Origin of the sequence: Phaeobacter sp. CAU 1743 (assembly GCF_039839315.1) — a bacterium.
Taxonomy (GTDB): Bacteria; Pseudomonadota; Alphaproteobacteria; order Rhodobacterales; family Rhodobacteraceae; genus Phycobacter; species Phycobacter gallaeciensis_A.
This window is the reverse complement of sequence record NZ_JBDOQR010000001.1, coordinates 110,513-168,183: the sequence shown is the minus strand read 5'-3', so window position 1 is coordinate 168,183 and position 57,671 is coordinate 110,513. Positions and strand designations below refer to the sequence as shown.

At 63.9% G+C, this 57,671-nt stretch carries 45 protein-coding genes (1 of these 45 cut by a window edge); 15 read left to right on the top strand and 30 right to left on the bottom strand.

What is annotated here, in order from left to right; translation table 11 throughout:
- Both AAFO90_RS00775 and AAFO90_RS00770 read right to left on the bottom strand, forming a co-directional pair.
- Positions 1-88 carry the beginning of a PAS domain-containing protein gene (locus tag AAFO90_RS00775; RefSeq protein WP_347508174.1) on the bottom strand. 833 nt of this gene lie to the left of the window's left edge, so 88 of the gene's 921 nt are visible here — the first part of the coding sequence; the start codon lies at positions 86-88; its stop codon lies off the left edge, out of view.
- A 228-nt stretch (positions 89-316) separates the two neighbouring features.
- Positions 317-1,228 (bottom strand): rhodanese-related sulfurtransferase, encoded by a 912-nt coding sequence (locus AAFO90_RS00770; protein ID WP_347508173.1) that lies wholly within the window; start codon positions 1,226-1,228, stop codon positions 317-319.
- 191 nt (positions 1,229-1,419) lie between these two features.
- Here AAFO90_RS00770 and pncA point away from each other — a divergent pair, with 191 nt between their 5' ends.
- The 3 genes from pncA (at position 1,420) to pncB (ending at position 5,723) form a co-directional block, all read left to right on the top strand.
- Positions 1,420-2,025, top strand: coding sequence for a bifunctional nicotinamidase/pyrazinamidase (gene pncA / locus AAFO90_RS00765; RefSeq protein ID WP_347508172.1), 606 nt, complete (start codon positions 1,420-1,422; stop codon positions 2,023-2,025).
- A 75-nt stretch (positions 2,026-2,100) separates the two neighbouring features.
- Positions 2,101-4,371 (top strand): ATP-binding protein, encoded by a 2,271-nt coding sequence (locus tag AAFO90_RS00760; RefSeq protein ID WP_347508171.1) that lies wholly within the window; start codon positions 2,101-2,103, stop codon positions 4,369-4,371.
- A 62-nt stretch (positions 4,372-4,433) separates the two neighbouring features.
- Positions 4,434-5,723, top strand: coding sequence for a nicotinate phosphoribosyltransferase (gene pncB, locus AAFO90_RS00755; RefSeq protein ID WP_347508170.1), 1,290 nt, complete (start codon positions 4,434-4,436; stop codon positions 5,721-5,723).
- Positions 5,724-5,867: 144 nt separating this feature from the next.
- Here the strand turns inward: pncB and AAFO90_RS00750 are convergent, their stop codons facing one another.
- The 6 genes from AAFO90_RS00750 to AAFO90_RS00725 form a co-directional block, all read right to left on the bottom strand.
- Entirely contained in the window at positions 5,868-7,325 is a 1,458-nt protein-coding gene (locus AAFO90_RS00750; protein WP_347508169.1) for an aldehyde dehydrogenase family protein, read from the bottom strand.
- A complete protein-coding gene (locus AAFO90_RS00745) occupies positions 7,318-7,791 on the bottom strand; it encodes a GNAT family N-acetyltransferase (RefSeq protein ID WP_347508168.1) in 474 nt (157 codons plus the stop codon). Before AAFO90_RS00745 ends, AAFO90_RS00750 begins: the two co-directional genes overlap by 8 nt.
- Positions 7,788-9,380: a dipeptide ABC transporter ATP-binding protein gene (locus AAFO90_RS00740; RefSeq protein ID WP_347508167.1), complete on the bottom strand. Its 1,593-nt coding sequence runs from the start codon at positions 9,378-9,380 to the stop codon at positions 7,788-7,790. The genes AAFO90_RS00745 and AAFO90_RS00740 overlap by 4 nt, the downstream gene beginning before the upstream one ends.
- Before the next feature lie 139 nt (positions 9,381-9,519).
- A complete protein-coding gene (locus tag AAFO90_RS00735) occupies positions 9,520-10,335 on the bottom strand; it encodes an ABC transporter permease (RefSeq protein ID WP_274831628.1) in 816 nt (271 codons plus the stop codon).
- Entirely contained in the window at positions 10,332-11,279 is a 948-nt protein-coding gene (locus AAFO90_RS00730; protein WP_065272216.1) for an ABC transporter permease, read from the bottom strand. Before AAFO90_RS00730 ends, AAFO90_RS00735 begins: the two co-directional genes overlap by 4 nt.
- Positions 11,280-11,602: 323 nt before the next feature.
- Complete coding sequence (locus AAFO90_RS00725) at positions 11,603-13,081, bottom strand: ABC transporter substrate-binding protein (RefSeq protein WP_347508166.1); 1,479 nt, start codon at positions 13,079-13,081, stop codon at positions 11,603-11,605.
- Positions 13,082-13,281: 200 nt separating this feature from the next.
- Between AAFO90_RS00725 and panB the strand changes: the two genes are divergently transcribed.
- The 3 genes from panB (at position 13,282) to glpK (ending at position 16,544) form a co-directional block, all read left to right on the top strand.
- Positions 13,282-14,118: a 3-methyl-2-oxobutanoate hydroxymethyltransferase gene (panB, locus tag AAFO90_RS00720; protein ID WP_347508165.1), complete on the top strand. Its 837-nt coding sequence runs from the start codon at positions 13,282-13,284 to the stop codon at positions 14,116-14,118.
- Between the two features lie 8 nt (positions 14,119-14,126).
- Positions 14,127-14,984 carry a pantoate--beta-alanine ligase gene (panC, locus tag AAFO90_RS00715; RefSeq protein ID WP_347508164.1) on the top strand — a complete coding sequence of 286 codons (858 nt, stop codon included), beginning with the start codon at positions 14,127-14,129 and terminating at the stop codon, positions 14,982-14,984.
- A 69-nt stretch (positions 14,985-15,053) separates the two neighbouring features.
- A complete protein-coding gene (gene glpK, locus AAFO90_RS00710) occupies positions 15,054-16,544 on the top strand; it encodes a glycerol kinase GlpK (RefSeq protein WP_347508163.1) in 1,491 nt (496 codons plus the stop codon).
- 254 nt (positions 16,545-16,798) lie between these two features.
- On the opposite strand, the gene AAFO90_RS00705 is transcribed toward glpK, so the two are convergent.
- The 11 genes from AAFO90_RS00705 to AAFO90_RS00655 all read right to left on the bottom strand — a co-directional run bounded on the left by AAFO90_RS00705 (position 16,799) and on the right by AAFO90_RS00655 (position 26,670).
- Complete coding sequence (locus tag AAFO90_RS00705) at positions 16,799-18,055, bottom strand: flavin-dependent oxidoreductase (protein ID WP_347508162.1); 1,257 nt, start codon at positions 18,053-18,055, stop codon at positions 16,799-16,801.
- A gap of 113 nt (positions 18,056-18,168) precedes the next feature.
- Complete coding sequence (gene idi / locus AAFO90_RS00700) at positions 18,169-18,711, bottom strand: isopentenyl-diphosphate Delta-isomerase (RefSeq protein ID WP_065272222.1); 543 nt, start codon at positions 18,709-18,711, stop codon at positions 18,169-18,171.
- Between the two features lie 159 nt (positions 18,712-18,870).
- Positions 18,871-19,293, bottom strand: coding sequence for a c-type cytochrome (locus AAFO90_RS00695; RefSeq protein WP_347508161.1), 423 nt, complete (start codon positions 19,291-19,293; stop codon positions 18,871-18,873).
- A gap of 100 nt (positions 19,294-19,393) precedes the next feature.
- The gene (locus AAFO90_RS00690) at positions 19,394-20,437 is read right to left on the bottom strand and encodes a P1 family peptidase (RefSeq protein WP_347508160.1); all 1,044 of its coding nucleotides are present in this window, start codon (positions 20,435-20,437) and stop codon (positions 19,394-19,396) included.
- Positions 20,438-20,482: 45 nt separating this feature from the next.
- The gene (locus AAFO90_RS00685; protein WP_347508159.1) at positions 20,483-21,229 is read right to left on the bottom strand and encodes an SDR family oxidoreductase; all 747 of its coding nucleotides are present in this window, start codon (positions 21,227-21,229) and stop codon (positions 20,483-20,485) included.
- Between the two features lie 65 nt (positions 21,230-21,294).
- The gene (arfB, locus tag AAFO90_RS00680) at positions 21,295-21,714 is read right to left on the bottom strand and encodes an alternative ribosome rescue aminoacyl-tRNA hydrolase ArfB (RefSeq protein WP_065272226.1); all 420 of its coding nucleotides are present in this window, start codon (positions 21,712-21,714) and stop codon (positions 21,295-21,297) included.
- A gap of 358 nt (positions 21,715-22,072) precedes the next feature.
- On the bottom strand, positions 22,073-22,699 hold the full coding sequence (locus AAFO90_RS00675; RefSeq protein WP_274837931.1) for a queuosine precursor transporter: 627 nt from the start codon (positions 22,697-22,699) through the stop codon (positions 22,073-22,075).
- A gap of 232 nt (positions 22,700-22,931) precedes the next feature.
- Positions 22,932-23,855, bottom strand: coding sequence for an esterase-like activity of phytase family protein (locus tag AAFO90_RS00670; RefSeq protein WP_347508158.1), 924 nt, complete (start codon positions 23,853-23,855; stop codon positions 22,932-22,934).
- Positions 23,828-24,688 carry a penicillin-insensitive murein endopeptidase gene (gene mepA / locus AAFO90_RS00665; protein ID WP_274831758.1) on the bottom strand — a complete coding sequence of 287 codons (861 nt, stop codon included), beginning with the start codon at positions 24,686-24,688 and terminating at the stop codon, positions 23,828-23,830. Before mepA ends, AAFO90_RS00670 begins: the two co-directional genes overlap by 28 nt.
- Positions 24,689-24,693: 5 nt before the next feature.
- Positions 24,694-26,058 (bottom strand): MFS transporter, encoded by a 1,365-nt coding sequence (locus AAFO90_RS00660; protein WP_065273671.1) that lies wholly within the window; start codon positions 26,056-26,058, stop codon positions 24,694-24,696.
- Between the two features lie 51 nt (positions 26,059-26,109).
- Positions 26,110-26,670: an acyl-CoA thioesterase gene (locus AAFO90_RS00655; protein WP_347508157.1), complete on the bottom strand. Its 561-nt coding sequence runs from the start codon at positions 26,668-26,670 to the stop codon at positions 26,110-26,112.
- Between the two features lie 130 nt (positions 26,671-26,800).
- On the opposite strand from AAFO90_RS00655, the gene AAFO90_RS00650 reads away from it, so the two are divergent.
- The 3 genes from AAFO90_RS00650 (at position 26,801) to yaaA (ending at position 30,103) form a co-directional block, all read left to right on the top strand.
- Positions 26,801-27,088: a YggT family protein gene (locus tag AAFO90_RS00650; RefSeq protein ID WP_065272230.1), complete on the top strand. Its 288-nt coding sequence runs from the start codon at positions 26,801-26,803 to the stop codon at positions 27,086-27,088.
- Positions 27,089-27,247: 159 nt separating this feature from the next.
- The gene (recQ, locus tag AAFO90_RS00645; protein WP_347508156.1) at positions 27,248-29,308 is read left to right on the top strand and encodes a DNA helicase RecQ; all 2,061 of its coding nucleotides are present in this window, start codon (positions 27,248-27,250) and stop codon (positions 29,306-29,308) included.
- Between the two features lie 33 nt (positions 29,309-29,341).
- On the top strand, positions 29,342-30,103 hold the full coding sequence (yaaA, locus tag AAFO90_RS00640; RefSeq protein ID WP_347508155.1) for a peroxide stress protein YaaA: 762 nt from the start codon (positions 29,342-29,344) through the stop codon (positions 30,101-30,103).
- A 57-nt stretch (positions 30,104-30,160) separates the two neighbouring features.
- Here the strand turns inward: yaaA and AAFO90_RS00635 are convergent, their stop codons facing one another.
- Positions 30,161-32,455 (bottom strand): response regulator, encoded by a 2,295-nt coding sequence (locus AAFO90_RS00635; protein WP_347508154.1) that lies wholly within the window; start codon positions 32,453-32,455, stop codon positions 30,161-30,163.
- 144 nt (positions 32,456-32,599) lie between these two features.
- Here AAFO90_RS00635 and AAFO90_RS00630 point away from each other — a divergent pair, with 144 nt between their 5' ends.
- Complete coding sequence (locus tag AAFO90_RS00630; RefSeq protein WP_347508153.1) at positions 32,600-38,041, top strand: alpha-2-macroglobulin family protein; 5,442 nt, start codon at positions 32,600-32,602, stop codon at positions 38,039-38,041.
- A gap of 125 nt (positions 38,042-38,166) precedes the next feature.
- Complete coding sequence (pbpC, locus tag AAFO90_RS00625; protein ID WP_347508188.1) at positions 38,167-40,158, top strand: penicillin-binding protein 1C; 1,992 nt, start codon at positions 38,167-38,169, stop codon at positions 40,156-40,158.
- Positions 40,159-40,178: 20 nt separating this feature from the next.
- Here pbpC and AAFO90_RS00620 read toward each other — a convergent pair whose 3' ends face one another.
- The 4 genes from AAFO90_RS00620 to AAFO90_RS00605 are packed head-to-tail and all read right to left on the bottom strand — an operon-like array spanning position 40,179 to position 46,940.
- Positions 40,179-42,230, bottom strand: a complete 2,052-nt coding sequence (locus AAFO90_RS00620; protein WP_347508152.1) for a hypothetical protein — start codon at positions 42,228-42,230, stop codon at positions 40,179-40,181.
- An 11-nt stretch (positions 42,231-42,241) separates the two neighbouring features.
- Positions 42,242-45,028 carry a DUF4159 domain-containing protein gene (locus AAFO90_RS00615; protein ID WP_347508151.1) on the bottom strand — a complete coding sequence of 929 codons (2,787 nt, stop codon included), beginning with the start codon at positions 45,026-45,028 and terminating at the stop codon, positions 42,242-42,244.
- The gene (locus AAFO90_RS00610; protein WP_347508150.1) at positions 45,025-45,936 is read right to left on the bottom strand and encodes a DUF58 domain-containing protein; all 912 of its coding nucleotides are present in this window, start codon (positions 45,934-45,936) and stop codon (positions 45,025-45,027) included. Before AAFO90_RS00610 ends, AAFO90_RS00615 begins: the two co-directional genes overlap by 4 nt.
- Positions 45,933-46,940 carry a MoxR family ATPase gene (locus AAFO90_RS00605; RefSeq protein ID WP_274829463.1) on the bottom strand — a complete coding sequence of 336 codons (1,008 nt, stop codon included), beginning with the start codon at positions 46,938-46,940 and terminating at the stop codon, positions 45,933-45,935. Before AAFO90_RS00605 ends, AAFO90_RS00610 begins: the two co-directional genes overlap by 4 nt.
- A gap of 64 nt (positions 46,941-47,004) precedes the next feature.
- On the opposite strand from AAFO90_RS00605, the gene AAFO90_RS00600 reads away from it, so the two are divergent.
- The 4 genes from AAFO90_RS00600 (at position 47,005) to AAFO90_RS00585 (ending at position 50,008) form a co-directional block, all read left to right on the top strand.
- Positions 47,005-47,589, top strand: coding sequence for a DUF1285 domain-containing protein (locus AAFO90_RS00600; RefSeq protein ID WP_274829464.1), 585 nt, complete (start codon positions 47,005-47,007; stop codon positions 47,587-47,589).
- Between the two features lie 197 nt (positions 47,590-47,786).
- Complete coding sequence (locus AAFO90_RS00595; RefSeq protein WP_274867774.1) at positions 47,787-48,539, top strand: TIM barrel protein; 753 nt, start codon at positions 47,787-47,789, stop codon at positions 48,537-48,539.
- Between the two features lie 120 nt (positions 48,540-48,659).
- Positions 48,660-48,878, top strand: a complete 219-nt coding sequence (locus AAFO90_RS00590; RefSeq protein WP_347508149.1) for a DUF2798 domain-containing protein — start codon at positions 48,660-48,662, stop codon at positions 48,876-48,878.
- A 98-nt stretch (positions 48,879-48,976) separates the two neighbouring features.
- Positions 48,977-50,008, top strand: a complete 1,032-nt coding sequence (locus AAFO90_RS00585) for a phosphotransferase (protein WP_347508148.1) — start codon at positions 48,977-48,979, stop codon at positions 50,006-50,008.
- Between the two features lie 10 nt (positions 50,009-50,018).
- Here AAFO90_RS00585 and AAFO90_RS00580 read toward each other — a convergent pair whose 3' ends face one another.
- The 6 genes from AAFO90_RS00580 to pgi all read right to left on the bottom strand — a co-directional run bounded on the left by AAFO90_RS00580 (position 50,019) and on the right by pgi (position 57,382).
- Positions 50,019-50,714 (bottom strand): FCD domain-containing protein, encoded by a 696-nt coding sequence (locus AAFO90_RS00580; protein WP_347508147.1) that lies wholly within the window; start codon positions 50,712-50,714, stop codon positions 50,019-50,021.
- Between the two features lie 29 nt (positions 50,715-50,743).
- Entirely contained in the window at positions 50,744-51,568 is an 825-nt protein-coding gene (locus tag AAFO90_RS00575) for a sulfite exporter TauE/SafE family protein (protein WP_274831608.1), read from the bottom strand.
- A 191-nt stretch (positions 51,569-51,759) separates the two neighbouring features.
- On the bottom strand, positions 51,760-52,407 hold the full coding sequence (locus AAFO90_RS00570; protein ID WP_347508146.1) for a bifunctional 4-hydroxy-2-oxoglutarate aldolase/2-dehydro-3-deoxy-phosphogluconate aldolase: 648 nt from the start codon (positions 52,405-52,407) through the stop codon (positions 51,760-51,762).
- Positions 52,408-52,411: 4 nt separating this feature from the next.
- Entirely contained in the window at positions 52,412-54,220 is a 1,809-nt protein-coding gene (gene edd, locus AAFO90_RS00565; protein WP_347508145.1) for a phosphogluconate dehydratase, read from the bottom strand.
- Positions 54,221-54,280: 60 nt separating this feature from the next.
- On the bottom strand, positions 54,281-55,729 hold the full coding sequence (gene zwf, locus AAFO90_RS00560; protein WP_274831605.1) for a glucose-6-phosphate dehydrogenase: 1,449 nt from the start codon (positions 55,727-55,729) through the stop codon (positions 54,281-54,283).
- Positions 55,730-55,777: 48 nt separating this feature from the next.
- Positions 55,778-57,382 (bottom strand): glucose-6-phosphate isomerase, encoded by a 1,605-nt coding sequence (pgi, locus tag AAFO90_RS00555; protein WP_347508144.1) that lies wholly within the window; start codon positions 57,380-57,382, stop codon positions 55,778-55,780.
- Positions 57,383-57,671 lie beyond the last annotated feature (289 nt).

Here is a 57,671-nt window from a genome sequence, read left to right as displayed (position 1 = left end):
GGAACAGGCTGGGGATCGATACTTTTCCAAGTTTAATATTGGCCGCTTCCTCTGGACGGTGCAGCAGCTCGGCTGAGCAATTGATCATCGAAATCACCTCATCTCAACATTTCTAAAATTGACTGTGCAAAATGGCACAAGCACCAGCGATCGAGCTTTGAAATACGCAAGCCTTGATAGGAGTCGCTGGCTACAATTAAATAAAATGAAAAAGTCGTGAAGAGAATGCAAGATTAAAATTCCACCACGAGCGGTATCGTGAAGGAAACTATTCTGCTTTAAGGCTTATTTCTGAAGGTTTACAGAACGGTCCACCTTAAAGAGCAATCGTGCCCAGATGATCCGCCCCGCGCGCCCGGGCCAGTTGCATTTGCTTCTGCCGCTCCCGGAACCGGGCTTTGTCGGCCTCGCTGGTCTCATTGATGCACATATGACAGGAGACCCCGGCCTCGTACTCGGGGCGCGACTTGTCCTCGGGCAGCAGCGGGCGACGACAGCCGTGGCACAGCTCATGCGGACCTTCCTTCAGCCCGTGCCCGACAGAGACACGGTTGTCGAAGACAAAGCACTCCCCTTGCCAGCTGCTGTCCTGTTCCGGAACCTCTTCCAGATAGCGCAGGATGCCGCCTTTCAGGTGGTAGACATCCTCTACGCCCTGACCTAGCAGGAAATTGGTGGATTTCTCGCAGCGGATCCCGCCGGTGCAGAACATCGCCACCCGCTTGTTGTGGAAACGGTCCTTGTTGGCCTCCCACCAGGCGGGGAATTCCCGGAAACTGCTGGTTTCGGGGTCGATGGCGCCTTCGAAGGTGCCAATCGCCACCTCGTAGTCATTGCGGGTGTCGATCACCACCACATCGTCCGAGCGGATCAGATCGTTCCAGTCTTCCGGCTCGACGTAGTTTCCGACGCGGGCCTTGGGGTCCACATCGGGCTGGCCCATGGTCACGATCTCTTTTTTCAGACGGACTTTCATCCGTCCAAAGGGCGCATCGGTGGCGGTCGCTTCTTTCCAATCCAGATCGCTGCATCCGGGCAGGGCGCGGATATGCGCCAGCACGGCATCGATCCCGGCGCGCGGGCCGGCAATTGTGCCGTTGATCCCCTCACGCGCCAGCAACAGAGAGCCTTTGACCTCCTGTCCGAGGCAGAGATCCAGCAACGGCCCCCGCAAAGCGTCGGGGTCGGAAAAGCGGGTGAAGTGATACAGGGCAGCGATGGTGTACATAGCCAGCCCTTTACACCAGAGTCCGAAAATCCTGCAAGACAGGCTGTCGTGACGGCCCGGCTTTTCAGCGTGGTAATTGGTCGCGTTGCCGATCAGGCAGCATGTCGGAATGCTTCGCCCCGCAGTGGGCGCGGGGATTGACGCAACAGATGCTGCGCCCTACGCCTTGTGAAACGAGACAGGATAGTTTCATGCCCAGTGCTTTGATCGTTATAGATGTTCAGAATGACTTTTGCTCTGGTGGCGCGCTGGCAGTGGTCGGCGGCGAAGAGGTCACCGCCCCGATCAACGCCATGATGGATCGCTATGATGCGGTCATCCTGACCCAGGACTGGCACCCGGCGGGACACTCCTCCTTTGCCTCCTGCCATCCGGGCGAATCTGCCTTCGGCGTGGTCGAGATGCCTTATGGACCGCAGGTTCTGTGGCCCGATCACTGTGTGCAGGGCACCCCCGGCGCTGCCTTTCACAAGGATCTGCGGCAGGACGGGGATCTGATCATCCGTAAAGGGTTTCGTGCGGCAGTGGACAGCTATTCGGCCTTTTTCGAGAACGACAAGACCACGCCGACCGGGCTTGAAGGATACCTGCGCAATCGGGACTTGATGGATCTGACGCTGGTAGGCCTGGCAACGGATTTCTGCGTTGCCTTCTCGGCGCTGGATGCCGCGCGGCTGGGATTTGATGTCCGGGTTGATCTCTCGGCCTGCCGTGCCATCGATCTGGAGGGATCGCTCAATACAGCCTTGAAGGACATGCAGGAGGCGGGTGTCCATTTGGGCCAGGGACCTGCTTAGTGTTTCTTAAAGGGAGTTTCGTTAATTCAAAGAGCGGATTGACACGCGCAAGGATAGACGATGAATGAGCAGCGCATGTCTGGTAATGGACCGCTGACAAGCCACTACCAGAAGTATAGCTCGGCCGGCTTGTTTGATCGCTATTCCAGAGGGCGCATCAAGGGTTTCAAGTCGCGCCTTGTGTTTGCGGTGCTGGTGTCCCTTGCGCTGGCCTATCTCATCTTGCCTGTTGTCGCTCTTCTCAGCTTTCTGGCGTCGATGCTCCCCGACCTTTTGGACTGCTGGTATCTGCATCAGGCCCGCAATCGCCTGCGCCGGGATGCCGCCGCTGAAAAACGGGTGCGGAGCGTCAGTTCCGCGACCGCAGCCCTTCACGGGATTGGCGTTGCCATCGCTGCCACGGCGCCGCTCTGGTCCGTTTATGTGGATGCAGGGTCGCCGGAGTTTTCGGAACGGCATGACCAGCTGTTTTCCATTGCCCTGCTGACCAGTGCGGCGATTAACGCAGGCTTACTGTTTCCCTTCCACCGGATCGCGGTGTTCTTCCGTCTGGCGATCTATACGGCGACGCCTATCCTTATACTTATCGTGCGGGGGCCGGTGCTGCGCGGCAGCAGCACGGACACGCAGCTTCATTTCGCCGGTCTGTTGGTCTTCTTTGGCTCGTTGATTTGGCTGCTGACCTTTACCACACGTGGTTTCCACCGAACTCGTAGCAGCCTGCTGGCCCAGGCCCTGCAACGGCAGGAACTCGAGACCGCATATCAGCGTCTTTATGCGCAGCAGATTGAGACCCAGCGGCTGGCGCTGGTGGCCCGGCACGCCAATGACAGCGTCATGCTGATGGACAAGACGGGCAATATCATCTGGGTCAACGATGCCTTCACCCGGATCACGGGATGGCGCGCGGAAGAGGCGATCGGCCGTCAGCCCGGCGATCTGCTGAACCACCCGGACACCGACCCGGCAAGCCTTGACGTCATTGTCGAAGGGCGCAAGAGAGAGGAACCTTTCCGCGTGCAGGTGCTGAACCAGAGGCGGGACGGGAAAACGCTCTGGCTGGAAACCAATCAGGTGCCGATGCGGGACGATACGGGCGCCGTCACCACCTATATCGCGGTGGAGCGCGACATCACCGAGTCCAAGGAATACGCCGCCAAGCTGGAGCAGGCCCGTCTCGCCGCCGAGGAAGGCGCGCGGGCGAAATCCGAATTCCTGGCCACCATGAGCCACGAAATCCGCACCCCCATGAACGGGGTGATCGGCATGGCGCAGCTTCTTGAAGACACCGACCTGGACGAAGACCAGAAACTCTATGCCGACACGATCCTCAGCTCGGCCCGGACGCTGCTGGATCTGATCAATGATGTCCTTGATCTGTCCAAGCTGAATTCGGGCGAGGTGTCTCTTGATGCGGTGGACTTCAATGCCCGCCGCTGCTGCGAAAACACCCTGCGCCTGCTGAAGTCGCAGGCCGATGCCAAGGGGTTGAAGCTGGTCTTTGAATGCGAGGACACTGTCCCGGCATTGCTGAACGGTGATGACCGCAAGCTCGGCCAGATCCTGACGAACCTCATCGGCAACGCCATCAAGTTCACCGAGACCGGTCAGGTCAAGGTCACGCTGCTGGCGGAGAACAGTGATACCGGCCGGGATGTGACCATCCATGTCGCCGATACCGGGATCGGGATCAGCAAGGACATGCTGAGCAAGATTTTCGAACGGTTTTCCCAGGCTGACGCCGCCATCAGCCGCCGCTTTGGTGGCACCGGTCTGGGGCTTGCCATCTCGCGCCGTCTGGCGGTGGCCATGGGCGGGGAGATCACCGTCGCATCGGAGCCGGGGCAGGGATCCTGTTTCACTGTGCGCCTGCCCTTCCGGGAGGCGAAAGATCCCGCCGCCGCTGCCCAGCAGGCCTGCGGCGCCTCTGTTGTTGACGAAGAGGTGCCTGCCGCGCTGCAAGGGCTGCGTCTTCTGGTGGCCGAGGACAACAAGGTCAATCAGATCCTGGTGCAGAAGTTCCTCAAGGATTTCCCGGTGCAGATCGAACTGGCCGAGGATGGCGCCAGAGCGCTGGAACTGACCCAGTCCTTTCAACCCGATATCATCCTGATGGATATGAGTATGCCGGTGATGGATGGGCTCGAGGCCACCCGCGCGATCCGGGCGTTGCAGATCCGCCAGCCGGTGATCATCGCGCTGACGGCCAACGCCTTTGACACCGACAAGGCCGATTGCCTGGCGGCGGGGATGGAGGAATTCCTCACCAAACCGATCAACCGCAAGCAATTGATCGACGTCCTCCTGTCCCATGGGGGCCACAGACACAGCCTGCGCGCGGGCTGATTTCCTTGCTCCGGGCCTGGGCCTGCCCTATCACGTTGTGAAACAACGGAGCGAGGCCGCCGGTGGATATTGCAACCCGCGTCTACAATCACAAATGGAAGATCGATCCGATCATCCGGTCATTGATTGATACTGATTTTTACAAGCTGCTCATGTGCCAGTCTGTGTTCCGCAGCAAGCCGGACACTCAGGTCACCTTTTCGCTGATCAACCGGTCGTCACAGGTGCCGCTGGCCCGGCTCATTGACGAGGGCGAATTGCGCGAACAGCTGGATCACATCCGGTCGCTGTCGCTGTCGCGCGGCGAGAGCACCTTCCTGCGCGGCAATACCTTCTACGGCAAACGCCAGATGTTCCGCCCCGATTTCATGGAGTGGTTCGAAGGCCTGCGCCTGCCGCCCTATCATCTGGAGCGCAAAGGCGATCAGTACGAGCTGACGTTCGAAGGCAAATGGCACGAGGTCATGCTGTGGGAGATCCCGGCGTTGGCGGTGCTGATGGAGCTGCGCTCGCGCGCGGTGCTGAACGACATGGGCCGGTTCGAATTGCAGATCCTCTATGCCCGCGCCATGACCCGTGTCTGGGAAAAGATCGAAGCCCTGCGCAAGATCGACGGGCTGTCGATTGCCGATTTCGGCACCCGGCGGCGGCACGGCTTCCTGTGGCAGGACTGGTGCGTGCAGGCGATGATGGAGGGGTTGGGACCGAAGTTCACCGGGACCTCCAATTGCCTCATCGCCATGCGTCGCGAGGTCGAGGCGATCGGCACCAATGCGCATGAGCTGCCGATGGTCTATTCCGCCCTCGCCGAAACGGATGAGGAACTGGCCCGCGCGCCCTATGATGTGCTGTCGGATTGGCACGATGAACACGACGGCAACCTGCGCATCATCCTGCCCGACACCTATGGCACCAAGGGCTTTCTGGAGCACGCGCCGGACTGGCTGGCAGGCTGGACCGGGATCCGCATCGACAGCGGCGATCCCGCTGCGGGCGCCGAGGTCGCGATCAAATGGTGGCAGGACCGCGGAGAGGATCCGAAACAGAAACGGGTGATCTTCTCGGATGGGCTCGACGTGGACAAGATCGCCGAGCTGCACGGGCAGTTCGCGGGCCGGGTCAAGGTGTCCTTCGGCTGGGGCACCTTGCTGACCAATGATTTCCGCGGGCTGGTGCCGGATGACGCGTTGGCGCCGTTCTCGCTGGTGTGCAAGGCGGTCAGCGCCAATGGCCGCCCCACGGTGAAGCTGTCGGACAATCCCGAAAAGGCGATGGGCCCCGCGGATGAAGTTGCCCGCTACAAGCGCGTTTTCGGTGTCGGGGAGCAGGAACGGATCGACGTGATCGTCTGAAGCGTTTTCAGGGGGGCTCCCGCGCGGAAGGCTCGCATGGAACATGCAAGTCTTCCCCTTGGGCCCCGCAGGCCGCGCCGAAGGCGCGGCCTGCGGCCTCGCGATGCGCAAAGCGCAGCGCAAGACCTCTTCAGTTGGGCTGTGTCAGCCGTGATAGGCAGCGACGGTTTTCAGCTGGGAGAAACCATAAAGCGCTTCAAAGCCTTTCTCTCGGCCATGGCCGGATTTGCCGACACCGCCAAAGGGCAGCTCAACACCGCCCCCGGCACCATAGTTGTTGAGGAAGACCTGACCCGCGCGCAGCTTCTTGGCCAGCCGCATCTGGCGGGCGCCATCGCTGCTCCAGACGCTGGCCACGAGGCCGTAGTCGGTGGAATTTGCGATCTCTACGGCTTCCTCTTCGGTGTCAAAGGGGATCATCACCTGCACCGGGCCAAAGATTTCCTCCCGCGCCATCGCGTGATCGGCGGGCACATCGGCAAACAGGGCCGGGCGCACATAGGCACCGTCCTCGGGCGCGCCGTCAACGATAACCCCCTGCGCGGCCACGGTCAGATCCGCGCCCTTGGCCAGGAAGCCTTCGACGATTTCCTTCTGCCGGGCCGAGATCAGCGGCCCCAGACGCAGGTCTTCGGGGGCGGGGCCAACGGTCAGCTCTGCATAGGCGGCGGACATGCGGGTCTTGACCTCTTCATAGACGCCGCGCTGCACCAGAATGCGCGAGGAGGCAGAACAGGTCTGGCCGGCGTTCTGAATGCCCGCGTTGACCAGAAACGGCAACGCTGCATCCAGATCGGCATCGTCAAACACCAGCTGCGGGGATTTCCCGCCAAGCTCCAGCGTCACCGGCACCACGTTCTTGCCTGCGGCCTGCTGTACCAGGGCGCCGGTCGCCACCGAGCCGGTGAAAGAGATGTGATGCACGCCGGGATGCGCGGTGAGGGCCGCGCCCGCCTCGGCGCCCAGCCCCGGCACCACGTTCAGCGCCCCGTCCGGCAGGCCCGCATCCAGCGCCAGCTGGGCAAAGGCCAGCGCGGTCAGGCAGGCTTCCTCGGCCGGTTTCAGAACGCAGGCATTGCCCATCGCCAGCGCTGCGCCAACCGAGCGGCCGATAATCTGCATCGGATAGTTCCAGGGTACGATATGGCCGGTGACCCCATGCGGTTCGCGCAGGGTATAGACGGTGTAGCCGTCCAGATAGGGAATGGTCTCCCCGTGCACCTTGTCCGCAGCGCCGCCGTAGAATTCGCAATAGCGCGCCAGCGCCACCGCGTCGGCGCGGGCCTGGGTCAGCGGCTTGCCGACGTCCATCGCTTCTAGCGCGGCCAGCTCATCCACCCGCTCCAGCACCAGCTGGCCGATGCGGCACAGGATACGGCCACGCTCCAATGCGGGCATCTGGCCCCAACCGCTGTCTAGCGCCGCTTCGGCGGCCCGCACGGCGGCGTCGATGTCCTCGGCGCCGCCACGGGCGATCCGGCACAGTTCGTAGCCGTTCGACGGATTGATCAACGGCAGGGTCTCCCCGCTTGCCGAGGCCTGCCAGCTGCCGCCGATCAGGCAGAAACTGGGATCGAACCAGATATTGTTTTTTTCAGTCATGAGTGGGTCCTGTAATCTGGAAGGAATAGCTTTTGCTTTGCAACTCGGTAAAGGGTGCGCCCTCGCGCAGCTCGGTAACCCCGGGCAGGACGCTCAGACAGGTGCCCCAGAAAGCCAGTGCCGACGGGGACTGGGCCGAAATGCCCATCCGCCAGCGCCCCGGAAACTCCTGAAACAGGATCTCTGCCGCTGCCCGGCCAAATCCATGGCGGCGATGGGGGGCAAAGATCGAAAACTCCGACAGCTCGCGCCGGTCGTCGGGCAGGTTCAGAACCAGCGCAAAGCCGATGCGTTTCCCGGCATTCAGCACCCAGAAGGCGGTGACATCCTTGCGGTGCAGCATCTGCCGTGCCCGGTCGCCCGGATCGATCCGGGCCTGGCTTGCGGTTTCTTCGAAATACCCCGCCAGAACGCTGGTCAGAACCGCATGCTCCTTTGGCAGAATCAGGGACAGTGTCAGGCTCATGCCGCTCCCTGCGTCAGATCGGGCAGAACAGGGGCGGCGGCGATCAGGGCCTGCGTATAGGGATGCCGGGGCGCCGACAGCACCTCTTCGGTGGCGCCTTCCTCGACGATCTGGCCTTTCTGCATCACCAGGCAGCGATCGGTGATTGTGCGCACCACCGAAAGATCGTGACTGATAAACAGGTAGGTGAGCTCATAGGCCTCACACAGTTCGGCCAGCAGGTCGAGGATCTGCGCACGGACAGAGACATCAAGGGCCGAAACCGCTTCGTCGAACAGGATCAGCTCGGGCCGGGTGATCAGAGCGCGGGCAATGGCGATGCGCTGGCGCTGACCGCCGGAGAACTGGTGAATGTATTTGTTCGCATCCTGCGGCCCCAGGCCGACGGCGGTCAGGGTCTCCGCGATCAGATCGGTGCGGGCGCTGCCGGTGGGGGCATCGGGCTGGCTGTAGAAGGGTTCGGTGATCAGCCGGTCGACCCGGTGACGCGGGTTGAAGCTGCCAAAGGGATCCTGAAACACCACCTGCATCTTGCGGCGCGCCTCGGCCGCGTGGCCGGTCGAAATCGGTTTCCCATCAAGCAGGATTTCACCACTCTGAAGTGGCTCCAGCCCCAGAATTGCCCGTGTCAGGGTCGATTTCCCGCAGCCTGACTCGCCGACAAGGCCCAGCCGCTCGCCGCGGTTGAGGGTAAAGGTGACCTCGTTCACGGCGCGGAAATGCTGCTGCGGGACAAAGGGTGATTTGCGCGGCAGGCGGTAGTCACGTACGGCGCCCTTGACCTCCAGCAGCGGTTTCGGCTCCGGGGCCTTTGGCAGGGTGACCTGATGCGAGGAGGCGGCGAAGAGCATCCGCGTATAGGGGTGGCTCATGTTGTGCAGCAGCCAATCGGTTTCCCCGGTTTCGACCACTTCGCCGTGGCGCATGACGACGATCCGGTCGGCCAGATCCGCCACCACGGCCAGATCATGGGTGATGATCAGCAGCCCCATGCCGAATTCCTGCACCAGATCCTTCAGCAGGTCGAGGATCTGGGCCTGGGTGGTCACGTCCAGCGCAGTTGTCGGTTCATCCGCGATCAGCAGTTTCGGGCGCAGGGCGATGGCCATGGCGATGACGACCCGCTGGCGCTGACCACCGGACAGCTCGTGCGGGAAGCGGCTGAGCGGGAAGCGCTCCGCAGGCAGGCCGACCCGGTCGAGCATGTCGCGGGCGCGTTGTTCGGCCTCTTGTTTCGTCATGGCGCCGTGGATCAGGATGGTCTCCATCACCTGATCGCCAATCGTCCTGACCGGGTTGAGCGCGGTCATAGGCTCCTGAAAGACCATGCCAATAGATTGACCGCGTAGGGAGCACATCTGCGCTTCGCTTTGCCGGGTCAGATCGGTGTCTTCCAGCAGGATCTGCCCCTGGATTGTGGTCCTCTCGGTCAGCAGTTGCATGACGGAAAAGGCGGTCATGGATTTGCCGGAGCCGCTTTCGCCGGTGACGGCGACGATCTCTCCGGCAGCGACCGAAAGGGTCACGTTCTTCAGGATCGGATGGCTGCCGATGGAGAGCGACAGGTCGGTGATATTCAGCAGGCTCACGTCTGGCGTCCTTCCATAAGATCACACCAAGGGGAGCGCCCGAGCCTGGATGGGCGCAATGCGCCCTCCCGGGGGGAGGGGCGGGCGCGGCCCGGCTGTGCCGGGCACATGGCCATTGCGGAGATGTGGGAAAGCGGTGTCATGTGCGGGCCTCCCGCAGTTTGGGGTCCAGCCAGTCGCGCAGCCCGTCGCCCATCAGGTTGAGGCCAAGTACGGTCAGCACGATGGCCGATCCGGGAATGATGGCCAGATGCGGGGCAAAGCTGACCATGGTCTGCGCATCCGCCAGCATGCGTCCCCAACTGGGGGTCGGCGGCTGCGCGCCAAGGCCGACATAGCTGAGGCCCGCTTCGGCCAGAATGCCAAGGCTGAACTGGATGGTGCCCTGCACGATCAGCAGGTTCGCCACGTTGGGCAGGATATGCTCGGCTGAAATCCGCGCTGCGCCCTTGCCCGCGACCTGCGCCGCGAGAATGAACTCCCGTTGCCAGAGCGACAGGGCCGCCCCCCGTGTGATGCGGGCGAAGACCGGGATGTTGAAAATGCCAATGGCGATGATTGCGTTGATGGCGCCAGGTCCAAAGATGGCGGTGATCAGGATCGCGATCACCAGCGACGGAAAGGCAAAGACCAGATCATTGCCGCGCATGATCAGCTCGTCCAGAACAGAGCCCTTGCGCGCCGCCGCCGTCAGCCCCAGCGGAATGCCGATGGCCATGCCGATACCGACGGCCACCAGCGCCACCGCCAGCGAGGTGCGCGCGCCCACCATGATCATCGAAAAGATGTCGCGTCCGAAGTGATCGGTACCCAGCCAGTGCACGGCGTTCGGCCGCTGCAACTTGTCCGGGATGGCCATCGCCGTGTGGTCAAAGGGCGTCCAGACAAAGGACAGCAACGCCGCCAGAACCACCAGCGAGGACAGGAATATGCCAAGGATCAGACTGCGGCTCATGTGCGGCTCCTCAGCCGGGGATCGACCAGCGCATAGGCCAGATCGACCAGAAAGTTCACGGTGATCACGGCAAAGACCAGAAGCATCACCACCGATTCCACCACGATCAGATCGCGCGAGGAAATCGCCTGAAACACCAGCCGTCCAAGGCCGGGCAGGTAGAACACCTGTTCGATGATGATCGCCCCGGCCAGCAGAAAGGAAAACTGCAGACCGATGATGGTCAGCACCGGGATCATCGCGTTGCGCAGCCCATGCCGCCACAGCGCCTGCCTGCGGGTCAGACCCTTGGCACGAGCGGTGCGCATGAAGTCCTCCCCCAGAATATCCAGCAGGGCAGACCGCATCACCCGCGCCAAAATCGCCGCCTGCGGCAGGGCCAACGCGATGGCGGGCAGGGTCAGGGATTTCATCCCGGCCCAGATGCCGTTTTCCCAGCCGCCAAAGCCCCCGGCGCTGAACCAGCGCAGGTTGATGGCAAAGACAAGCACAAGCAGCATCGCAAACCAGAAGTTCGGAATGGCGACGCCCAGCTGGGTTGCGCCCATCACCGCCATGTCTCCGGGTTTCCCACGCCGTGCAGCAGCATAGATCCCGGCGGGAAAGGCGATCAGCGTCGACAGCGCCAGCGCATAAAGCGCCAGCGGCAGCGATACCCACAGTCGGTCGGCGATCATCTCGGCCACCGGTGTGCGGTAGGTATAAGATGTGCCGAAATCTCCGGTCAGCATGCCGCCGATCCAGGTCAGGTAGCGGTGCAGCTTCGATTCATCGAGGCCCAGCTCACTGCGCAGGGCCGCAACGGTGTCAGGCTGGGCGTTGATGCCCAGCATGAAGGACGCCGGATCGCCGGGCGCGATTTCGATCACCGCGAAGATCACGATAGAGGCCACAGCCAGACTGAGGCACAGCGAAAGCAGTCGTTTGAAAGAATATTGTATCATTGTGACACAGGCTAGAATCAGCAGAGGGATCGGTCCAGAGCAAGCAGCGCAGAGGGTGAAACTGGCGCTATTATTTTTGTGATCTGGCCGTGAAAAATCGCCATTTCGGTCATCTTTTGTGCGGCTAACGCGCAGCCGTCGTGAAGCGTGCGGAATCCGAGCTAAGCAGCAGACATCAAAGCCATTTTTCTTCAGGGCATTCACGATGCGATATGCGAATCCGTCTGGTCCGAGCCGCTGGCCGACGGAGAGGTGAAAGTACGGTGCGGGCATGAAAAAGGGCGCGCCGCAGCGCGCCCTTTGTTGGGGGAGATTGGCAGGGCTTATTCGGCCCAGCTGACAGCAGTCAGGTCGGTCGCCTGTGTCGGCGCATTGGCCCAAAGACCCTGAAGATCAGCCTTTGCCACGCTGAGAGAAGCCAGCTGGAACAGGTAGCCGTTGACGTAGTCGTCGGCGATGATCTGTTGCGCCTGCTGCAGCATCGCGGTCCGCTGATCGGGATCGGTGGTGCCGTTCAGGTCGGTCATCAGCTGCTGGAAGTCCGGATTGTCATACTGGAAGTAGTATTCCGGGCGGGCATAGATCCCGATGTCCATCGGCTCGGTGTGGCTGACGATGGTCAGGCCAAAGTTCTTGCCGCGGAAGACGGTTTCCAGCCACTGCGCCCATTCTACGTTGATGATCTCGGCCTTGATGCCGACATTTGCCAGCTGGGCGGCGATGATCTCACCGCCACGGCGGGCATAAGAGGGCGGCGGCAGGTGCAGGGTGGTTTCAAATCCGTCCGGCAGACCGGCCTCGGCCAGCAGCGCCTTGGCCTTTTCCGGATCAAAGGCGGACTGACCGGTCAGATCCACATAGGCCGGGTTGTGCGGCGCAAAATGGGTGCCGATCGGAGTGCCATAGCCGAACATGGCGCCATCGATGATGGCCTGACGGTCGATGGCATGGGCCAGCGCCTCGCGCACCTTCACATTGTCAAAGGGCGCCTGTTTGTTGTTGGTCGACAGGATGGTTTCCCCCTCGGTCGACCCGACCAGAACCTGGAACCGCGGATCGGCGTCGAACTGCGGCAGGTTCTCGGGCGCGGGGAAGCCGGAAAAAGCATCCACATCCTCGGCCATCACGGCTGCAAAGGCGGCGGTGGGATCCGAGATGAACTTGAAGGTGGCCTTGTCCAGTTTCGCGGGGGTGCCCCAGTAATCGGCGTTCTTTTCCAGATCGATGCGGTCGCCCTGCACCCAGCCTGCGAATTTGAAGGCACCGGTGCCCATCGGCGCGGTCTTGATGTCCTCGATGCTTTCCGGCGCCACGATCACGGCATCGCCCCAGGCCAGATTGAACAGCAGGCTGCCGTTAGGCTGGCTCAGCGTGACTTTGACGGTCATCGGATCAACCACGGTGACATCTGCGATGTCCGAGAACAGTGCCTTTTGCGCATTTGTGCTGTCTTCGGCGCGGGCGCGGTCCAGGCTGAATTTCACGTCTTCGGCGTCCATGGTGGTGCCGTCATGGAAGGTGACGCCGTCGTGCAGGTGGAATGTATAGGTCAGACCGTCCTCGGAAATGTCCCAGCTTTTGGCGAGACCGGGCACAACCGAGCCATCCCCCATGAAGCGGGTCAGACCTTCGAAGACGTTGGAGTAGAGGACCTGATCGATGGCCCCGGCAGCGGCGCTGGTCGGGTCCAGATGCGGCGGTTCCAGCTGCAGACCGATGGTGACGCTGTCTTTGGCCCAGGCGGCTGCGGTGCTCAGCGCCAGCGCGGAACCGGCGGCAAAGAGGATGGATCTGAATGTCACTTTGAAACTCCCTGATGTTGGAAACACGCCCTTGTTGGCGGGCTTGCCAGAAGTCTGTCCTGATTTTGCAGTGTTAATCAAGAGCCTGTCGCGTTTTGGCGTTGCGGCAGAAAGAGACAAGGGGGGAGACATTTCGCGCACTGGATGCTGCGGGTGCGAAATGATACCCCTCCGCAACCCAAAACCAACGTGGGAAGAAGATGAGCGCGAACCTCCAGACCAAGGCCATCACGGCCGAAGATATCCGCGCCCGAAAGGGCCAGGATCCCATCGTCAGCCTGACAGCCTATACCACCCCGATGGCCGGGCTGATGGATGACACATGCGATTTCGTTCTGATGGGGGATAGTGTCGGCATGGTGCTGCATGGGCTGCCCTCGACTCTGGGCGTCACCATGGAGATGATGATCCTGCACGGTCAGGCGGTGGCGCGGGGGCTGAAACGGGCGCTGATGGTGATCGACATGCCTTTTGGCAGCTACGAGGAGGGCCCGGCACAGGCCTTTGGCAATGCGGCGCGGCTGATGCGCGAAACCGGTGCTGGCGCGGTCAAGCTGGAAGGCGGGGTCGAGATGGCCGAGACCATCCGGTTTCTTGTCAAACGCGGCATCCCGGTGATGGCGCATATCGGTCTGACGCCGCAGTCGATCAACACGCTGGGCGGTTACAAGGTGCAGGGCCGCGATGAGCAGGCAGAGGCGGTGATTGCCGATGCCCACGCCGTGACCGACGCTGGCGCCTTTGCCGTGGTGCTGGAAAAGGTGCCGCAGGTCCTGGCCGATCAGATCACCGCAGAGATCGTCATTCCGACCATTGGTATCGGCGCCTCGGCGGGCTGTGACGGGCAGGTTCTGGTACTGGATGACATGCTGGGCATGTTCGCCGCCTTCAAACCGAAGTTTGTCAAACGCTATGCTGATCTTGGCCCCATGGCCGAGGCCGCGATCAAGGAATACGCGACCGAGGTGCGCAGCCGTAGCTTCCCGGCGGTTGAACATGTTTTCGCGGATGCGGCGCCCGACGCCAAGAAGGACTGACCAATACGATGACTGCTCCTATTCTGCGCCGCCTTGCGGATCTGCGCGAACAACATGCCACCTGGATCCGCGCTGGTGAACTCGTCGGTGTAGTGCCCACGATGGGCGCCTTGCACGCCGGTCACCTGTCGCTGGTCGAGGCGGCCAAGGCTGCCTGTGACCGGGTGATCGTGACCATTTTCGTGAACCCGAGGCAATTCAACAGCCCCGAGGATCTGGCCAAATACCCCCGTACCGAACAGGCGGATGCGGAAAAACTCGCGCCGTTCGATGTCGACGTGGTCTATGTACCGGACCCCGATCAGATCTATCCCGATGGCTATGCCACCTCGGTCTCGGTCGAAGGCATCACAGACGTTCTGGAGGGCACCTTCCGCCCCGGCCATTTCGACGGTGTCGCCACCGTCGTGGCCAAGCTGTTCCTGCAGACCGGCGCCCACAAGGCGTTTTTCGGCGAAAAGGATTTTCAGCAGTTGATGGTGGTGCGCCGCATGGCGCGGGATCTCGATATCCCGATCGAAGTGGTCGGCTGCCCCACTGTCCGCGAAGCTTCTGGTCTGGCGATGTCCTCGCGCAATATGCGCCTGTCGGCGGAGGCTTTGGAGAAGGCCGGTCGGCTTTATCCCGCCATGACGGGCTGCGCGGATCGACTGGCTGCCGGGGAAACCTTCGACCAGATCGAGCCAGAGGCGCGCGCCGCCCTGCAGGCCGCGGGTTTTGGTGAGGTCGAATATCTGGACCTGCGCTGCGCTGACACTCTGGCACCGCTGCAAACCCCAACCCGGCCCGCGCGGCTCCTGGTGGCGGCCTGGCTCGATGGGGTGCGGCTGATCGACAATATTGCGGTTCCGCAACTAAGTGATTAGTCGGGTCTGGTCGCGCTAACACTTTTGCGTCTAAAGTCTGCCCTCAGAAGACAGGAGAGAGGGCAGGAGATGAGTTTTATTCTGGCGATCGACCAGGGCACGACCTCGACGCGGGCGATTTTGTTCGACGGGGAGATGCAGGTCGCCCATACCGCGCAGCAGGAGTTCCCGCAGTATTTCCCGCAGGCTGGCTGGGTGGAACACGACCCCGAGGAGATCTGGTCCTCCACGCTGGAGGTTTGCCGCCGGGTGATCGCGGAACAGGGCATTTCGGCATCTGATATCACCGCCATCGGCATCACCAACCAGCGCGAAACCACGGTGGTCTGGGACCGGGAAACCGGCCAGGCCATCCACAAGGCCATCGTCTGGCAGGACCGCCGCACCTCGGCGATCTGCGAAGAGCTGCGCGCGGCCGGGCATGGTGATCTGGTGCACAAGACGACGGGTCTGCTGCTCGATCCCTATTTTTCCGGCACCAAGGTCAAGTGGATCCTCGACACTGTGCCCGGCGCCCGCAGTCGCGCGGCCGAGGGCAAGCTGATGTTCGGCACCGTGGACAGTTTTCTGATCTGGCGGTTGACCGGTGGCGCCGCCCATGTGACCGATGCCACCAATGCCGCGCGCACGCTGATGTACGACATCCGCAAAGGTGGCTGGAGCGCCGAGATCTGCGAGGTTCTGGATGTGCCAATGCAGATGCTGCCCGAGGTCAAGGACTGCGCCGCAGACTTCGGCATCGCTGCGGCCGAGCATTTCGGCGCTGAAATCTCGATCCTCGGCGTGGCGGGGGATCAGCAGGCGGCCACCATCGGTCAGGCCTGTTTCCAGCCTGGCATGATGAAATCCACCTATGGCACCGGTTGTTTTGCATTGCTCAATACCGGCGATACGCCCGTCGAATCCCGCAACCGCATGTTGACCACCATCGCCTACCAGCTGAATGGCAAGCCGACCTACGCGCTGGAAGGATCGATTTTCATCGCAGGGGCCGCCGTGCAATGGCTGCGCGACGGGCTGGGCATCATCGGCTCGGCGCAGGAAACCGGCGGTCTGGCAGCCTCGGCAGACCCCGGGCAGGACGTGATCCTGGTGCCGGCCTTCACTGGCCTCGGCGCGCCCTATTGGGAACCGGATTGCCGTGGTGGCATGTTTGGTCTCACCCGCAATTCCGGCCCGGCGGAATTCGCCCGTGCCGCATTGCAAAGCGTCGCCTATCAGACCCGCGATCTGTGGGAGGCGATGCGCGCCGACTGGCAGGAGGCCGCCGAAGATAGCGTCACCCTGCGCGTCGATGGCGGGATGAGCGCCAGCGACTGGACCATGCAAAGCCTGTCGGACATCCTCGGGGCCCCGGTCGACCGGCCGGTAATGCAGGAAACCACGGCGCTGGGCGCGGCCTGGCTGGCGGGCATGAAGGCCGGTATTTATCCCGACCAGAGCGGCTTTGCCGCAACCTGGGCCCGGGATCGCCAGTTCACACCCGCGATGGAGGCGGACCAGAGAGAGGCCGCTTACGGTCGCTGGAAACGGGCGGTGCAGGCGGTGATCGGCGTCTGATCCTGCGGGTCAAACCCGCGCCGATTCGGGTCAAGGGCCGCTCGAGCGGCCCCGCCGCAGGCGGGGGTACCCTTGAGGCGACTCGGCGCAGTCCCAAACTGGAACAGGCGCTTTCAGGGCAGACTTGCCCCTGAAACGCTTCTTAGCAAAACCTGTCGCGGCGCACATCGTGCGCCGCCGGGCCCAACGCAGACCGCGTCATCTTTGATGACACGGAAAAGCGGCGGGAACGCCCCTGTAGCAGCCGAGGTGGTTCAGTCCAGCTGAGCGCCTTCGGCTATCGTGCGGGGGCGGGCGTTCAGCTCTTCGATGCTGAAGCCGGCGATGGATTTGTACTTCGCCGCATGGGCAGCCAAATCCTCCATCGGGATCACATCCTCGACGGTCTCGAAATCGCCGCCACAGAGATCCTCGACCATCTGCAGCACCGCATCCGGTCCGCCGGCGCTGCGGTTGGCGAGGCCGACGTTGGTGGTTAGCGGGCGCACCGCCGCCTCATAGGCTTCCAGCGCGGCAGGGGTCAGCCCGTGCCGCAGCAGTTCGGCGCCGATTAGGCGGGCATCAAGAATGGCCTGGCTCGCCCCATTCGAGCCGACAGGATAGGTCGGATGCGCCGCATCGCCCATCAACGTCACTGATCCGTCGGTCCATTTCGGCAACGGATCGCGGTCCACCATCGGGTATTCATAAACCACATCAGCGCCGCGGATCAGGCCGGGTACGTCGATCCAGTCGAATGTCCAGTCCTCGAAGTCGCCGACAAAATCCTCGATATCCGCCGCGCGGTTCCAGTCTTCCTTCTTCCAGGCGGCACTCGGATCAAAGCTTTTCTCGGCGATCCAGTTGATCGTTGCCAGACCGTCGCTGCCGGGGTCCGAAATCGGATAGGCCACCATGCGCAGGGCGTTGTGGCCGATCATCACCATGGCGCCGCCACCGCTCCAGACCGGGGCTTGCGTCGTGGCGCGCCACAGGATCCGGCCGTTCCAGATCGGCTCGCCTTCGTTCGGGTACATCTGTTTGCGCAGGGCCGAGTGGATGCCGTCGGCCGCGATCAGCAACCGTCCCTCAAGACGCCGCCCATCGTCGAGCAATAGCACGGCGCCCTCGGGTGTGGTTTCAAAGCCGGTGGCGCGGGCATCGGTCGAAATGCATTCTGCCCCGGCGCGGGCCACCAGCGCCTCATAAAGCATCATCTGTAGGGCGCCGCGATGCACCGAATACTGCGGCCAGGCATAGCCTGCATCCATGCCGCGCGGTTCTTCCCAGATGGTCTTGCCCAGCTTGGTGTAGAACCCCAGCTGCCGGGTGCGCACGCCGATGGCGTCCAGTTCCTTTTCCAGCCCCAGATCCAAGAGTTCCCGCACCGCATTGGGTTGCAGGTTGATGCCAACCCCCATCGGTTTCAGCTCGGGCGCGGATTCGCAGATGTGAAAGGGCACACCGATCTGGTGCAGCGTCAATCCAAGTGTCAGGCCGGCAATACCGCCACCTGCGATGAGAAGGGTCATTCCGCGTTTCTCCTGTTCGGTCTGGTGCCCTAGAAAACATGCTTCATCTGATCAGAGCAAGTGCGCGCTGACTCACCCCGAAGGCACAGACCCGGGCCCCGGTCTGTGCAGGCTCAATCCTGGGCGGCGATGATCAGATCGGGGCCAAAGATGACATCGGCGTAGTTGCCAAGATAGATCTTCAGCCAAGGGGTAAACCGGTCGGGGTGGCGCTGCACCTCTGCGATCAGGTCGTGATAGTCGATCCAGCGCGTGTCCATCACCTCGTCCGGATTGGGCTCCAGGTTCAGCGGCCGATGGGCATGGGCCAGAAAGACATCGACCACCTCGTGTTCGATCATGCTGTGTCCGACATCGGCGCGGTATTCCAGCTGGTGACGGAATTCGGGGTAAAGGCCGGTGATGCCCAGCTCTTCGCCCATGCGACGCACGGCGCAGGCGGAGGAGGCCTCGTCCCACATCGGATGGGTGCAGCAGGTGTTCGCCCACAGCCCGGGGGTGTGATATTTGCCCATGGCGCGGCGCTGCATCAGGATTTCGGTGCCTTTTACGACGAAGACCGACACGGCCTTGTGCTTCAGCCCCTGTTCATGGGCCGCAAGCTTTTCCACCGGTGTCAGTTCGCCGTTCACCCAGGCCGGGATCGGATGAGTCATCGCGGGTTCAGGTCCGTTTCAATTCCCGTCAGCGGCTTTGGACAGAGGTCCGCTCACCGCATCTTCAATTCGTTATTCGCAAACACGATCAAGCGCAATTACGCGAAAGGCCGCGCCCCTTGGGCCGCGGCCTGTAGTGATTAAATCCGCGCCTATCGCTTATTCAGAGGCGGCGGGTCCGTGCGAGGCCAGGAAGGCGTAGATGTCTTCGCCGCCTTTTTTCAGCTTGAAGGACATTTTCGATTTCGCGCCGCTGTCGTCCAGATATTCGCGCAGGAAGGCACGGGGATCGTGGGTGAAGGCGACAAAGTTCTCTTCGGTCCAGACCAGGCCTGCTTCACCGGCGGCGGTCATGTCGCTGCCGTATCTGAAACCTTCGTAGCTGCCTGCCGGACGACCAGCGACACCCCAGAGGTTCGGACCGGTCTTGCCGCCCTTGACGATGGTTTCGCCGCTGTCCGAGACGACCATGTGGCAGGATTTGCATTTCTTGAATCCCTTTTCGCCCTTGGCGGCATCGCCTTCGGCGAAGGCGGGGACGGCGAGAAGGCCAATTACGGCGGCGGACATCAGACGTTTCATATGCTTGCTCCAATTTGAGTTGGCTGTAGGGAATACGAGGTCTTTGGCGCGCATAGTCAATGGACGTTTTGACGCGCCGCCCCAAGTTCGCGTGACCTTGCTACTGCGACGGGGTGCCGGGCGCACCGCTCCAGCAGGGCAAAAGGTCGCCGTTGGCGGGCTCTGCGTTATAGATCGCACGGCCGATGGCCCGGCTGAGGCACAGCGCCGCAGCATGGCCGATCTGGCCCAATTCGGCCTCGGGCGATGCCAGAGGGCGGGCGCCGGTGGTGGCGGCAAAGACCAGATCGCCATCGCCCGGCGCATGGGCCGGAACGGTGGCACGGCCAATGCCGTCATGGGCAGCGGTGGCCATGCGCTGGCACTGCGCCTTGGTCAGATCAGCGTCGGTGGCGACGATGGCAATGGTGGTATTGCCGCGCTCCTCGGGGATTGGTTCGGCCCCGGCCTGCGCCCGCATGGTCTGCATCTTGCGGCTGTTCAGCGCCTGACCCAATCCACCCCTCGGGTCCGGTCCCAGACCGCCGAACTCGCCATCCACCTCAAACGGGGCGGCCCAGAAATGGCGATCCCCCGGCGTGGTCACGGCGCCCATCGGGTTGGCCGCGACAAGGGCGCCAACGGTGACCCCGCTGTCCAGCACGAAGGAGGCAGAGCCAAGCCCGCCCTTGACCATGGCGGTCAGTGCGCCGGTGCCTGCCCCGGCGGTGCCGATGGCAAACTCCTCACTTGCGGCCTCGAACGCGGCGCGGCCAAGGGCGCGATAGGGGTTGTCCTGCCAGTCCTTGTTGCCGCCGTTCAGCAGGTCAAAGATGATGGCGCCGGGCACCAGCGGGATCACCGCCGGTCCCAGCCGGAATCCCCGGCCCGCTGCGCGCAACGCATCCACCACGCCGGAACAAGCATCAAGGCCAAAGGCAGAGCCGCCGGACAGCACCAGCGCGTCGATCTTGGCAACCGATTTGTCGGGCGCCAGAAGATCGGTTTCCCGCGTCCCCGGGGCCCCGCCCATGACGTGAACCGAGGCCGTCAGGCCGTCCTTGGCCGTCAGCACCGTGGTGCCTGATTTCAGGTCATCATCCGCTGCATTGCCGACCAGCAGGCCGGGCACGTCGGTGATCAGGTTGCGGGGTCCGGGACGCATGGCGGCTCTCCTGACGTGTCGTTTCCGAGTGGTGTTTACGAAGGGTCAGATGCAGCGACCGCCGTCCACTTCCATGGCGACACCGGTGACCATGCTGGCCTCGTCCGAGCACAGGAAACAGGCGGCATTGCCCATGTCCTCGGGCGTGGAGAACCGGCCCAGCGGGATGGTCGACAGGAACTTGGCGCGCACCTCGGGAGTGTCCTCGCCCATGAAGGATTTCAGCAGCGGCGTTTCACCGGCCACCGGGTTGATCGCGTTGACGCGCACGCCGCTGGGGGCCAGCTCCACCGCCATGGTGCGGGTCGCGGTGATCATCCAGCCCTTCGAGGCATTATACCAGTTGAGGTTGGGGCGCGGCGACACGCCAGCCGTTGAGGCGACATTGAGGATGGCGCCGGTTTTGCGGCTCTTCATGTGCGGCACCAGGGCGCGGGCGGTCAGGTAGACCGATTTCATGTTCACGTTGAACACCCGGTCGAAATCTTCCTCTGACACCTCATCCAGTGGGGTCGGCAGGTGTGTGACACCGGCATTGTTGACCAGAATGTCCACTTGGCCAAAGGCGGTCAGCGCAGCCTCTGCCATGGCATTGACGGATGCACCGTCCGCAACGTCGACCGCCTGCGCGATGGCATTCGTGCCCAGATCCGCCGCCATGGCGGCTGCGGCATCACCGTTGATGTCCGCAATCATCACCTTGGCCCCTTCGGCCAGAAACTTTTCTACAATGCCCGCGCCAAATCCCGAGGCACCACCCGTGACAATTGCTGTTTTTCCTGCAAGCCGCATATTCGTTATCTCCCAAATCTCGTTTTGATAGCTTTAACAGCGATTTGGGCAGGTGCAATGCGAGATCAGTCCGGGTCGATCTTGCCACGGCCGGCCTTGATCTGGCCACGTTGTTTCTTGGCCTCCAGGCGGCGGCGCACCGAGCCGCGTGTCGGTTTGGTGGCGATCCGCCGTTTTGGGGCCACCAGCGCCTGGCGCACCAGATCAGCGAGCCTGTCGCGCACGATATCGCGGTTGCGCTGCTGCGAGCGGGTTTCGTCGCAATGCAGGATAATGGCGCCTTCCTTGGTCCAGCGCCGCCCGGCCAGACGTTTCAGGCGCGCCTTGACCGCCGGTGTCAGCGAGGGCGAGCGCGCGGCTTCGAAGCGCAGTTCGACGGCGGTGGCCACCTTGTTCACGTTCTGCCCACCCGGCCCAGAGGCGCGGATGAAGCTTTCGGTGATTTCCCAGTCCTGCAGGGCGATGTCGTTGTCGATCCGTATCATAACGGGCAGAGCCTACAGCGGCTTGCAGCAAGGTAAAAGGCGGCAAGGTAAAAGGGCCGCCCCTTGCGGGACGGCCCTTCGAAAGTTTTCAGGAGGTCGGGTCGGTTAGATCTGCATCTTGCAGGCCAGCCGATAGGACCACACAGCAAAGGGCTGCCTCAGCAGGCGGACCCTCCGGTTGTTCCAACACCTTGCTCCAATACCTTTCTTGACACTGGATCACCTCCTTTACATTTCTGTTTCCGTTACAAATGAGCGTTGCACGGAATTTCCGATCTGCCAAACAAAAATTGCGGCAATTGGGAAAAGGCGGCGAAGCGTGTCTGATTTCTTGGCAGGTGGCCCTTTTGGGCGATCCCTACAGGGTGGGGACCGCAGTGAGCCGTTTGACGATCAGCCGGAAGGGGATCAGCGCCAGCAGCGCCAGCGCCAGTTTCACCATCCAGTCTGCCAGGGCGAGCGAGACCCAGAGCGGCGCCACCGGACCGCTGCCCAGCAGCGGCAGCATTTCACCGGCCCAGGAGACGTCATTGGCCGGTTCGATCCAGCTGAGCGTGCCGGAAAAGGCCACGGAAAAGAAGATCGCGGTATCGACGCTGGAGCCAACCAGGGTCGAGGCCAGCGGCGCACGCCACCATTTGCCACCCCGCAGGGCGGAAAAGACCGAGATATCCAGCAATTGTGCGGTGAGGAAGGCAAGGCCCGAGCCAATCGCGATGCGCAGGGTCACCAGCGGGCCGAATTCGCCCATGATCTGAGTGCCGATCAGGGAGCAGATCACCCCGACGACGAAACCGGCCAGAACCACCCGGCGCGCCGGACCCTTGCCGTAGACGCGGTTCATCACATCGGTGACGAGAAAGGCGACAGGATAGGTGAAGGCGCCCCAGGTCAGCCATTGGCCGAACAGGAATTGCACCAGGATGTTGGAGGCCACAACGACGGCGGCCATGGCAAGAATGCCGGGAAAATAGGAACGTGTCATGTAACTGGTCCGTTTTGACAAGGTAGCGGAGACTTGTGGAATGTACCCGGCGCAGGGCGATTGCGCCAAGGATCGGGCCAGTTAGTCCTTTTTGACGCTATTGGCAAGACAGGGGAGGCTCCCGCCCGCCGGTGAGACATCACAGATGTCCCCCCGCCCGTTGGGCCGGACAGCGTGCAGGGCACGCTGCGGGCGCGTCCTGTCGCGCAGTGGCATGCGGCAGCAGCCGGGGTCAATCGGGCAGGCTGTACTCCACCAGTTCCGTGCGCTGCACCGACATGAAATTGTCGTCGGACACCATGGTCGCACGTAAGGTGCCGGTATCGTCGCGCCAGACCGATACGGCTTCGAGATTGTCATGGGTGCCGAGCGCGGTTTGCAGCAGGGTGGTTTCGTTCTGCGGCCCGTCCTCGGTGATATCCCAGCGCCGCAGGCGGGAGCGGAAGCCGAAGAACAGGAAGTTCCGCTCCAGCAGGTAGAACCGCCCGTCCGGGCCGAAATCCGCACCCACCGGCATGAACCGCCCGCGCCGGGGCAGGCTGAAAGGCTGGCTCCAGCGGCTGCCGTTCCATTTCCAGACCGGCAGGTTGCCGTCCTTGTCGGGGGCGTTTTCCGGCAGGGTATAAAGGTGACCGGCGCCGTCTATGGCCAGCGCCTCCAACGCCTTGTTGGCGGGCATCTGCCGGAAAGCGTTGGGGCGGGGCAGGACCTCCGCCCGGCTGCCTCCACGCAGGTGATGCGCCACGCGCGACACCCCTTCGAAGGAGATATAAAGGCTGCCATCGGGGGCAACGGCCAGCCCTTCGCTGTCGACGATGCGCCCTTGCAGGATACGCCCGGTCGAGGCTCGCAGGCTGCGTCTTTTGGTGACGCGCGCCGAGGTGATCCTGCCCTCTGTACGATTGATCCGGGCCCTCACCAGATGCGCCCGGTCGCTGAGCAGGATCATGGAGCGACCATCCTTGCCCATCTCGATGCCGGAAAAGCCGCCGAACCATGGTTTTTCGGGCTGCTCCGGGGGCGCCCAGGTATAGCTGCCGATCAGCCGCGCCTCAGCCGACACCCGCCCGGCGCGGGCGCCTGCGTAGGTCGCCACGGCCAGCGCAGCTGCAGCCATGAGGGCAAGGCTTAATCTGATTGCAGGACTGCGGCGCATTGCCGGGGCAGATCCTTCATCGTGTAGTCGCGGCGCGGCTTGGGCTTTGGCGCATTGGGATCGCGCGGCTTGGGCGGCGGCGGGTTCAGGATGTCATCGACCCATTTCTGCGCATCCGCGCAGCCATCGCCGCGCGGGGGCGGGTTCTGATCGACGCAGCCGCGTGCGCCGCGTGGACAGTTGAGCCGCACGTGGAAATGATAGTGATGGCCCCACCAGGGGCGGATCTTGCGCAACCAGCGCCGGTCGCCCTTGGCATCCTTGCACATCTGAACCTTGGCGCCGGGAAAGACAAAGATCCGCGCCACGCGTTTGTCGCTGGCGGCGGCCTTCAGGATCTCGTGGTGCTGACGGGTCCAGTCACTGTTCACAAAGGCGCCCTTGGCCCGGCGCATGGAGATCGAGGAGACCTTTTCGCGCTGGGCGCGGCTGAGGTTCAGCCGGTCCGGCGGACGCATCCAGATGTCGATATCAAGGCCAATCTGGTGGCTGCGGTGGCCGGACAGCATCGGGCCGCCGCGCGGCTGGCTGATGTCACCGATATAAAGCCCCTTCCAGCCCGGTTGTCGGGCCGCGAATGTGCTGAGGTCACGGATGAAATCGACGGTCTCGGGGTGGCCCCAGTTGCGGTTGCGCGACAGGCGCATGGCCTGCCATGTCGGGCCGGTTTCCGGCAGTTGCACGGCCCCCGCGACGCAGCCCTTGGCATAAGAGCCAAGCGGAGCAGGCCGTTGCTGGGATCCGACCGCCTTGGCGCCGAACAGTTGCTTGGCCGGGGTTTCCGCCGCAACTGGCCCGATCAGCCCGGCAATCGCGACAAGCGTTGCAAACAGCAGTCTCACGTCTGGTCTCCCTCGGCCTCAACCCATTTCAACAGAATCAAGCCTAGAACAAAAAGTCCGATGACGGGAGTGATACCAAGTCGGGCGCTGCCGGTGATTGTGGTTGCAATGCCGATCAGCGCGGGCGCGAGGAAAGCAGTCGCGCGCCCGGAAAGCCCATAAAGTCCAAAGCTTTCCGTGGCTTTGGCGAGATCCGTGTGGCGCACCATCAGGCTGCGGCTGGCGGATTGCAGGATTCCGCCGAAACCGCCGATCAGAACGCCGCAGCCAAAAAATACGGCATCGGGCAGGGAGGAACCTTCGGATAGTGCGACGCCAAAGAACTGCTCCCGCGACATGGAGACCACGGTAATGCAGACCAGCGTCAGCACCAGAATAGCGACGATGATCACCGGCTTGGGACCATGGCGTTTGTCCGCCTTGCCGCCCAGCCAACTGAACAGGGCCGCCGAGATCGCGGCGATGATACCGAAGATACCGATATTGGTGATCGACCAGTCCAGAACCAGGCTCGCATAGACACCGCCAAAGGCATAAAGCCCATTGAGCGCATCCCGGTAAAGCATCGAGGAGACGAGGTAACTGGTCAGGCTGGCGCGGTGGCGCAGCCCGGCCACCAGATTGATTACCATCCGAACCGCCCGGCCCATGCTGCCACGCTGGCCGGTGGCGTGGTTGTCATGCACCCACAGGAAATAGGGAACCATGAAGACGGCGAACCAGATGGCGGTCACCGGGCCGACGGCGCGGGTCCCCTCTTTTGCTTCGGCATCAAGCCCCAGAATGGGATCAAGCCCGATCAGGGTCTTGCCGTTGCCTTGCTCCACGAACAGCAGCAACATGATAAAGAGCGCGATCACCCCGCCGAGATAGCCAAAGGCGAAACCGGAGCCGGAGATGGCGCCGACCTCTTCCTTGCTGCCCATCGACGGCAATTGCGCGTTGACGAAGATCAGGGCGAATTCAGCGCCGATAAAGCCAAAGCCGAAGCTGATCAGCATCCACCACAGGTTGCTGCCTGCCGGATCCATGTACCAAAGTCCCCAGGCGCCGATCAGGTACATCATGGAAAACACCATGATCCAGGGCATCTTGCGCCCCGAAATATCTGCCAGTGCGCCCAGAAACGGCGCACCAAAGCCGATGAGCAGCCCGGTCACGGTCATGCCGATGGACCAGATGGTCTGAGCCTGCGCCTTGGCGGCTTCCTCGGCCAGCCCCTGGCCCAGAAAATGCTGCGCGGCAACGGCGGCAAAGAAGGGGCCAAAGACAAAGGTTACAAGCAGCGTGTGATAGGGCTGGCTGGCCCAATCAAAGAACCACCACCCCCAGATCCGCTTTTTCTGTGACACCTCAGCCATGTCGCCCATCCCCCCGACCTTTTGTTGTTGCCGATAAGACAGGTGCTGGCATTACGAAGCAAGCCCATCCTGCGTCTCAGCCATCGGTGGCCAGGGGCGTGTGGCATCAGCCTGACACCAGGCTGCGATCCACTCGGGCATTGTCGGGTTTTCGGCGTCCCCCTGACCGACGGCCGCCAGCACCTTTGTCGGGGGGACGATGCCCTTGGCGTCCGTGACGGCGGTGCGCAGCATCACGTGGCTGGCGCATTCGCCGTTCTTTTTCCACATGGATTGCTCCAGATAGATGAACCTGTCGTCCCAGGCCACGGCGCGGCTGCGCATCTCGAAACGTTCAAAGCCCCGGATACGGCGGCGGAAGCGCACCGAAGTGCCCGCCACGGTCATTCCCCAGCGGTTCTGGCGCAGTGCGCCGATCAGCCCGACGCGCTGCGCCAGCATGGTGCGTCCCAGATCATACAGCGTCATGGCGCGGCCGTTGTTCAGCTCCAGCCAGATATCCAGATCCCAGGGCCAGCAGATATGGCTGGAGCGGTGCACGGCCGTGAGCGGCAGGGGCTCCATGCGGCTGGCGACAAACAGATCTTTCAGCAGGCGGACGATGGGAAACATGGGCGGTCTTTCCTTTGCGATGTGCCCGTGTTGCCACCCATTTACCGCCCGTCAACCGCAACCTCGCGGAAGCCTTGCGCATCTGCACCGGGCTGCTTACCTGTTACGCTGGCTAACATAGGGGAATAGGATGTTATCGCTGTTTCAAATTCTGCTTTTGATCCTGGACATCGTCTGGTTCTTCATCATCGCGCATGTGATCATGAGCTGGCTGATCAATTTCCAGGTCTTGAACCTGAACCAGCAGTTCGTGGCGCAGATCTGGTATGGTCTCAACCGCATCCTTGAGCCTCTTTACGCGCCGATCCGCCGCCTGCTGCCCAATATGCAGGGGATCGATCTGGCGCCGCTTCTGGTGCTGATCGCGGTCTATGCGCTGCGCATCATCATTCAGAATAACATGATGATGTTCTACTGATCCGGTCTGGCCTGGCCGTGAGGCCGGGCAGCGCCTGTTCGGTGCGCCATGTTCGCGGATTAGACCGGTGATTTAACTGGGCGGCCTCTTGCCGCCCGATTCCTCCTGTGGGATTGTGTGCCAAATCCGAGCAGACACTCCCTTGAGGCCCTCCCTTTGATGACGCAGACGACAGACCTGCCACAGGCGACCCCGCTGCTGCGCGATATTTTCGGTTTTGATGCCTTCCGCCCCGGACAGGAAGAGATCGTCGATGCGGTGACCGCAGGCGAAAACGTTCTGGCCATCATGCCGACGGGTGGCGGTAAATCCCTGTGCTTCCAATTGCCTGCCCTGATGCGCGATGGGGTCACGGTGGTGATCTCGCCGCTGATCGCTCTGATGCGTGATCAGGTGCGCGCCTTGCAGGAAGCTGGGGTTGCCGCCGGTGCGCTCACCTCGGGCAATACCGAGGAAGAGACCGAGGCCGTCTGGGAGGCGATCAAGGCGGGGCGGCTGAAGCTTTTGTACATGGCGCCGGAACGGCTCGCTTCGGGGGCGGCGATGGGGATGCTGCGGCGTATCGGTGTTTCGTTGATCGCGGTGGATGAGGCGCATTGCGTCAGCCAGTGGGGCCATGATTTCCGCCCCGATTACCTGCGCATCGGCGAGCTGCGCCAGGCGCTGGGCGTGCCACTGGCGGCTTTTACCGCGACGGCGGATCAGGAAACCCAGGAAGAGATCGTTCAGAAGCTATTCGATGGACAGGCGCCGCACGCCTTCCTGCGCGGCTTTGACCGGCCCAATATCCATCTGGCCTTTGGCACCAAGGACAGCCCGCGCCGTCAGATCCTCGGCTTTGCTGCCGCCCGCAAGGGGCAGTCCGGCATCGTCTATTGCGGCACAAGGGCCAAGACCGAGGCGCTGGCCGCCGCGCTGCGCGAGGAGGGCCACGTGGCCTGTCACTACCACGGTGGCATGGAGGCCGAGGACCGGCGCATCGTGGAAACCCGCTTTGCCCGCGAGGACGGGTTGATCGTGGTGGCGACGGTGGCCTTTGGCATGGGCATCGACAAGCCCGACATCCGCTGGGTTGCCCATGCGGATCTGCCCAAAAGCATCGAGGCCTATTATCAGGAAATCGGCCGCGCGGGCCGCGATGGCGCGCCTGCGGAAACCCTGACCCTGTTCGGTCCCGAGGACATCCGCCTGCGCCGCAGCCAGATCGATGAAGGCATGGCGCCGCCGGAACGCCGCGCTGCGGATCATGCGCGCCTGAACGCCCTGCTGGGGCTGGCCGAGGCGCTGAAATGCCGCCGTCAAAACCTTCTGTCCTATTTCGGCGAAACGGCAGAGCCCTGCGGCAACTGCGATCTTTGCGACAATCCGGTGGAGGTCTTTGACGGCACCACGGCGGTGCGCAAGGCGCTGTCGGCGATCCTGCGCACGCAGGAAACCTATGGCGCTGGGCATCTGATCGACATCCTGCGCGGTACTGAAACGGACCGGGTGCGGGCCAAACGCCATGATGAGCTGTCGGTTTTTGGTTGCGGCAAGGAATACGCCAAGGGCCAGTGGCAGGCGGTGTTCCGGCAGATGATGGGGCACGATCTGGTGCGCCCGGATCCCGAACGCCACGGCGCGCTGCGCATGACGGATGCGGCCCTGCCGGTGCTGCGCGGCGAGGCAGGCATCGAGTTGCGCAAGGATACCATCAAGACCGCTGACAGGCGCCCTGCAGTGAAGGCGCTGGTCTCGGATGAGGACGCGCCGCTCTTGTCGGCGCTGAAGGCAAAGCGCCGGGCGCTGGCCGAGGCGCAAAAGGTCCCCGCCTATGTGATCTTCCCGGATCGCACCCTGATCGAGATGGCCGAACAGCGGCCCGAAACGCTGGATCAGATGGCCCGCATCAGCGGCGTCGGCGCCAAAAAACTGGACCGCTATGGCGATGACTTCCTGAGCGTGATCACCGGCGCCGTGGAGCAGATGCACCCGCAGCGGCGCAAACTGGCGACACGGGACGGGGCGGGGTCGCTCTATGATGCGCTGCTGGCGGCGCAGGGTCAGCTGGCGCGGGGGACCTGTGGCACGCTGAAACCGCTCAGCTGCTCGGCCTCGCTGTTGGCCAAGGTGGCCCAGATGCGCCCGGGCGATGAGGCGGGGCTGGAACGGCTACTGGGAGAGCGCCGCGCGGAACGTTTCGCGGCGGCGTTTCTGGACGTCTTGCGCGGCGCGGGCTAAGTCTGGCCCAGAACAAAAGAGTGAGGATGACAGATGCTGGTTGTGGTTTCCCCTGCGAAAAAACTGGACTGGGCCGAACGCGACATGGAGATGACCGCGCCTGTGTTCCAGGAGGACGCGGTGCGCCTCAACGCCGTGGCGCGGGAGCTGTCGGTGGCCGAGCTGATGAAGCTGATGCATATCAGTGAGGATCTGGCCAAGCTGAACTACGACCGGTTCCGCAGTTTTGAGGAAACCCCGGCGTCTGAGGCCCTGCGCCCCGCCGCGCTGGCCTTTGCTGGCGACACTTATCAGGGGCTTGAGGCCGGATCGCTCGATGCCGAGGAATTGGCCTGGGCCCAGGATCATTTCCGCATTCTGTCTGGCCTTTACGGGGTGCTGCGGCCGATGGACGGGATGCAACCCTACCGGTTGGAGATGGGCTCGCGGCTGAAAAACGCACGCGGCAAGAACCTTTATGAATACTGGGGCAGCCAGATCGCCGAAGCCCTGAACCGTCAGGCCGAAGAAACAGGCAGCGATATTCTGGTGAACTGTGCCAGCCAAGAATATTTTGGCGCGGTGGATCTGAAGGCGCTGAAGCCGAAGGTGATCACGCCTGTGTTCATGGAGATGAAGAACGACACACCAAAGGTTGTCAGCTTTTACGCCAAACGGGCCCGGGGCGCGATGGCGCGCTATATCATCCAGCACCGTCTGAACGATGCCGAGGCGCTGAAGGATTTCGATACCGGAGGTTATGCCTACAAGCCGGAGCTGTCGGAACCGGACAAGCCGGTGTTCCTGCGCGGCTGAGGTCCGCCCAACGCATGCCTGCTGTAACATGTCAGCGCATGGCGCCGTCGCAGCGGGTCAGGCGGCGGGGCTTATGTCGATAGGCTGCGCATCCTGCGGGGCGTATTCACCGATGCGTTCAAGGATCAGCGCCTTGCGCAGGGGTTTGGTCAGATAGTGATCCAGACCGGCGGCCAGGATGCCTTCGGAATCGCCAGCCATGGCATGCGCGGTGAGGGCGACAATCGGCACGTGACGGGTTGTTTCCTCTTCGATCTTGCGGATTTCCATGGTGGCCTGTTTTCCATCCATCACCGGCATGGAGATATCCATGAAGATCAGGTCCGGTTCGAAGTCCTGATAGGCTGCCACGGCCTCGACGCCGTTGTTGGCAAAGCGCAGGTCGATATTCAGGTGTTTGACCATCTTGCGGAACACCAGCTGGTTGGTCTTGTTGTCCTCGGCGGCCAGAACCCGCATCTGCCGGGGGGTAGAGGCCAGATCTTCGGATTGATCCAGAACAGCACCTTCACCGTCGGGGGACACCACTTTGGCATTGTCGGCGGCATAGGCCTCTTCCAGGGTCAGCGCCCCAGGGGGGGCACCCAGTTCCTCTTCCGTTTCAGCAGGCTGCGCGCCGGGCAGGGCGGCGGCTATCTCGTTCAGCTTTTCAAACAGTTCATCCCGCGGTGTGGGCTTTTGCAGAATATCAAGCTTCAGCTCCTCCACGTCGGCGTCCTGCACCGTGTGCGGGTTGGAGCTGAGCAGCAGGAGTGGCACGTCGTTCCATTTGCCCCCGCGCAGATCGCGGGCCAGTTGCACGCCACCGCCGCCAGGCAGGCCATGTTCACAGATCACCAGATCGATGTCCGCGGCCATCGCATCCATGGCGTCAGCGATGGTATGGGCGGTGGTCACATCGATGCCGCGCAGTTTCAGCTGGCGTTGCAGAATTTCGCAGTTGAGCTGCAGATCGTCGACCAGCAGGATCCGCTTCAGGCCGGGTGTCATCTCGGGAACCGAGGTATGCGCCCCTTGCGGAATCGGAAGCGGCAGGCGGAAACCGAAACAGGATCCCTGGCCTTCCTCGCTTTCGACCCAGATCTCGCCGCGCATCATGCCGATCAGGCGTTTGGAGATGGCAAGGCCCAGACCGGTGCCTTCGAATTTGCGGTTGCGCTCATCCTCGACCTGGTTGAACTCGCCAAAGATGTGCTCGATCTTCTCCGCAGGAATGCCGATGCCGGTGTCTTCGATGGTGACATGAATCCAGCACAGGTTCTCGTCCGGGTTGGTTACACCGGTGACCCGGAGGGTGACATGACCTTCCTTGGTGAACTTGAGCGCATTGCCGGCCAGGTTGGTCAGAACCTGACGAATACGGCCGGGATCGCCCACGAAACGGGTCGGCAGGAAGATGTCGTAATCCACCAGCATCGCCAGGCCTTTATCCCGGGCCGTGGGTTGCAGCAGCATGACCACCTCGTGGATGCTGCGCTCCAGGTCAAAGGCCTCGGGGTGCAGTGCCAGCTTGTCCGCTTCGATCTTGGAGTAATCGAGCACGTCGTTGATGATGACCAACAGCGCTTCGCCTGAGTTCTTGATCGTATTGGCGTAAAGACGCTGCTCCTCGCTCAGCTCGGTGTCGCTGAGAAGTTCGGCCATGCCGATGACGCCATTCATCGGCGTGCGGATCTCGTGGGACATATTGGCGAGGAAGGCGGATTTGGCGCGGTTGGCGGATTCGGCGCGTTCGCGGGCGGCCCGCAGCTCTTCCTCGTAACGGACCGAGGAGGTGATATCGAGCGCAAGGCTGACCACATCGCCGCCCTGTCCGCGCTGATCGAACAGCCGCAGATAACGGTCGTCCCACATTCGGATCACGATGGGTTCTGGTTTCAGGGACATCCAGCGATCGGTCATCATCGACCGCCAGTGATCCGGCTTGAGCTCTTCGGTATTGACCAGACCTTCGTCTGTCAGGATCTGAAGGATCCGCACATAGGAGACTCCGGGGGTGATTTCCTCCAGCCCGTCAAAGATGTTCAGATAGGCAGTGTTGGCGCCGATCAGCTTGCTGTCGGAATCAAAGAAGGCAAAGCCGTCCTGAAAGGCCTGGATCGAATGCCACAGACGACGTTCGGCCTTTTCGATCTTTTCGTTGGCCATGCTGAGGTCGGATTTCACCTTGGCGTTTTCGTCGCGCACGTTGGCGACTTCGGCCTGGGTCACGCCGATCTGCCGGGTCAGAGCCAGCGCGTGACGCCCGAGTTTGCGATTCGCTGCGGTCAGCTCGGCCTGCTTCAGTTCAAGCAGCCGCTCTGCCGCCAGGCGTGCCCGGCGTTCCTCAGCGAGTTTCTCGGCAAGGTTCATCCCTGCAAGCTCCATCCTCAATTAAATGGCGTGTTTACTCCGAGCCTGAACTCGGGCGGCAAATTGGCCATGATTGGTGTTACGACGGGAAACCTTGCTATGGCGTTAAGTGCGTGCAAGCTTAACCTCAGTTCGGAGGGTGCCATGTTGGATCGGTTTCTTATTGTTTTGCTTTCATTTCTCGGTTTTCTTGCTGCGTCGGTGCAGGCGGGGCCGGATCCCGTTTTGCCACAGGTGCGGTACCAGTCCTTTGCGGATACTGACTATTACGGATCCGATCTGCAGGCCCTTTTCGATACGGATCTGAACGCCTGCCAAAGGGCCTGCAGCGCGCAGCAGGCCTGCGCCGGATTTTCTTATAACAACAAGGCAAACGCCTGTTTTCCAAAGTCCGAAATGAAAGAGGCCACGCCCTACACCGGTGCGATTTCGGCGCTGAAACGCCCAATATCTGCGGCGCAGCAGGCGGCGGCCTCCCAACGGGCAGGGCGGCTGGATCGTCTGCGCCCCGCCGATCTGCAGGCGGCATTGCGGCAGGCCCGGGAGATTGGTCTGCGCTACCCATCGCGCGGTGAAACCCTGGAGGATATGATCCGCGCCGGGCGCGGTCAGGCGCGGTCAGGCGGGGTGCAAAGCGCGCTTGGCTGGCTCAGCGCGGCAGTCGCTGTGAACGATGATCCGGCCCTGTGGACCGAGGTTTCCGCCCTGTGGCTGCGAATCGCAGACCAGAGCAAGCAGAACAAGAACGCCAAACGCCAGCAGGCGCTGGCTGCGGCGTTGAACGGATATCTGCGGGCCGAGGCCGCGCCTTTGCAGGCCGAGGCTTTGGTGACGGCCGGGCGGGCGCTGGAAAGTCTGGGGCGTGGCCGCGACATGCTTTCGGTGCTGCGTCTGGCGCAGGATCTTGCGCCTCGTGCCGACACTGCGGCGCTGCTGGATGAGGCTATCGGAAAATATGGCTTCCGCGTCACCGACAGCACGGTAGAAAGCGACAGCGCCACGCCGCGTATCTGCGTGGAGTTCTCCGAAGATCTGGCTCGCAGCAGTGTGGATTATGGCGATTACGTCAAGGGGGCCGGGGCCGAACTGGCTGCCGAAGCCAGTGGCCGCCAGCTTTGCCTTGATGGCGCCGAACATGGCGAGCGTTACCGAATCGCTTTGCGGCGCGGTCTGCCTGCTGCCAGTGGTGAGGTCCTGAGCAAAGAGGTCGAACTGACCCATTACGTGCGTGACAGAACTCCATCGGTCCGTTTCCCAGGCCGGGCCTATGTGCTGGCGAAATCTGATCAGGTGGCGCTGCCGGTGGAGACCGTGAACCTGCGCGAAGTCGCGCTGCAACTGCGGCAGGTCAGCGACCGCAACCTGCTGCGCACCTTGCAGGAAGGTTATTTCGGCCGCCCGCTGTCCCATTGGCAGGATGAATACTTTGCCTCGGACATCGGGCAGGAGGTCTGGACCGGTACGGCCAGCGTTCAGGATTCGCTGAACCAGGACATGACCACCCGGATTCCTCTTGTCGATGTGTTGGCTGACCAAGCGGTAGGGATTTATGCGCTGACGGCCCGTGTGCCCGGCGCCGACCCGTATGAGGACCCCGGCGCGACCCAATGGTTTGTGCTGACGGACTTGGGCCTCAGCACCATGTCCGGCGCGGACGGGCTGCATGTTCAGGTGCAGGGTCTCACCGACGCCAAGCCGCGTGCGGATGTCGAAGTGACGCTGATTTCAAATGCAAACGCGGTTCTAGCCACGGCGCGGACCGATGCCACTGGCTATGTCCGGTTTGATCCGGGCCTGTCGCGCGGGCGCGGCGCCGCTGCCCCGGCAATGGTCATGGCGCAGCAGGGGGAAGAAGATTTTTCTTTTCTATCTCTGAAGGATGCAGCATTCGATCTGTCGGATCGCGGGGTCGAAGGTCGTCCCGCGCCGGGGCCGGTGGATGTCTTCCTGGCGACGGATCGTGGTGCCTACAGGGCCGGGGAGGTGATCCATGTCACCGCCCTGACCCGCGACAGCGGTGCCCGCGCCATCACCGATCTGCCGCTGACCGCAATCCTGCACCGCCCCGATGGGGTCGAGTATAGCCGTCAGGTATCAGACGGCGGACAGGCCGGGGGGCATGTGTTCAACCTACCGATCGGTCAGTCCGCGCCGCGCGGCACCTGGCGTCTGGACCTGAAAACGGATCCCAAGGCCCCTGCGCTGGCCACCCGGCAGCTCCTGGTCGAGGATTTCCTGCCTGAACGGATCGACTTCACACAGACTGTCGCGAATGCTGCGGCACTGTTGCCGGGCGAGGCGGCGCAGCTTGATATCTCGGCCCGCTATCTGTTTGGCGCGCCGGGGTCGGGGCTGACCATCGACGGCGATCTGCGGCTCAGCGCCAGCGACACGGTTGCGGCGTGGCCCGGCTATCGCTTTGGTCGCTATGACGCGCCGGGCAGCCCGCAGCGTTCCTATTTCGGCGGAGACAAGACGGATGCGGCGGGGCAGGCCTCGGTCGTGGTGTCGCTGCCAGCGGCGGCGACGATGGGCAAACCGATGCAGGCGACCATCGTGACCCGCGTCATGGATGGCGCGGCCCGCCCGGTTGAGCGCGAGCTGACCCTGCCGGTGCGGCCCGCAACCCCGGTGATCGGCATCCGCCCCCTGTTCGATGATGTGGTGGGCGAGGGCAGTGAAGCCGGTTTCGAGGTGATCGCCCTCAGTCCTGATCTCAGCCCTCTGCCGATGCAGGTGAAATGGACCCTGAACCGGGTCGAAACGCGCTATCAGTGGTATCAGCTTTACGGCAACTGGAACTGGGAGCCGACCACCCGCCGCACCCGCATCGCCACCGGCGAGACAACGCTGGGGCAGGAACCGGTGAACCTGTCCGAGCCGGTGGAGTGGGGCCGGTATGAGCTGGTGATCGAGCGTCTGGATGGCACGCCGGTGACGGCGGCGCTGGATTTCTATGCAGGTTGGTATGCCCCGGCGGATAGCGCCGCGACCCCGGACCGGCTGGAACTGTCGCTGGATGCGGAAAGCTATCAGCCCGGCGATACCGCCCGTCTGCGTATCGTACCCCGGGCTGGGGGAACGGCGCTGATCTCGGTGGTGTCGAACCACCTGATTGACCGCATGGCCGTCGAAGTGCCCGCAGGCGAAAGCACGATCCCCCTCACAGTGACCGAAGCCTGGGGCAGTGGCGCCTATGTGACGGCAACCGTGCTGCAGCCCGTTACCGGCAAGGCCAGCCGGACACCGGCGCGGGCGCTGGGTCTGGCGCATGCCAGCGTGAGCCAGCCGGGGCAGGAGCTGTCGGTTGCTATCAATGTGCCTGAGGTCGCCCGTCCGCGCGGCACCGAAATGGCCCGGGTCCGGGTCGATGGGGCTGCCGCGGGGGAAGAGGTCTGGCTAACGGTTGCCGCTGTTGATCTCGGCATTCTCAACCTCACCGGTTTCAAAAGCCCCGATCCCTCTGCGCATTACCACGGCCAGCGGCGGCTGGGGATGGAGCTGCGCGATCTTTACGGGCGTCTGATTGATCCCGGAAATGGCGCGATGGGGCAGGTACGTTCGGGCGGTGATGCGGATAACGGCATGCGCATGCAATCGCCACCGCCGACGCAGGATCTTGTGGCGGTCTTCTCTGGCCCCTTGCAGCTGGACGCCAATGGCGAGGCGCTGTTCCCGGTCGATCTGCCTGCCTTCAACGGCACCGTACGGCTGATGGCAGTGGCTTGGTCAAAGCGTGCGGTCGGGCAGGCCGAGGCAGACATGCTGGTGCGTGATCCGGTGGTGGTGACCGCGACTGTGCCGCGTTTTCTTGCGCCGGGCGATAGCAGTCGCGCCCGGATCGAGATCGTGCATGCCGATGGACCGGCGGGCGAGATGGCCCTGTCGGCGCGCGCCATCGGCACGGGGCTGGAGCTTGGCCCCCTTCCGGGCGCGGTGACGCTGACCGAGCAGGGCAAGGCGGTGCTCGAATTGCCGCTGACGGCGCAGGCTGTGGGCGATCCCGAGATTGAGCTGACCCTGACGACGCCTGCCGGGCTGCCGTTGGTGCAGCGGCTGCGAATGCCGGTGCGGGCCAATGATCCCGTCGTGGCGCAGACCCGACGCTTCCGGCTGTCGGGCGGCGACAGTTTCCAGTTCAGCGCCGATGTCTTTGCCGGGCTGCGGCCCGGTTCGGCGCGGGCGGTGCTTTCTGCCGGGCCTTTGGCCAAGTTCGATGTGCCCGGCCTTCTGGCGCAGCTGGATCGCTACCCCTATGGCTGCACCGAGCAGGTGACCTCGACGGCGATGCCGCTGCTTTACCTCTCTTCGGTGGCCGAGGCGGCGGGTCTGGGCAATGGACCGGCTGTGAAGGCGCGCATTGATGCGGCGATCCGCAAGGTGCTGACGCGGCAGGCCAGCAACGGTGCCTTTGGCCTGTGGCGCGCCGAAAGCGGTGATTTCTGGCTTGATGCCTATGCCAGCGATTTCCTGTCCCGCGCCCGGGCGCAGGGCTATGCGGTGCCCGATCAGGCCTTTGCCCAGGCGATGGACAACCTGCGCAACCGGATCAACTACGCCCCCGATTTCGACAATGGAGGCGAGGACATTGCCTATGCGCTGATGGTGCTGGCCCGCGAAGGGGCCGCCGCCATGGGCGATCTGCGCTACTATGCGGATGTGAAGGCAGGCGATTTCGCCACCCCGCTGGCGGCGGCGCAGCTAGGCGCTGCGCTGGGGGCCTATGGCGATCAACCCCGCGCCGACCGCATGTTCGGGCGGGCGGCGCAGATGCTGGGCCGCAGCGGCGCGGAAACCCCGGTCTGGCGGGTCGACTACGGCACCCATCGCCGTGATGCCGCCGCGGTCCTGGCGCTGGCAAGTGAGGCCGGAAGCGCAGCGGTCAGTCAGGAATACCTGATGGCCCGGGTGACCGAGGATGGCAGCCGGATGTCCACGCAGGAGGCCGCATGGACTCTGCTGGCGGCGCAGGCGTTGGTCTCCAGCCCCGAAGACAGCGGTCTTCTGGTCAATGGTCAAAGCGTTGCCGGACCTTTCGTCGAGGTGCTGGATGGCAGCGCCGCAGCCACGGGGAAATCCATTTCAGCAGTTTCGGGACGCAGCACCGAGATCACCCTGACAACCCTTGGCGTGCCCGTAGTCGCTCCCGAGGCGGGCGGCTATGGCTACACGCTGAACCGCAGCTATTACACGCTGGAGGGCGAACCGATCGCGGAGCTGAGCTTTGAAACCGGGGCGCGTTTCGTGACCGTGCTGAGCGTAGTGCCGCATGAAGGCACCGGTGCCCGGCTGATGGTGGATGATCCGCTTCCGGCGGGGTTTGAGATCGACAATCCGAACCTGTTGCGCTCGGGCGATCTGCGCGATCTCGATTGGCTGAAGCTGGATCAGGCAACCCATGCAGAGTTCCGCTCTGACCGCTTCTTGGCAGCGGTAGATATCGGCGGCACCGAAACCGTGACGCTGGCCTATGTCACGCGGGCTGTGACGCCGGGCAGCTTCCATCACCCGGCAGCTTCGGTCGAGGATATGTACCGTCCGGCCTACCGCGCCCGCACCGCCGCAGGCCGCGTGCAGATCCGGTGACCGGCAGTTGGCGGGCATACTTGCGCGCGCTTACCACTCGGTCAGCGCGCGGTGAATATGCCCGTGGTCCGACCTTCTGGCGGCGGGGTCTGTGGGCCGTTGCCGCGCTGGCACTGCTGCTGGGCATCGGCTGGCGTCTGTTCGACGACTGGGTCGCCGATACCGAGTTGCCGCTGACCCTTGCCGAAACCTCGGTCGAGGTAATGGACCGCGAGGACCGCCTGTTGCGGGTCTACCCGGTTGGGGATGGCATCTGGCGCATGGCATTGCAGCTCGATCAGGTGGATCCCCGGTTCACCGAGATGCTGATCGCCTATGAGGATCGCCGGTTCTGGTCGCATCCGGGGGTGGATGTTCTGGCACTGATGCGTGCGGGTGGGCAGGCGCTGTGGCATGGCCGGGTGGTTTCGGGCGGCTCGACGCTGACGATGCAGCTGGCGCGTCTGCTAGAGGATGGCTCGACCGGGCGCTGGTCCGGCAAGCTGCGGCAGATCCGGGTGGCCTTGGCGCTGGAGCGACGCCTCAGCAAGGCAGAGATCCTGAGGCTCTACCTCACCCATGCGCCCTATGGCGGCAATATCGAAGGGCTGCGGGCCGCCAGTTACGTCTGGCTGGGCAAGGAACCGCGAAGGTTGACGGCTGCAGAGGCGGCGTTGCTGGTGGCGCTGCCGCAATCCCCGGAAAGCCGCCGCCCGGATCGGGCGCCCAAGGCCGCGCGACAAGCACGCGCGCAGGTGCTGTCGCGGATGGTTGCTGATGGTGTTCTGGACAGCGAAAGCGCCGAGATCGCAACCCAGGCGCGCCTGCCCCGGCAGATGGCTGCGATGCCCCGGCTGGCACCGCATCTGGCTGACCGCGCCCTGTCCGCAAATCCCGGCGCCCGGCGCCTGTCCCTGACGGTGCAGGCCGATCTGCAACAGCGGATGGAGCAGTTGGTACAGGCGGCGGCGCGGCGCAGCGGCGCGCGGCTCTCGGCGGCGCTGATGGTGGTGGATCACCAGAGCGGAGAGGTGCTCGCCTCGGTCGGATCCCCCGGTTACGTCGATCAGGGGCGGCAGGGGTTTGTCGATATGACACAGGCGCTGCGCTCTCCGGGCTCGACGCTGAAACCGCTGGTCTACGGGTTGGCCTTTGATCGCGGGCTGGTGCACCCCGAGACGTTGATCCATGACGGTCCGGTGGATTTCGACGGCTACGCGCCGCAGAATTTCGATGGTGTCTTTCGTGGCGATCTGCGGGTGCGCGAGGCGTTGCAGCTGTCCCTGAATATCCCGGTGGTAAAGCTGACCCGCGAGCTGGGGGCGGCACATCTGATGGCGGCCCTGCGCCGGGGCGGTGCCAGCCCCCGGCTGCCCGGCGGTGGCAAACCGGGGCTGGCGATCAGCCTTGGCGGGCTTGGCACCTCGCTGCAGGATTTGGTGCAGATCTATACCGGGCTGGCCGCGGGTGGGCAGGGACCGGCGCTGCGGGTGCAGCGGGGGGCGTCGCAGCAGGATCGCCCCCGGATGATATCGGACGTGGCGGCCTGGCAGCTGAGCGATGTGCTGCGCGGGCTGGCGCCGCCACCCGGGGCACGGGCCGGTGTTCTGGCCTATAAGACCGGCACGTCCTATGGTCACCGCGATGCCTGGGCGCTGGGCTGGGACGGACGCCATGTGATCGGCGTCTGGATGGGCCGGGCGGATGGAACGCCGGTGCCGGGGGCCTTTGGCGGTGATCTGGCAGCGCCGGTGCTGTTCGAGGCCTTTGGTCTGCTGAAACCCGATTTTGACGCGCTGCCACCGCCGCCCGCCGCGACCCTGATCCTGTCGGCGGCGGAATTGCCCGCGCCGCTGCGCCGGTTCCGGGCACGGGACGCGGTATTCGAACCGGCAGAGAATGCGCCGCAGATGCTGTTCCCCCCGAATGGCGCCCGGCTGGCGCTGGAGGGCGGCGGGCTGCCGGTCAAATTGCGCGGCGGCACTGCGCCTTTCGTGGTGCTGGCGGATGGAAAACCGGTGCTGCAGGGGCAGCAGGCGCGGGAGTTCGAAATCCCCAGTCCCAGCCTTGGTTTTTCCGATCTGGTGGTGCTTGATGCGGCGGGCCGCTCGGCCCGGGCCGCGATCGAAATCGACTGACGGCAGATCTGCGGCCGGGGTCAGCCGCGTCCTTCGCGCAGCCAGCCTGCGGTGATCAGCGCGGCAATAACCAGCAGCACCAGCCAGGCAGGCAGCAGCGGATGCTGTGACACCGACAGGGTTTCATAGGCCTCGCGCGGGGTCAGACCGATCCAGCCACGTCCGGCGGCCGGGCGCCTCTCGCGCACATCGCGCAGGCGCGGAAGACCGTCGTCCAGCCGCAGGATACCGCCCCGCGCTGTGGCGACCACCGGGCGCAGCACCTCGCCGGTGGCGACGGTTTCGCCGAACTCCCGGGGCGCCGCCGGACCCAGCCCGATGACGGCAGAGGCCTCGCCTTCGCTGAGGTGGTACAGGCCGATCTCGGCGCCTGTATAGCTGCCCTGCCAGACGCCCGGCGCCCGTTCCTGCAGGTCCAGCACCGTCTCGGACCCATCCGGCGCGGTGATGGTGACGGCGCCGATGCTGTCCTGCAGCGTGCGCCGGGTGATCTGCATCTTCTGGCCGGTGGCCTCGGCGGTCAGAACCTCTTCCTCCAGCTCCGGCTCTTTCATCATCCAGTGGGCAAGGCGGCGCAGCAGTTCCAGCTGCGGCCCGCCGCCTTCATAGCCCCGGCTCCAGAGCCAGGCATGATCCGAGGCCAACAGCGCCACGCGTCCCTCGCCTTCGCGGTTCAACACCAGCAGCGGCCGGTCCTCGACCCCCTCCATCAGAACATGTCCCTGCGGTTCCTGCAGATCGATCTGGCGCAGCCAGCGGCCCCACGTCCCGTCTGTGCTCTCTCGTTTCAGTCCCGAGGTGACAGGGTGGCGGGCGCCAAGATCGGTGACCTGGGGCAGATAGGGCTGTTCAAAGACCCGCGCCGTGGGGCTGGCGGGCAGGACCACCGACAGGGGGCTGCGGTAGATGCTGGCGGCGCTGGCGAAATCCGGCCCCGCCGCGATCAGAACGGCGCCGCCCTTGGCCACGTAATCGGCCACATTGTCGAGATAAATCGCAGGCAAGATGCCGCGTCGTTTGTAGCGGTCAAATATGATCAGGTCGAAATCGTCGATCTTCTCCAGAAACAATTCGCGCGTGGGAAAGGCGATGAGGCTCAGCTCATCCACCGGCACCCCGTCCTGTTTTTCCGGCGGGCGCAGAATGGTGAAATGCACCAGGTCCACCGAGCTATCCGATTTCAGCAGGTTGCGCCATGTGCGCCCGCCGGGGTGCGGTTCTCCGGACACCAGCAACACGCGCAGGCGGTCCCGCACGCCGTTGATCTGGATCAGCGCCGTGTTGTTGCGGGTGGTCAGCTCTCCGGCAGCTTCGGGTACCGAGAATTCGATCACGTTGCGCCCGCCATGCGGCAGGGCGATGGGCAGTTCGAAATCGACACCGACCGGCAGGGTGAACCGTTTCGGCTCGGCGCCATCGATCGCAATTTCCAGCGGCGCGGTTGCGGCGGCGTCGGGCGCGGCGCCCTGATCCTCGATCCGCAGCGTCAGGGTGACGGGTTCTCCGATGATGCCAAAGGCGGGCGCGTTGCGCACCACAAGGCGGCGGTCCCAGTCGTTGTCCTTGCCGGTCAGCAACAGGTGCAGCGGCGCAGGCAGGTCGGGGGCCTGATCGGCATCGTGGATCTGACCGTCCGACAGGGCGATGATCCCGGCGATCCGGCCACGCGGTGCATCGGCCAGCGCATCGGAAACCGCCTGCATCAGGGCGGTGCCGCTGTCATCGGCGGCATCCGGCAGGGTGATCCAGCGCGTTTCGGTATTGGGGCGGGCCTCTAGCGCCTGTCTCAGCTCTTCTTCGGCCTCGGCCATCTGCTCGGGCCGGGCAGGCAGGCTCTGGCTGGCGGTTTTATCGGCGACCACCACCACGATATCGCTTAAGGGGGCGGTGTTTTCGTTCTGCACCACTGGCCCAGCGAGCATTGCCAGCAGGCCAAGGGCGGCGCCCGCGCGCAGCAGCCAGCCGCGCATCCGCGCCCAGATGGCCAGCGCTAGGCCCAGCACCGTCACGGCGGTGAGCGCCCAGATCACGGGCCAGGGCAGCAGCGGGTCGAACAGGATCGTCTGCGTCATCGTCGTGGCCCCTATTGCCCCAGCCGTTCCAGCAGTGCCGGAACATGGACCTGATCGGATTTGTAATTGCCGGTCAGCACATGCATCACCAGATTGACGCCAAAGCGCAGCGACAGCTCGCGCTGACGCTCACCGGCATAGCCGCGCCCGACCGGGCGCAGTGGGCGGCCATTGCTGTCCACCGCCCAGGCCGAGGCCCAATCGTTGCCGCCGATCACCACCGGCGTCACCCCGTCGTTAAGCGTGCGGAAGGGGATGCCTTCGTCTTGCTCTGCATCGGGCGGCGCGGCTTCGACCCAAAGCGGGCCGCGCGGATGGCGGCCGGGGAAGTCCTGTAGCAGGTAGAAAGTGCGGGTCAGCACGTGGTCCGGCGGCAGCGGCTCCAGCGGCGGAATATCGAGCCCCAGCGCCAGCTGTTGCAGGCGTCGCGCTTCGGGGCTGGTGGCGCCGACAGCGGTCAGATCGGCGTCGCGGGTGTCAAAAAGGATCATACCACCGCTGCGCAGATAGGCGTTGAGTCTTGTATAGGCCGCGGCCGAGGGCATTTTCTGATCCGCCGTCACCGGCCAGTAAAGCAGCGGGAAGAACGCCAGCTCGTCTCGTTCCAGATCGACGCTTGCTGGCGTTGATGGCTCGACCGAGGTGCGGAAGAACAGCGTGTCCGACAGGCCCTGCAGACCGGCTCGGGCGATACGGTCTACCTCTGCATTGCCGGTCAGCACATGGGCCAGCGTCAGCTCGGCGGCCAGCGCGACCGGATCGGCGGCGCCACTTTCCTGCGCCAGGGTTGGGCGTGGCGACAGGGCGCCAAGTGCCAGAGCGGCTGCTGCCAGAAAGGGGACAAGGGCGGTGCTGCGCCGCAGTTGCGCCAGTTGGCCAGAGACCAGCAGGGTCGCCAGCACATCAAGCGCCAGCAGCACAAGGGCAAGCCCCAGCAAGGCGCCGCCAAGCGGGCGCTCCTGCGCCGCGCTGTAGCCGGAAACCGGAACCGAGGCAGGCCAGGACGCCGCCGTCAGGCTATCGCCCGCGCGCAGCACGTTGCGTGCGAGGGTCTGATTGCCGCCATCATAAAGGCCGGGCTGCAGCGCCGGGCCTGCCGGGGCGGCGACCAGATCAGGCCCTTGCACACCGGGCAGGGTGCCTGCCTCGCGGCTGCGGCCAAATCCATCCAGCACCGAAACAGGCCGCCAGACCGTGCCTTCCAGGCTGGTTGCCTCGGGCGTGCCGACAGCCGAAGAAACCGCTAGCCGTTCCAGCATCTGCACGAACAGGCCTGAGAGCGGCAGGCTGCTCCATTCGGCATTGGCGGTGACATGGAACAGCACCACCTGCCCCTGCCCCAGCGGCTTGCGGGTGACCAGCGGAGTGCCATCGCCAAGGGCGGCGATCACGCGGTCGGCAAGGGATGGGTCCGGCTGGGCCACCACCTGCGCCGAGACGGTGACTTCTTCTGGCGTGCGCAGCCCGGCAAAGGGAGAGTCATCCTCGAAAGGCGCCAACGTCTTTGGCTCACCCCAGCTCATGGCGCCGCCGATGCTGCGTCCGCCAAGGCGCAGACGCACTGGCATCAACGGTTCTTCCTCGCTGCGTGCGGTATCGCTGGCGGCCAGCCGTGGGCCGGCGAAGCGCACCAGCAGCCCGCCTTCCTCGACCCAGTCGATCACCGCCTGTTCCTGCGCCGGGGGCAGGCGGGCGACATCGGCAAGGATGATCACATCGGGATTGGCGGGCAGCAGATCGCTGAGCGCGCCTTCCAGCAGGTCCGCCGTGGGCGCCAGTGCCTGACGGAGGTAGTGCAGCGGCGACAGCAGCGCGAGGCCCTCGTCTTCGCTTTCCGAGGCGATCAGCGCGACCTCGCGGCGGCGCAACCCGTCATCGGCCAGGGCCACGGCCCCGGCGCTGCGCTGGCCTGCCAGTTCAAACCGGGTAATCCGGGCGCGCAGCTCGGACGGCAAGGATAGGCGGACGCTGGCGTTTGTGGCGCCTGCATCGAAACGGGCGGTGGCCTGAGCGAGGCTGCGCAGGGTGCCGCCGGGATCGCGGCCCCGGGCCTGCACTAGCATATCCAGTGCGGGGCCGGGCAGGCTGCGCTCCACCGTCAGCTCCAGCGCGCCATCGGCATAGCTAGGCGGTGCCAGCGCAAAGGCGGCGCCGGGCTGTTCCAGCACCTGCAGGGCGCCGCGGTCCGACAGCGCCTCGGTCAGCTGCTCCCGCCCGGGATAGTCCAATCCATCGCTGAACCAGAGCGTGTCAAAGCCTTCTGTGGCTTCGGCAATATGCGTAAGTGCCTGATCCACCTGATCCGGGGCCGGTTGCCAGGGATTGGGGGTGAGGCCGGCGACCTGCCGAGCCCAGTCGCTGGCCGCAAGGAATTGTAGCGGTTGCGGATCGCTCAGCCGCAGGACGGCGACGGTGCGGTCGCTGCGCCCGGCCTCCTCCAGCCGCGCGGTGATCTGATCGCGGGTTTCTTCCCAGCCATCAGACCCGGCCCAGGTCGCATCCAGCACCACCAGCAGCGGCCCGCTGCCGCTGTCGCGCTCTTCCGGGTTCAGCACCGGACCGGCGAGACCGATGATTGCCGCCGCCAGCGCCAGCATCCGCAGCAGCAACAGCCACCAGGGCGTGCGGTCGGACAGGCTTTCGTCATCGCCAAGGCCCAAGAGCAAGGTCACGGCAGGAAAGGCCTGCCGCCGCGGTGCAGGCGGCACAGCGCGCAGCAACAGCCACAGGATCGGCAGAGCCAGCAGGCCCAGCAGCAGCCAGGGATAGGCAAATCCGATACCGGCAATCAGGGTCATGCGGAGGACCTTTCCAGCGCGTGATAGAGCCACATCAGCGCAGCCTGGGCGCTGTCACCCGTGTGATGCAGACCCAGCCGCCAGCCTGCGGTGCGGCACAGCGCTTCCAGCGCGTCGCGCCGTTCGGCCATGCGGTCCAGATAGCGGTCACGCAATGCCGAGGCCTTCAGCGTTTCATGCACCAGCCCGCCGGTCATGCTATGAAACCGGGTACGCCCGGCAAAGGGAAAGCTTTCCTCGCTTGGGTCCAGAACCTGCAACAGCACCCCGCGCACGCCGCGGTCGGCGGCCTTGCTCAGCGCCAGCTGCAGTTCGTCAAAGGGGCCAAGGAAATCGGAGATGAACAGGGCGCGGGCATGGGGCACCATGGCGCGGTGCTCGGGTGGTGCGTAATCGGCGTCGTCCTCGCGGCTCAGCATCTCGGCCAGACGCAGGATCTGCGCCTTGCCGCTGCGCGGGGGCAATCTACCGCCAGTGAGGCCCACGCGTTCGCCGCCGCGTAGCATCAGGACCGACACCGCCAGCGCCAGCAGGCGCGCGCGGTCGATCTTTTGCGGCAATTCGGGGCCGGAGGAAAACCGCATCGAGGCACCAAGATCGGTCCAGACATGCACCGTCTGGGCGATCTGCCATTCCCGTTCGCGCACGAATTGCACATCGCCCCGGGCCGAACGCCGATGGTCGATCATGCGGCGGCTGTCGCCCTGTTGCAGGGGACGGTATTGCCAGAAATCATCGCCGGTTCCGGCGCGCCGCCGCCCGTGTTCCCCCAAAAGGACAGCACCTGCCAGCATCTGCGCATCGACCAGAAGCGGCGGCAGGGCGCTGGCCTCCCCTTCGGCCCGGTGGCGCAGATCTGCGGCCGGGGCGACGGGAGAAGACGCGTCAGAGGCGGCGGGTTGGGTCACGCGGCGGCTCCGGTGCGGGTCAGCTCGGCAGCGGTGCTGTCGATCAGATCGGCTAGGCTGTCACCCCGCGCGCGGGCCGAGAAGTTGAGCTGCATCCTGTGGGTCAGAACTGGCCGGGCCATATCGATCACATCCTCGGCATTGGGCGCCAGCCGGGCCTGCAGCAGGGCGCGGGCGCGCACCGCCAGCATCAGGGCCTGCGCTGCGCGCGGCCCCGGACCCCAGGCGACCGTATCGACGACGCGCTGCGAGGCGCCCGGTTCTTCGGGGCGGAAGGCGCGGACCAGGTCCAGAATCATCTCGACCACCGAGTCGCCCACCGGCATGCGCCGCAGCAGGTTTTGGGCGGCGATCAACTCATCGGCGGTAAAGACCTGATGCGCCTCGGCCTCGCTTGCACCAGTGGTGGCCAGCAGGATGTCCCGCTCGGTCTTGCGGTCGGGGTATTGCACGTCGATCTGGAACAGAAAGCGGTCCAGCTGCGCTTCGGGCAGGGGATAGGTGCCTTCCTGCTCGATCGGGTTCTGGGTGGCCAGCACGTGAAAGGGCGTGCCAAGCGGCCGGTCTTCACCCGCGACGGTCACCGTGCGTTCCTGCATCGCCTGCAGCAGCGCCGATTGGGTCCGTGGGCTGGCGCGGTTGATCTCATCCGCCATCAAGAGCTGACAGAACACCGGCCCCGGCACGAAACGGAAGGCGCGGCTGCCATCGGCGGCGGTGTCCAGCACCTCCGAGCCGAGGATATCCGCCGGCATCAGGTCAGGGGTGAATTGGATCCGGTTGCCATCCAGCCCCATCACCGTCGACAGGGTTTCCACCAGCCGGGTCTTGCCCAGACCTGGCAGTCCGACCAGCAGCCCGTGACCGCCGCACAAAAGAGTGGCAAGGGTCAGGTCCACGACCCGCTCCTGGCCGATAAAACGGCGGGTGATCGACTCCCGCGCCTGTTGCAGCTTGGCTTCGAGCGCTTCGATGTCGGCCAGCAGATCATCGGGTTCGGACATGACTTTCCTTTCACGGCGCATATATGGTCTTAGTGTATCTCGCCCAACGGAAATGGCAAAAACAATGAGCGGACAAAACATCGTGACACCGACAGCCGACGGCATAGCAGCCGCAGCCACTGCGGCCAAGAAAGGCAAGGGTTTGCCGCCGGTCCACCTGTGGAACCCGCCGTTTTGTGGCGATCTGGACATGCGCATCGCCCGTGACGGAACCTGGTTCTACCTTGGGACCCCCATCGGCAGGTTTGAGCTGGTGCGGCTTTTTTCATCGATCCTGAAGCGGGAAGGCGACAAGTATTTCCTGGTGACGCCGGTCGAAAAGGTCGGAATCACCGTCGATGATGCGCCTTTCGTGGCAGTCGATTTCGAAGCCTCCGGCGCGGGAGAGGATCAGGTGCTGACCTTCACCACTCATGTCGGCGACAGCGCCGTGGCCGGGCCGGACCATCCGATCCGGGTGGTGCGGGATCCCGAGACTGGTGAGCCGTCGCCTTACGTGATGATCCGGGCCGGGCTTGAGGCACTGATCGATCGCAAGAGCTTTTACCGGCTGGTCGAACTGGGTAGCCATCATGACGGGTGGTTCGGCCTGTGGTCATCTGGCGAATTCTTCCCGGTCATTCCATCGGCAGAGCTGGATCAAGGCTGAAACTGCCCCAGAACTCTCGCCTTTCCGGCGCGTCGCCAGGGTGCGAATTAAGCTATCGTTAGCAGGTTCTGGCATTTTGGGTAAAATAGAGTCGATTTTGTGGCAATATTGTGGCGGTTGCGTTTAATGCACCGTTTTCCCGCCCTTGGCGCCGAGTCTGCGAGGCCTTAAATCTGCGGCAAACGACAGGAGCTCCGATGCCAAGGTTTGCCGCGAATATCTCAATGCTCTTTGCTGAGTTGCCCTATCTTGAACGGTTCGCAGCGGCGGCCAAGGCCGGGTTCGACGCGGTTGAGATCCTGTTTCCCTATGAACTGGCGGCCAAGGAAACCCAGCGGGCGCTGGTGTCGAACGGGCTGGAACTGTTGCTGATGAACGCGCCGCCGCCGAATTACACTGGCGGTATGCCCGGCTATGCTGCGCTGCCGGGCGGCGGGGAACGGTATCAGCGCGATATCCGCCGGGTGCTGCGCTACGCCGAGATCCTGCGCCCCGGCGCCATTCACATCATGGCCGGTTATGCGACGGGCGATCTGGCGAAACAGACCTTCATCCAGAACCTGCAGTGGGCCGCGGATCGCGCGCCGACGCAGCAGTTCACCATCGAACCGCTGAATGTCGGGGACCAGCCGAACTACTTCCTGAACGACTACAATCTGGCGGCTGAGGTTCTGCAGGCGGTGAACCGGCCGAACGTGGGGCTGCAGTACGATGCCTATCACGCCCAGATGATCCACGGCGATGCGCTGAAGGTCTGGGAGACCTTCAAGGAACATGTGGTGCACGTGCAGATCGGCGCCGCACCCGGGCGCTGTGAGCCGGGCACCGGTCCCGTCGACTTCGAAGAGCTTTTCGCCGCCATCGACGACAGCGGCTATAAAGGTTGGGTCAGCGCGGAATACACGCCTTCGACCCTGCGCACCGAAGACAGTCTCGGCTGGATGCTCTGAGCGTTTTTTGACCAGAATTCTCCAGGTGCGTTCACGCGGGATTACGATCCCGCGCCCCGGTCTGGCAATTGGTTGCTCCCTGCCACATATTCCTGCCGGAATGTGAACAAGGAGTCTTCCATGCTGCCCGCCCGTTTCGCGCCTGTTCTGTTTGGCTTCCTGTTGTCCGGGATCATGTCGGGCATCGTGATTATGGTGGCAACGCTCAGGACGCGCGGTTTCAGCGCGCAGGCCTGGCTGACCTCCTGGCTCTATAGCTGGCCTGTGGCCTTCTGCGTGGTGCTTGTGGTGGCGCCGCTGGTGCGGCGCTTTGTGAACGGGCTTGTGAAACAGGGCTAGGGGTTGACCACGCATATCGGGCGGCATGGCTGGACGGGGCGGCGAAAATCCTCCAGACCTGTGGCCCACGTCCTTTGTTGCTGCAAGGTGCCCTGCCTATGATGTCTTCCCCGCCCTCTGCCTCCGTTCAGCAGGATCCCACCATCGCCGACTTTCTGGCCAAGCAGGGAGAGACGGATGCAACCCTGCTGCCCTTGCCTGGCGATGCTTCGGCGCGGCGGTATATGCGGCTTGAGGGGCGCGGCAGGATGCTGATGCAGGATCCGAGTGATCCGGCGGGGTTTGCCGGTTTCGTGTCTCTCGCGCAGCATCTGACAGAACTGGGCTTGAGCGCGCCGCAGGTCTTTGGCGCCGATCCGGACACCGGCCTGGCCCTGATCGAAGATTTCGGGACCCAGACCTATAGCGTGCAGCTGGCTGCCGGGCGGGACGAGAGCATGCTCTATGCCCTCGCGGTGGATGCTCTGTTGCACCTGCACCATCATCCGCAGGCCGCATCGGTGCAGGTGCCAGCGTATGATCTGGCGACCCTGCTGGAGGAATTGTCGATCTTTTCCCACTGGTTCGCGCCGACGCTGCGCCCGGACATCGAACCGGAGGCGTTCGACGCGGAGTTCCGCGATTTGTGGCGGGAGCCGCTAGCTGCGGTGCTGGATGGCCCGCGCACATTGGTGCTGCGCGATTTTCACGTCGACAACCTGATGGAGCTCAGCGAACGCGACGGAGTGCGCCGCTGCGGACTGCTGGATTTTCAGGACGGCGTGACCGGTCCTGCGGAATACGATCTTGTATCGCTATTGCAGGATGCGCGCCGCGATCTGGAACCGGGGTTGGAGCAGGCAATGCTTGAACGCTACATCGCCGCCGCGCCGGAGAGCGCCGGGGGCGCTGATGCGATCACCCGGCGCTATCACCTGCTGGGAGCGCAGCGCCATACCCGCATTGCCGGCGTGTTCCTGCGCCTGCATCAGCGCGACGGCAAACCCGGCTACCTGCACTTCCTGCCCCGGGTGCTTCGCCAGATGCAGGTGGCGCTGGATGCTGCCGGGCTGACCGAAGTGATAGCATTTCTGGATCAGACGCTGCCGGGCTGGCGCGATGCAGGTCCGGCGTTGTCAAAGGCTGGATAACCACCCCGGGTCAGGGCGCCGGATCAGCTCGCGACAGGGTGTCCGACACGCTCTGCAGGTGGGTTTGCATGGCCTCTGCCGCGCGCGTTTCGTCGCCTTCGATGATCGCACTCGCCAGCGCTTGGTGCTGCTGCGCCAGCATCTCGAATACCGCGCCAGAATAGGTTTCGGCCCGCGGGCGGATCCAGCTGGCCTCCTGGCGTACGCTCCGGATCGCCTCGTACATGGTCAGGAACAGCGCGTTATGGGCCATTTCCGCGATCTTGTAGTGAAAGATATCATCTGCCGCATCATAGCTCCGCTGTTCTTCTGCCGATTGGGTGGCGGCTGCGATCTGGGCGAATTGCGTACGCTCCTGCGGGGTGGCGCGGGTCGCGGCCAGCGCCGCAAGGCGGGGTTCCAGTGTCAGGCGCACCTCGATCACCTCGGCCGGAGTCACCCGCCGGGCCAGCGGTTTCAGGCGTGCGGCATCGGTGGCCGGGGGCGGCAGCACAAATGTGCCCTGTCCCCGGCGCCGGAAGATGGTGCCATCGGCAGCCAGCAGATCGAGCACCCGCCGCAGCCGCGCCCTGCTGATACCGTGGCGCTGGGCCAGCTCCCGTTCGGGCGGCAGGCGGCCATCCTTCAGCGGTGCGCCTTCGGCGATCTCCCGGCGCAGACGCGCAGCGATCTCGGTATCCGAAGGCGGGGCAGGGGGCGGTGTCATGGCAGGATCAGCCTCTGTTCAGCCTCGGATCAACCGAGAAACAGGTCTTTGAACATCCGGGCGGAGGTAATCAGCAGGAACAGCCCAAAGGACAGGCGCAGCGCCCGGCGCGGGATGCTATGGGCCAGTTTTACGCCAACCCGGGCAAAGGTCGTGCTGAGCGGGATGATCACCGCCGCAAGCAGAAGGTTCACATAGCCGAGCGAGAAGGGCGGCAGACCTTCGGAGCCGAAACCGGTCGCCATGTAGATTAGCGCGCCCGGCACCCCGATGATAAAGCCGATTGCGGCAGAGGTGCCCACGGCCTTGCGGATGTCATAGCCAAGGAAGTTCAGCATCGGTACGCAAACGGTGCCGCCGCCGATACCCATCATCGCCGAAATCGAGCCGGCCACGACGCCAAGCCCGGCCCAGACCGGTTTGGAAAAGCTGCGCGGAGTGTCGCTGTCTTGCGCCTTGCGCAGGATCATGTCGAGCGCGACGATCACCGCCACCGTGGCAAAGACCGCGATCAGCACCTGCCCCGAAACGATACCGCCCAGCACGCCGCCGATGACAACGCCCACAAGGATCGACGGTGCCCAGAGCCGCAGCAACGCCATGTCGATGGCGCCCTTCTTGTAGTGGCCATAGCCCGAGGACAGCGAGGTAAAGACGATGGTCGACAGCGAGGTGCCCACCGCCACCTGCATGGTCAGCGCGGGTTCCATCCCGGTCAGCGACAGGGCGAAGTAAAGCGCGGGCACGATGACGATTCCGCCGCCAACGCCAAGAAGGCCGGCAAGGACACCACCGATGATGCCAGAGCCGGCTGCAACGGCGACCAGAGGGAGGAGGGTTTCGAGTTCAAACATGAGAGATCGTCTTTCTGGTGGTGAACGCTACAGGGCGGGTGCTGTCGGAAGTCCGGCCGCGCGCCCGTCATCATATGGCAAGATGAGGGTCGCAACCAATTCTAAATTGGTTGCGATACATCGTGGAACGGGCCCCGGCTGTCAAGGCCGGTGCTCTCGGTTCCTTGTTTTGTCGGTGGGTGTTCTGGAGCTCAGCCTGCCAGTTGCCGCGCGGCGCGGGCCAGTTCGGTGATTCCGGCCCAGTCGCCCGCCTCGATCAGGTCTGCCGGGGCGACCCAGCTGCCCCCGGCGCAGACCACATTGGGCAGCGACAGGTAGGTGCGGGCATTGCCCGGGCTGACGCCGCCGGTGGGGCAGAAGGAGATCTGCGGCAGCGGCGCGCCGATGGCTTTCAGCGCGGGCGCCCCGCCCGAGGCTTCGGCGGGGAAGAATTTCAGCATGTCATAGCCGCGCTCCAGCAGGCGCATCGCTTCGGAGGCGGTGGCGGCGCCGGGCAGCATCGGTAGGCCTGCGGCCTCACAGGTGTCCAGAAGCTGATCGGTGGCGCCGGGCGAGACGCCAAATTGCGCGCCAGCCTCGACCGCCGCTGCAACGTCATCGGGGGTGACCAATGTGCCTGCGCCGACCACGCCGCCGGGCACCTGAGCCATCTCGCGGATGGCATCAAGGGCCGCCGGGGTGCGCAGGGTCACCTCCAGCGCGGGCAGCCCACCTGCCACCAGCGCTTCGGCCAGCGGGCGGGCGTGGGCGGCGTCATGCACCACGAGCACAGGAACGATAGGTGCCATCTGGCAGATCTCGCGGGTGCGGGTGCTGGCCGCCTTTGGTGAAATTGACATGGGATCAGTCTCCGAAAACGCTGGCGCCGGTATCGGCGGATGTGACGGCCTGGCGGAACAGGGAAAACAGCTCGCGCCCGGTGCCGTGCTGATAGGCAGACAGATCCGCCGTAGCGGCCTCGCGGTCCAGCGCGCCGGGGGTGAGCACGTCGAGCGTGCCGGTGGTGGCATCGAGCCGCAGCATATCGCCGTCCCTGATCTTGGCGATGGGTCCACCGTCCAGCGCCTCAGGCACCACGTGGATGGCGGCAGGCACCTTGCCCGAGGCGCCGGACATGCGCCCGTCGGTCACCAGAGCCACCTTGTGCCCCTTGCCCTGCAGGATGCCCAGCATGGGCGTCAGGCTATGCAGTTCCGGCATGCCGTTTGCCTTGGGGCCCTGGAAGCGCACAACGACGATCACATCGCCGGTGAACTCGCCTGCCTTGAAGGCGGCCTTGGCCTCCTCCTGATCGTGGAAGACGCGAGCGGGGGCCTCGATCACGTGGTGTTCCTCGGCGACGGCGGAGACCTTGATCACCGCTGTACCCAGACTGCCGGTCAGCCGTTTCAGCCCGCCGGTCTGCTGGAACGGAGCCTGAGCCGGGCGCAGGATCGCGTCGTTGAGCGATGTTGTGGTGCCGGGGCGGAAGGTCAGACCATCCTCGGTCAGGAAGGGTTCCTGCGTGTAGTGTTCCAGCCCGGTGCCCGCGATGGTCTTTGTATCGGGATGCAGGAAGCCCGCGTTCAGCAGTTCACCGATCATATAGCCAAGCCCGCCCGCAGCGTGGAAATGGTTCACGTCGGCCAGACCATTGGGATAGACCCGCGCCAGAAGCGGCACCACATCCGACAGATCCGCAAAGTCCTGCCAGTCAAGGATCACGCCCCCGGCGCGGGCCATGGCGATCAGGTGGATCAGCAGGTTGGTCGATCCGCCGGTGGCCATCAGCCCGACGATGCCGTTGGCATAAGCCTTTTCGTCCAGCACATCGCAGACCGGCGTATAATTGTTGCCAAGCGCGCTGAGCGACAGCGCCCGTTTTGCGCCCTCCACCGTCAGCGCCTCGCGCAGGGGCGTGCCGGGATTGACGAAGGAGGAGCCGGGCAGATGCAGCCCCATGAACTCCATCAGCATTTGGTTGGTGTTGGCGGTGCCGTAGAAGGTGCAAGTGCCGGGGCCATGGTAGGCGGCCATCTCGGCCTTCAGCAGCTCATCACGGCCAATCTCTCCGGCGGCGTACTTCTGGCGGATCTTGGCCTTGTCGTCATTCGCCAGCCCGCTGGTCATCGGCCCGGCAGGCAGGAACACTGCAGGAAGATGGCCGAAGGTTTGCGCGCCGATCACAAGGCCCGGCACGATCTTGTCGCAAACGCCAAGATAGACCGCCGCATCAAACACATTGTGGCTGAGCGCAACGCCGGTCGCGAGCGCAATGGTGTCGCGGGAAAACAGGCTCAGCTCCATGCCTGCCTCGCCCTGGGTGACGCCATCGCACATGGCAGGCACGCCGCCCGCGACCTGCGCGGTGCCCCCGCTGGCGCGGACCGCATCGCGGATCAGCGTGGGGTAGGTTTCAAACGGCTGATGCGCCGACAGCATGTCGTTATAGGCGGTGACGATCCCGAGATGTCCGGCGCTGCCACTGGCCAGCGTGCCCTGATCCGAACCAGTCGCCGCATAGGCATGGGCCTGACCGGAACAGGACAGATGTGCCCGCGCCGGACCCTTGCCTTGTGCCGCGCGCATACGCGCCAGATAGGCGCTGCGGGTCTCCGCACTGCGGGCGATGATCCGTTCGGTGACCTCTTTGAGTGTCTGGTTCAAGCTCATGTCAGATGCCTTTCGAATGGCTTGCGCGGGGCGGGCTGTGGGGCGGTGGCGTCGGGGACGTCAATCTCCGATACTACGCCATCGGCGCCCGTCCCGGTGCATCAGCAGCAGCGAATCCTCGGGGCCGGAGCCACCCTGATCATAGCGCTGCGGTGCGGTTTCGCTGTCGGCCCAGCTGGCGATGATCGGATCAGCCCAGGCCCAGGCGGCTTCGACCTCGTCCCCGCGCATGAACAAGGTCTGGTTGCCTCGGATCACATCCATGATCAGCCGTTCATAAGCGTCCTGCGGACGGCCCGCATCGGGTAGGCTGTCGGCAAAGGTCATGTCGAGGTTGGCGCCGGTCAGGCGCATGCCGCCGGGGCCGGGATCCTTGATGGTGGTGCGCAGGGTGATGCCTTCATCCGGTTGCAGGCGGATCACCAGCACATTGCCGTGCACCCCTGCGGCGCCTTCGAAGATATTGTGCGGCGGGTCGCGGAAATAGACAGCGATTTCGGAGACCCGTTCGCGCAGGCATTTGCCGGTGCGCAGGTAAAAGGGCGTTCCGGCCCAACGCCAGTTCGCCACCTGCACCTTCATCGCGATGAAGCTTTCGGTGGTGCTGTCGGGATTGCCCGCATGCTCGCGGTAGCTGTCGCCGTTGCGGCCGCGATACTGGCCGCGGGCGATATCATCCGGGGCCACCGGATCCAGCGCTTCGATCACCTTGACTTTTTCATCGCGCACCGCGTTCGGGGTGAAGCGCGCTGGCGGCTCCATCGCGGTGAGGCACAGCAGCTGCATCAGGTGGTTCTGCACCATGTCCCGCATGGCACCGGACCTGTCGTAATATTCGCCGCGCCCTTCGACCCCGATGCTTTCGGCGACGGTGATCTGCACGTGGTCGATATGGGAGGAATTCCATAGCGGTTCGAACAGGGAGTTGGCAAAGCGCAGCGCCATTAGGTTTTGCACGGTTTCCTTGCCCAGATAATGGTCGATCCGGTAGATCTGATCTTCCTGGAAATGCGCCCGCAGCGCCTGGTTCAGCTCCCGCGCTGAGGCCAGATCGTGACCAAAGGGTTTTTCCAGCACGATGCGGCTCTCGGCTGTGACCATACCGCTAGCGCTGAGCCGGTCTGCGATATCGGTGAATAGGCTGGGGGCGACCGACAGGTAGAAGGCGCGGGTGACATCAGCGCGCAGATGCTGGCCCAGCTCGGCCCAGCCGCCATCGCCGCGCGCATCCACCGCGACATAATCCAGAAGCTTGATAAAGGCGGCGATATCCGCCTCGTTGGTTTCGCCGGGCTGGCCGAATTCGCGGATCGCGGCGGCGGTCAGCTCCTGAAACTCGGGCCGGTCCAGATCGGCGCGCGAAGAGCCGATGATGCGGGTATCGTCGCTGAACTGGCCGATCTGGAAGCGGTGAAACAGGCTCGGCAGGATCTTGCGGCGCGCCAGATCTCCGGTGGCACCAAACAGGACCAGGTCGAACGGCTGAACGGGGATAACGCGGGAAACCATGTGTCTGTCAGATCCTTGCAGCGGGTCGGGTTGATGTCGGACCGGTCGTCAGGTCAGTTTTGCCAGCAGGCCCCGGGTCGAGCCGTCCTTGCCGGTGGGGTCGGCGCCGTCGAGCATCGGCATCAGGCTGAGCGCCAGTTCCTTGCCCAATTCCACGCCCCATTGATCAAAGGAGTTGATCCCCCAGATCGCGCCTTCGGTGAAGACCCGGTGTTCAAAGAGCGCGATGATCTTCCCCAGCACAAAGGGCGTCAGCCGGGGGTAAGCGATAGTGACCGACGGGCGGTTGCCGGGAAAGGTCAGATGCGCGGTCATCCGTTTGAGATCGCCGCCTTCAAAGCCACGATCGGTGGCCAGTTGGCGCGCTTCCTCCGGGCTGCGTCCGCGCATCAGCGCCTCGGACTGGGCCAGGCAATTGGCCACCAGCATCCGGTGCTGATGGGCAAGCTCGGGCTCGTGCCCCTCGGCGGCGATCAGGAATTCCGCAGGCACCACGCGGGTGCCCTGATGCAGTAGCTGATAGAAAGCATGCTGGCCGTTAGTGCCCGGCTCGCCCCAGACCACGGGGCCAGAATGGCGGGTCAGCGGTTCGCCATCAAGGGTCACACCCTTGCCGTTGCTTTCCATGTCGAGCTGCTGAAGGTAGGCGGGCAGGCGCGACAGGCGCTGGTCATAGGGCAGCACCGCGCGGCTGTCATAGCCGCAGATATTGTTGTGCCAGATCCCGATCAGTCCAAGCAGGACCGGCAGGTTTTGCGCTAGCGGGGCAGTCTGAAAATGTGCATCCATGGCTGCGGCGCCGCTTAGAAGGGTGCGGAAATTGTCTGGGCCCACGGCGATCAGGATCGGCAGGCCGACCGGCCCCCACATGGAATAGCGCCCGCCAACCCAATCGGCAAAGCCAAACACACGCTCAGGCGGGATGCCGAAGGCGGCAGTCTTGTCCAGCGCCGAGGAGACCGCCGCCAGATGCGCGGTGGCGCCATCCCCCAGGGCCGCGCGCAGCCATCTGAGCGCGGTTTCGGCATTGGCCATGGTTTCGGTGGTGGTGAAGGTCTTGGAGGCGATGACGATCAGCGTCGTTTCAGGATCGAGATCCTTCAGCGTATCGGCAATATGGGCGCCATCGACGTTGGAGACGAAATGGCAGCGCGGTCCATTGTGATAAGGCGCAAGGGCCAGCGTCGCCATTACCGGGCCAAGATCGGAGCCGCCGATGCCGATATTGACCACATCGGTAAAGGCCGCGCCCGTCGCGGTTTTCGTCTCGCCGCTGCGCAGCGCTCCGGCAAAGGCTTCCATCCGGCGCAGGGTCTCCTGCACCTGAGGCACCACGTCTATGCCATCCACCAGGATCTGCTGATCCGCGGGTGCGCGCAGGGCGGTGTGCAGAACGGCCCGGCCCTCGGTCGCGTTGATCCGCTCGCCGCGGAACATGGCGTCGATATGATCCGGCAGACCGGTTTCCTTTGCGAGATCGATCAGCAGGGACAGGGCCGTTTGGTCCAGCGAGGTTTTGGAATAGTCGAGGAGAAGGTCATCACTGTCGGCAGAGAAAGCATCGAACCGGCCCGCGTCATCGAACAGCGAAAGCAACGGCGTATTGGCGGTTTCGGCTCTGTGTCGGGCCAGCTGTGCCCAGATATCACTCATTCCAACAGGTTCCTTGCAAGTGGTCTGATTAGAGTCTGATCTTGTTCTTGGCGCGGTCCTGGATATGCGAATTGCATAAATCGTTAGCGCTAACGTTGATAGTCGTAAATATGTCCGCACGCAATAGGTTCGGGCGGGTTATCTCAGGCCACCGTGGCTGCGTCAATTCGGCAGATCGGATCGGTCTCTTTGTGTTGCAGGTGGCGCGGCGGATGCTCTCGCCTGCTGCGGGGTATTCTTGAATACCTCCTCGCAGTTGGGCCGGGCGCCGCGCAAAAGCGCGGCGCCC

Coding starts and splice junctions, on each gene's coding strand:
- AAFO90_RS00660 (WP_065273671.1), bottom strand. CDS start 26,058: ATGGCTGAGGTGTCACAGAAAAAGCGGATCTGGGGGTGGTGGTTCTTT.
- AAFO90_RS00675 (WP_274837931.1), bottom strand. CDS start 22,699: ATGACACGTTCCTATTTTCCCGGCATTCTTGCCATGGCCGCCGTCGTT.
- AAFO90_RS00685 (WP_347508159.1), bottom strand. CDS start 21,229: ATGCGGCTTGCAGGAAAAACAGCAATTGTCACGGGTGGTGCCTCGGGA.
- pncA (WP_347508172.1), top strand. CDS start 1,420: ATGCCCAGTGCTTTGATCGTTATAGATGTTCAGAATGACTTTTGCTCT.
- AAFO90_RS00730 (WP_065272216.1), bottom strand. CDS start 11,279: ATGATACAATATTCTTTCAAACGACTGCTTTCGCTGTGCCTCAGTCTG.
- AAFO90_RS00695 (WP_347508161.1), bottom strand. CDS start 19,293: ATGAAACGTCTGATGTCCGCCGCCGTAATTGGCCTTCTCGCCGTCCCC.
- AAFO90_RS00650 (WP_065272230.1), top strand. CDS start 26,801: ATGTTATCGCTGTTTCAAATTCTGCTTTTGATCCTGGACATCGTCTGG.
- AAFO90_RS00770 (WP_347508173.1), bottom strand. CDS start 1,228: ATGTACACCATCGCTGCCCTGTATCACTTCACCCGCTTTTCCGACCCC.
- AAFO90_RS00670 (WP_347508158.1), bottom strand. CDS start 23,855: ATGCGCCGCAGTCCTGCAATCAGATTAAGCCTTGCCCTCATGGCTGCA.
- AAFO90_RS00690 (WP_347508160.1), bottom strand. CDS start 20,437: ATGCGTCCCGGACCCCGCAACCTGATCACCGACGTGCCCGGCCTGCTG.
- AAFO90_RS00590 (WP_347508149.1), top strand. CDS start 48,660: ATGCTGCCCGCCCGTTTCGCGCCTGTTCTGTTTGGCTTCCTGTTGTCC.
- recQ (WP_347508156.1), top strand. CDS start 27,248: ATGACGCAGACGACAGACCTGCCACAGGCGACCCCGCTGCTGCGCGAT.
- AAFO90_RS00605 (WP_274829463.1), bottom strand. CDS start 46,940: ATGTCCGAACCCGATGATCTGCTGGCCGACATCGAAGCGCTCGAAGCC.
- AAFO90_RS00760 (WP_347508171.1), top strand. CDS start 2,101: ATGTCTGGTAATGGACCGCTGACAAGCCACTACCAGAAGTATAGCTCG.
- panC (WP_347508164.1), top strand. CDS start 14,127: ATGACTGCTCCTATTCTGCGCCGCCTTGCGGATCTGCGCGAACAACAT.
- AAFO90_RS00630 (WP_347508153.1), top strand. CDS start 32,600: ATGTTGGATCGGTTTCTTATTGTTTTGCTTTCATTTCTCGGTTTTCTT.
- AAFO90_RS00615 (WP_347508151.1), bottom strand. CDS start 45,028: ATGACCCTGATTGCCGGTATCGGATTTGCCTATCCCTGGCTGCTGCTG.
- AAFO90_RS00600 (WP_274829464.1), top strand. CDS start 47,005: ATGAGCGGACAAAACATCGTGACACCGACAGCCGACGGCATAGCAGCC.
- AAFO90_RS00750 (WP_347508169.1), bottom strand. CDS start 7,325: ATGACTGAAAAAAACAATATCTGGTTCGATCCCAGTTTCTGCCTGATC.
- AAFO90_RS00585 (WP_347508148.1), top strand. CDS start 48,977: ATGATGTCTTCCCCGCCCTCTGCCTCCGTTCAGCAGGATCCCACCATC.
- AAFO90_RS00620 (WP_347508152.1), bottom strand. CDS start 42,230: ATGACGCAGACGATCCTGTTCGACCCGCTGCTGCCCTGGCCCGTGATC.
- AAFO90_RS00705 (WP_347508162.1), bottom strand. CDS start 18,055: ATGACCCTTCTCATCGCAGGTGGCGGTATTGCCGGCCTGACACTTGGA.
- AAFO90_RS00655 (WP_347508157.1), bottom strand. CDS start 26,670: ATGTTTCCCATCGTCCGCCTGCTGAAAGATCTGTTTGTCGCCAGCCGC.
- AAFO90_RS00745 (WP_347508168.1), bottom strand. CDS start 7,791: ATGAGCCTGACACTGTCCCTGATTCTGCCAAAGGAGCATGCGGTTCTG.
- pgi (WP_347508144.1), bottom strand. CDS start 57,382: ATGAGTGATATCTGGGCACAGCTGGCCCGACACAGAGCCGAAACCGCC.
- AAFO90_RS00595 (WP_274867774.1), top strand. CDS start 47,787: ATGCCAAGGTTTGCCGCGAATATCTCAATGCTCTTTGCTGAGTTGCCC.
- zwf (WP_274831605.1), bottom strand. CDS start 55,729: ATGGTTTCCCGCGTTATCCCCGTTCAGCCGTTCGACCTGGTCCTGTTT.
- AAFO90_RS00580 (WP_347508147.1), bottom strand. CDS start 50,714: ATGACACCGCCCCCTGCCCCGCCTTCGGATACCGAGATCGCTGCGCGT.
- AAFO90_RS00735 (WP_274831628.1), bottom strand. CDS start 10,335: ATGAGCCGCAGTCTGATCCTTGGCATATTCCTGTCCTCGCTGGTGGTT.
- glpK (WP_347508163.1), top strand. CDS start 15,054: ATGAGTTTTATTCTGGCGATCGACCAGGGCACGACCTCGACGCGGGCG.
- arfB (WP_065272226.1), bottom strand. CDS start 21,714: ATGATACGGATCGACAACGACATCGCCCTGCAGGACTGGGAAATCACC.
- AAFO90_RS00570 (WP_347508146.1), bottom strand. CDS start 52,407: ATGTCAATTTCACCAAAGGCGGCCAGCACCCGCACCCGCGAGATCTGC.
- AAFO90_RS00575 (WP_274831608.1), bottom strand. CDS start 51,568: ATGTTTGAACTCGAAACCCTCCTCCCTCTGGTCGCCGTTGCAGCCGGC.
- edd (WP_347508145.1), bottom strand. CDS start 54,220: ATGAGCTTGAACCAGACACTCAAAGAGGTCACCGAACGGATCATCGCC.
- idi (WP_065272222.1), bottom strand. CDS start 18,711: ATGACTCATCCGATCCCGGCCTGGGTGAACGGCGAACTGACACCGGTG.
- yaaA (WP_347508155.1), top strand. CDS start 29,342: ATGCTGGTTGTGGTTTCCCCTGCGAAAAAACTGGACTGGGCCGAACGC.
- AAFO90_RS00635 (WP_347508154.1), bottom strand. CDS start 32,455: ATGAACCTTGCCGAGAAACTCGCTGAGGAACGCCGGGCACGCCTGGCG.
- panB (WP_347508165.1), top strand. CDS start 13,282: ATGAGCGCGAACCTCCAGACCAAGGCCATCACGGCCGAAGATATCCGC.